The organism is Saccharopolyspora sp. NFXS83 (assembly GCF_026241095.1).
Taxonomy (GTDB): Bacteria; Actinomycetota; Actinomycetes; order Mycobacteriales; family Pseudonocardiaceae; genus Saccharopolyspora_C.
Window position 1 is genome coordinate 1 of record NZ_JAPFGB010000031.1, and the last position, 56295, is coordinate 56295.

Annotated in this window: 54 protein-coding genes (1 of these 54 only partly in view); 9 read left to right on the forward strand and 45 right to left on the reverse strand. The window is 71.0% G+C overall.

What is annotated here, in order from left to right; translation table 11 throughout:
• Window positions 1–75 precede the first annotated feature (75 nt).
• The 5 genes from OOZ19_RS25475 to ftsY all read right to left on the reverse strand — a co-directional run bounded on the left by OOZ19_RS25475 (window position 76) and on the right by ftsY (window position 5644).
• Complete coding sequence (locus tag OOZ19_RS25475) at window positions 76–414, reverse strand: P-II family nitrogen regulator (RefSeq protein WP_266092688.1); 339 nt, start codon at window positions 412–414, stop codon at window positions 76–78.
• Complete coding sequence (locus OOZ19_RS25480) at window positions 411–1748, reverse strand: ammonium transporter (protein WP_266092689.1); 1338 nt, start codon at window positions 1746–1748, stop codon at window positions 411–413. Before OOZ19_RS25480 ends, OOZ19_RS25475 begins: the two co-directional genes overlap by 4 nt.
• Before the next feature lie 132 nt (window positions 1749–1880).
• Window positions 1881–3068: a CynX/NimT family MFS transporter gene (locus OOZ19_RS25485; RefSeq protein WP_266092750.1), complete on the reverse strand. Its 1188-nt coding sequence runs from the start codon at window positions 3066–3068 to the stop codon at window positions 1881–1883.
• Window positions 3069–3226: 158 nt separating this feature from the next.
• Entirely contained in the window at window positions 3227–3979 is a 753-nt protein-coding gene (locus tag OOZ19_RS25490) for a D-Ala-D-Ala carboxypeptidase family metallohydrolase (protein WP_266092690.1), read from the reverse strand.
• A 171-nt stretch (window positions 3980–4150) separates the two neighbouring features.
• Window positions 4151–5644, reverse strand: coding sequence for a signal recognition particle-docking protein FtsY (ftsY, locus tag OOZ19_RS25495; RefSeq protein WP_416309506.1), 1494 nt, complete (start codon window positions 5642–5644; stop codon window positions 4151–4153).
• Between the two features lie 117 nt (window positions 5645–5761).
• Here ftsY and OOZ19_RS25500 point away from each other — a divergent pair, with 117 nt between their 5' ends.
• Both OOZ19_RS25500 and OOZ19_RS25505 read left to right on the forward strand, forming a co-directional pair.
• Window positions 5762–6973, forward strand: a complete 1212-nt coding sequence (locus OOZ19_RS25500) for an anhydro-N-acetylmuramic acid kinase (RefSeq protein WP_266092692.1) — start codon at window positions 5762–5764, stop codon at window positions 6971–6973.
• Window positions 6970–8481 carry a sodium:solute symporter gene (locus OOZ19_RS25505; RefSeq protein WP_266092693.1) on the forward strand — a complete coding sequence of 504 codons (1512 nt, stop codon included), beginning with the start codon at window positions 6970–6972 and terminating at the stop codon, window positions 8479–8481. The genes OOZ19_RS25500 and OOZ19_RS25505 overlap by 4 nt, the downstream gene beginning before the upstream one ends.
• Window positions 8482–8595: 114 nt before the next feature.
• On the opposite strand, the gene OOZ19_RS25510 is transcribed toward OOZ19_RS25505, so the two are convergent.
• Together OOZ19_RS25510 and OOZ19_RS25515 are read right to left on the reverse strand one after the other, a co-directional pair.
• Window positions 8596–9540, reverse strand: a complete 945-nt coding sequence (locus tag OOZ19_RS25510; RefSeq protein ID WP_266092694.1) for a hypothetical protein — start codon at window positions 9538–9540, stop codon at window positions 8596–8598.
• Between the two features lie 375 nt (window positions 9541–9915).
• Window positions 9916–10170 carry a hypothetical protein gene (locus OOZ19_RS25515; protein WP_266092695.1) on the reverse strand — a complete coding sequence of 85 codons (255 nt, stop codon included), beginning with the start codon at window positions 10168–10170 and terminating at the stop codon, window positions 9916–9918.
• A 203-nt stretch (window positions 10171–10373) separates the two neighbouring features.
• Between OOZ19_RS25515 and OOZ19_RS25520 the strand changes: the two genes are divergently transcribed.
• Window positions 10374–10568, forward strand: coding sequence for a hypothetical protein (locus tag OOZ19_RS25520; RefSeq protein WP_266092696.1), 195 nt, complete (start codon window positions 10374–10376; stop codon window positions 10566–10568).
• Between the two features lie 126 nt (window positions 10569–10694).
• Here OOZ19_RS25520 and smc read toward each other — a convergent pair whose 3' ends face one another.
• The 3 genes from smc to OOZ19_RS25535 all read right to left on the reverse strand — a co-directional run bounded on the left by smc (window position 10695) and on the right by OOZ19_RS25535 (window position 15930).
• Window positions 10695–14447 (reverse strand): chromosome segregation protein SMC, encoded by a 3753-nt coding sequence (gene smc / locus OOZ19_RS25525; protein ID WP_266092697.1) that lies wholly within the window; start codon window positions 14445–14447, stop codon window positions 10695–10697.
• 114 nt (window positions 14448–14561) lie between these two features.
• Window positions 14562–14897 (reverse strand): acylphosphatase, encoded by a 336-nt coding sequence (locus OOZ19_RS25530; protein WP_266092698.1) that lies wholly within the window; start codon window positions 14895–14897, stop codon window positions 14562–14564.
• A 514-nt stretch (window positions 14898–15411) separates the two neighbouring features.
• The gene (locus OOZ19_RS25535) at window positions 15412–15930 is read right to left on the reverse strand and encodes a hypothetical protein (RefSeq protein WP_266092699.1); all 519 of its coding nucleotides are present in this window, start codon (window positions 15928–15930) and stop codon (window positions 15412–15414) included.
• A gap of 166 nt (window positions 15931–16096) precedes the next feature.
• Here OOZ19_RS25535 and OOZ19_RS25540 point away from each other — a divergent pair, with 166 nt between their 5' ends.
• On the forward strand, window positions 16097–17008 hold the full coding sequence (locus OOZ19_RS25540) for an NBR1-Ig-like domain-containing protein (protein ID WP_266092700.1): 912 nt from the start codon (window positions 16097–16099) through the stop codon (window positions 17006–17008).
• A gap of 338 nt (window positions 17009–17346) precedes the next feature.
• On the opposite strand, the gene OOZ19_RS25545 is transcribed toward OOZ19_RS25540, so the two are convergent.
• From OOZ19_RS25545 to OOZ19_RS25610, 14 genes are all read right to left on the reverse strand, one after another.
• On the reverse strand, window positions 17347–17967 hold the full coding sequence (locus tag OOZ19_RS25545; RefSeq protein WP_266092701.1) for a nucleoside/nucleotide kinase family protein: 621 nt from the start codon (window positions 17965–17967) through the stop codon (window positions 17347–17349).
• Window positions 17964–19499, reverse strand: coding sequence for a sugar porter family MFS transporter (locus tag OOZ19_RS25550; protein WP_266092702.1), 1536 nt, complete (start codon window positions 19497–19499; stop codon window positions 17964–17966). Before OOZ19_RS25550 ends, OOZ19_RS25545 begins: the two co-directional genes overlap by 4 nt.
• Window positions 19500–19780: 281 nt before the next feature.
• Complete coding sequence (locus tag OOZ19_RS25555; RefSeq protein WP_266092703.1) at window positions 19781–20584, reverse strand: ESX secretion-associated protein EspG; 804 nt, start codon at window positions 20582–20584, stop codon at window positions 19781–19783.
• 2 nt (window positions 20585–20586) lie between these two features.
• On the reverse strand, window positions 20587–21849 hold the full coding sequence (locus OOZ19_RS25560; protein WP_266092704.1) for a WXG100 family type VII secretion target: 1263 nt from the start codon (window positions 21847–21849) through the stop codon (window positions 20587–20589).
• A gap of 19 nt (window positions 21850–21868) precedes the next feature.
• On the reverse strand, window positions 21869–22456 hold the full coding sequence (locus tag OOZ19_RS25565; protein WP_323055181.1) for a DUF3558 domain-containing protein: 588 nt from the start codon (window positions 22454–22456) through the stop codon (window positions 21869–21871).
• A gap of 24 nt (window positions 22457–22480) precedes the next feature.
• The gene (locus OOZ19_RS25570; protein ID WP_266092706.1) at window positions 22481–22846 is read right to left on the reverse strand and encodes a hypothetical protein; all 366 of its coding nucleotides are present in this window, start codon (window positions 22844–22846) and stop codon (window positions 22481–22483) included.
• Between the two features lie 341 nt (window positions 22847–23187).
• Window positions 23188–24255 (reverse strand): hypothetical protein, encoded by a 1068-nt coding sequence (locus OOZ19_RS25575; RefSeq protein ID WP_266092707.1) that lies wholly within the window; start codon window positions 24253–24255, stop codon window positions 23188–23190.
• A gap of 17 nt (window positions 24256–24272) precedes the next feature.
• Window positions 24273–25661: a putative T7SS-secreted protein gene (locus OOZ19_RS25580; protein WP_323055179.1), complete on the reverse strand. Its 1389-nt coding sequence runs from the start codon at window positions 25659–25661 to the stop codon at window positions 24273–24275.
• On the reverse strand, window positions 25661–26218 hold the full coding sequence (locus OOZ19_RS25585; protein ID WP_266092709.1) for a hypothetical protein: 558 nt from the start codon (window positions 26216–26218) through the stop codon (window positions 25661–25663). The genes OOZ19_RS25580 and OOZ19_RS25585 overlap by 1 nt, the downstream gene beginning before the upstream one ends.
• Complete coding sequence (locus OOZ19_RS25590; protein ID WP_266092710.1) at window positions 26211–26648, reverse strand: SseB family protein; 438 nt, start codon at window positions 26646–26648, stop codon at window positions 26211–26213. Before OOZ19_RS25590 ends, OOZ19_RS25585 begins: the two co-directional genes overlap by 8 nt.
• A 157-nt stretch (window positions 26649–26805) precedes the next feature.
• Window positions 26806–27057, reverse strand: a complete 252-nt coding sequence (locus OOZ19_RS25595; protein ID WP_266092711.1) for a DUF397 domain-containing protein — start codon at window positions 27055–27057, stop codon at window positions 26806–26808.
• Window positions 27054–27290: a DUF397 domain-containing protein gene (locus OOZ19_RS25600; RefSeq protein ID WP_323055180.1), complete on the reverse strand. Its 237-nt coding sequence runs from the start codon at window positions 27288–27290 to the stop codon at window positions 27054–27056. The genes OOZ19_RS25595 and OOZ19_RS25600 overlap by 4 nt, the downstream gene beginning before the upstream one ends.
• 65 nt (window positions 27291–27355) lie before the next feature.
• A complete protein-coding gene (locus tag OOZ19_RS25605; protein WP_266092713.1) occupies window positions 27356–27553 on the reverse strand; it encodes a DUF397 domain-containing protein in 198 nt (65 codons plus the stop codon).
• Window positions 27550–28425: a helix-turn-helix domain-containing protein gene (locus OOZ19_RS25610; RefSeq protein ID WP_266092714.1), complete on the reverse strand. Its 876-nt coding sequence runs from the start codon at window positions 28423–28425 to the stop codon at window positions 27550–27552. The genes OOZ19_RS25605 and OOZ19_RS25610 overlap by 4 nt, the downstream gene beginning before the upstream one ends.
• Window positions 28426–28569: 144 nt before the next feature.
• Between OOZ19_RS25610 and OOZ19_RS25615 the strand changes: the two genes are divergently transcribed.
• A complete protein-coding gene (locus tag OOZ19_RS25615) occupies window positions 28570–28851 on the forward strand; it encodes a hypothetical protein (protein WP_266092715.1) in 282 nt (93 codons plus the stop codon).
• On the opposite strand, the gene OOZ19_RS25620 is transcribed toward OOZ19_RS25615, so the two are convergent.
• Genes OOZ19_RS25620 through OOZ19_RS25650 form a run of 7 tightly spaced genes read right to left on the reverse strand, consistent with a single transcriptional unit; the run spans window position 28833 to window position 36669 of the window.
• On the reverse strand, window positions 28833–29513 hold the full coding sequence (locus tag OOZ19_RS25620; RefSeq protein WP_266092716.1) for a response regulator: 681 nt from the start codon (window positions 29511–29513) through the stop codon (window positions 28833–28835). The two genes, OOZ19_RS25615 and OOZ19_RS25620, sit on opposite strands and share 19 nt — an antisense overlap.
• Window positions 29510–32011 carry a DUF4118 domain-containing protein gene (locus tag OOZ19_RS25625; RefSeq protein ID WP_266092717.1) on the reverse strand — a complete coding sequence of 834 codons (2502 nt, stop codon included), beginning with the start codon at window positions 32009–32011 and terminating at the stop codon, window positions 29510–29512. Before OOZ19_RS25625 ends, OOZ19_RS25620 begins: the two co-directional genes overlap by 4 nt.
• 56 nt (window positions 32012–32067) lie before the next feature.
• The gene (locus OOZ19_RS25630; protein WP_266092718.1) at window positions 32068–32682 is read right to left on the reverse strand and encodes a potassium-transporting ATPase subunit C; all 615 of its coding nucleotides are present in this window, start codon (window positions 32680–32682) and stop codon (window positions 32068–32070) included.
• Window positions 32683–32718: 36 nt separating this feature from the next.
• Window positions 32719–34782, reverse strand: coding sequence for a potassium-transporting ATPase subunit KdpB (gene kdpB, locus OOZ19_RS25635; protein WP_266092719.1), 2064 nt, complete (start codon window positions 34780–34782; stop codon window positions 32719–32721).
• Complete coding sequence (gene kdpA / locus OOZ19_RS25640) at window positions 34779–36440, reverse strand: potassium-transporting ATPase subunit KdpA (protein ID WP_266092720.1); 1662 nt, start codon at window positions 36438–36440, stop codon at window positions 34779–34781. The genes kdpB and kdpA overlap by 4 nt, the downstream gene beginning before the upstream one ends.
• A complete protein-coding gene (gene kdpF / locus OOZ19_RS25645; RefSeq protein WP_266092721.1) occupies window positions 36440–36535 on the reverse strand; it encodes a K(+)-transporting ATPase subunit F in 96 nt (31 codons plus the stop codon). The genes kdpA and kdpF overlap by 1 nt, the downstream gene beginning before the upstream one ends.
• Entirely contained in the window at window positions 36532–36669 is a 138-nt protein-coding gene (locus tag OOZ19_RS25650) for a hypothetical protein (protein WP_266092722.1), read from the reverse strand. The genes kdpF and OOZ19_RS25650 overlap by 4 nt, the downstream gene beginning before the upstream one ends.
• 343 nt (window positions 36670–37012) lie before the next feature.
• Here OOZ19_RS25650 and asnB point away from each other — a divergent pair, with 343 nt between their 5' ends.
• Entirely contained in the window at window positions 37013–38848 is a 1836-nt protein-coding gene (gene asnB, locus OOZ19_RS25655) for an asparagine synthase (glutamine-hydrolyzing) (protein ID WP_266092723.1), read from the forward strand.
• Between the two features lie 277 nt (window positions 38849–39125).
• Here asnB and OOZ19_RS25660 read toward each other — a convergent pair whose 3' ends face one another.
• The 4 genes from OOZ19_RS25660 to OOZ19_RS25675 all read right to left on the reverse strand — a co-directional run bounded on the left by OOZ19_RS25660 (window position 39126) and on the right by OOZ19_RS25675 (window position 44857).
• Entirely contained in the window at window positions 39126–40568 is a 1443-nt protein-coding gene (locus OOZ19_RS25660; RefSeq protein WP_266092724.1) for a sensor histidine kinase, read from the reverse strand.
• Window positions 40562–41287 (reverse strand): response regulator transcription factor, encoded by a 726-nt coding sequence (locus OOZ19_RS25665; RefSeq protein ID WP_266092725.1) that lies wholly within the window; start codon window positions 41285–41287, stop codon window positions 40562–40564. Before OOZ19_RS25665 ends, OOZ19_RS25660 begins: the two co-directional genes overlap by 7 nt.
• A 124-nt stretch (window positions 41288–41411) precedes the next feature.
• Entirely contained in the window at window positions 41412–43601 is a 2190-nt protein-coding gene (locus OOZ19_RS25670) for an ArnT family glycosyltransferase (RefSeq protein ID WP_266092726.1), read from the reverse strand.
• Window positions 43598–44857, reverse strand: a complete 1260-nt coding sequence (locus OOZ19_RS25675) for a bifunctional glycosyltransferase family 2/GtrA family protein (protein ID WP_416309507.1) — start codon at window positions 44855–44857, stop codon at window positions 43598–43600. The genes OOZ19_RS25670 and OOZ19_RS25675 overlap by 4 nt, the downstream gene beginning before the upstream one ends.
• Before the next feature lie 347 nt (window positions 44858–45204).
• Between OOZ19_RS25675 and OOZ19_RS25680 the strand changes: the two genes are divergently transcribed.
• Entirely contained in the window at window positions 45205–47343 is a 2139-nt protein-coding gene (locus OOZ19_RS25680; protein ID WP_266092728.1) for an ArnT family glycosyltransferase, read from the forward strand.
• Complete coding sequence (locus tag OOZ19_RS25685; RefSeq protein ID WP_266092729.1) at window positions 47343–48608, forward strand: glycoside hydrolase family 27 protein; 1266 nt, start codon at window positions 47343–47345, stop codon at window positions 48606–48608. The genes OOZ19_RS25680 and OOZ19_RS25685 overlap by 1 nt, the downstream gene beginning before the upstream one ends.
• Here OOZ19_RS25685 and mutM read toward each other — a convergent pair.
• From mutM to OOZ19_RS25715, 6 genes are all read right to left on the reverse strand, one after another.
• Window positions 48602–49516 (reverse strand): bifunctional DNA-formamidopyrimidine glycosylase/DNA-(apurinic or apyrimidinic site) lyase, encoded by a 915-nt coding sequence (mutM, locus tag OOZ19_RS25690; protein WP_266092730.1) that lies wholly within the window; start codon window positions 49514–49516, stop codon window positions 48602–48604. The genes OOZ19_RS25685 and mutM overlap by 7 nt on opposite strands.
• Before the next feature lie 155 nt (window positions 49517–49671).
• Window positions 49672–50499 carry a ribonuclease III gene (gene rnc / locus OOZ19_RS25695; protein ID WP_507028819.1) on the reverse strand — a complete coding sequence of 276 codons (828 nt, stop codon included), beginning with the start codon at window positions 50497–50499 and terminating at the stop codon, window positions 49672–49674.
• A gap of 17 nt (window positions 50500–50516) precedes the next feature.
• Window positions 50517–50699, reverse strand: coding sequence for a 50S ribosomal protein L32 (gene rpmF / locus OOZ19_RS25700; RefSeq protein ID WP_184481814.1), 183 nt, complete (start codon window positions 50697–50699; stop codon window positions 50517–50519).
• Between the two features lie 2 nt (window positions 50700–50701).
• Window positions 50702–51280 carry a YceD family protein gene (locus tag OOZ19_RS25705; protein WP_266092732.1) on the reverse strand — a complete coding sequence of 193 codons (579 nt, stop codon included), beginning with the start codon at window positions 51278–51280 and terminating at the stop codon, window positions 50702–50704.
• Between the two features lie 603 nt (window positions 51281–51883).
• Complete coding sequence (locus OOZ19_RS25710; RefSeq protein ID WP_266092751.1) at window positions 51884–52621, reverse strand: DivIVA domain-containing protein; 738 nt, start codon at window positions 52619–52621, stop codon at window positions 51884–51886.
• Window positions 52622–52967: 346 nt separating this feature from the next.
• A complete protein-coding gene (locus OOZ19_RS25715; protein WP_266092733.1) occupies window positions 52968–53402 on the reverse strand; it encodes a guanyl-specific ribonuclease in 435 nt (144 codons plus the stop codon).
• Window positions 53403–53504: 102 nt separating this feature from the next.
• Between OOZ19_RS25715 and OOZ19_RS25720 the strand changes: the two genes are divergently transcribed.
• Window positions 53505–53960 (forward strand): GNAT family N-acetyltransferase, encoded by a 456-nt coding sequence (locus tag OOZ19_RS25720; protein WP_266092734.1) that lies wholly within the window; start codon window positions 53505–53507, stop codon window positions 53958–53960.
• An 8-nt stretch (window positions 53961–53968) separates the two neighbouring features.
• Here the strand turns inward: OOZ19_RS25720 and coaD are convergent, their stop codons facing one another.
• The 4 genes from coaD to OOZ19_RS25740 form a co-directional block, all read right to left on the reverse strand.
• Window positions 53969–54463, reverse strand: a complete 495-nt coding sequence (gene coaD / locus OOZ19_RS25725; protein ID WP_266092735.1) for a pantetheine-phosphate adenylyltransferase — start codon at window positions 54461–54463, stop codon at window positions 53969–53971.
• A 159-nt stretch (window positions 54464–54622) separates the two neighbouring features.
• On the reverse strand, window positions 54623–55207 hold the full coding sequence (rsmD, locus tag OOZ19_RS25730; protein ID WP_266092736.1) for a 16S rRNA (guanine(966)-N(2))-methyltransferase RsmD: 585 nt from the start codon (window positions 55205–55207) through the stop codon (window positions 54623–54625).
• A gap of 303 nt (window positions 55208–55510) precedes the next feature.
• The gene (locus OOZ19_RS25735; protein ID WP_266092737.1) at window positions 55511–55966 is read right to left on the reverse strand and encodes a L,D-transpeptidase; all 456 of its coding nucleotides are present in this window, start codon (window positions 55964–55966) and stop codon (window positions 55511–55513) included.
• Window positions 55967–56268: 302 nt separating this feature from the next.
• On the reverse strand, window positions 56269–56295 hold the final stretch of the coding sequence (locus OOZ19_RS25740) for an SAM-dependent methyltransferase (RefSeq protein WP_266092738.1). It continues 771 nt past the right edge of the window; only the last 27 of its 798 coding nucleotides appear in the window; the start codon falls outside the window, past its right edge; the stop codon is at window positions 56269–56271.

Below are 56295 nucleotides of genomic sequence, written 5' to 3' on the forward strand. Positions count from 1 at the left end.
CACCCGCACGGCCGGGCCAAGATCCGCTTCGCGTAACCTGGTCACGTCGTGGACATTTCGGACGAGTCCGCCGCGTCAGATCGCTTCGACGCCCGTTTCTCCGGTCCTGACCCGGACCACGGAGTCGACGGTGCTCACCCAGACCTTGCCGTCACCGACCTTGCCGGTGCGGGTCGCGGTGACGATGCCGTCGACGACCTGCTCGACGATCGTGTCGTCCACGAGCACCTCGACGCGCGCCTTCTCCACGAAGTCCACCGCGTACTCGGCCCCGCGGTAGACCTCGGTGTGGCCCTTCTGCCTGCCGTAACCCTGCGCGTCGCTGACGGTCATGCCCAGCACGCCGAGCCTGCCCAGCTTGTCCTTCAACTCGTCCAGCTTGCTGGGCTGGACGATCGCGGTCACCAGCTTCATGCGTTGCTGCCCTCCAGCTTGCGATCGGCGTCGTCGGCGCGAACGGCCGGACGGCGGGCGGAGCGGCCGTCGCCGAAGTGGTAGGCGGATTCGGCGTGCTCGGTCTCGTCGATGCCTTCGGCCTCGTTCTCGGGCGTCGCCCGGAATCCGACCACCGCCTTGACGATCCAGGCCAGCACCAGGCTGAGCACGAACGAGTAGGCGAACACCGCCACCGCGCCCACGGCCTGACGCCACAGCTGGTCGAAGCCACCGCCGTAGAACAGCCCGTTGACCCCGGCAGGCGCCGCCTCGGAGGCGAAGAACCCGACCAGCAGGGTGCCAACGAGGCCACCGACGAGGTGCACGCCGACGACGTCGAGCGAGTCGTCGTAGCCGAGCTTGTACTTCAGGCTCAGCGCCAGCGCGCAGACCGCACCGGTGATGGCGCCGACCGCGATGGCGCCCAGCGGCGTCACCGACGAGCAGGCCGGGGTGATCGCGACCAGTCCGGCGATGATGCCCGAGGCGGCGCCGAGCGTGGTGGCGTGCCCGTCGCGCAGCCGCTCCACGAACAGCCAGCCGAGCATCGCCGCGCTGGTGGCAACGAGCGTGTTGACCAGCACCAAGGCCGCGGAGCTGTCGGCGGCGAGCGCGGAGCCGGCGTTGAAGCCGAACCATCCGAACCACAGCAGGCCGGCGCCGAGGACGACGAACGGCAGGTTGTGCGGCTTGCCGGTCTCCTTCGGCCAGCGGGCGCGCTTGCCGAGCACCAGCGCCAGCGCGAGCGCGGCGGCACCGGCGTTGATGTGCACCGCGGTGCCCCCGGCGAAGTCGACGGCGGCGAGCCGGTTGGCGATCCAGCCGCCGACGGCGGTCACGTTGCCCGCGTCGTCGGTCTCGTCGAACGCGAACACCCAGTGCGCGACCGGGAAGTACACGACGGTGGCCCACAGCGCGGCGAACAGCAGCCACGGGCCGAAGCGGGCCCGGTCGGCGATGGCGCCCGAGATGAGCGCGACCGTCAGGATCGCGAACATCGCCTGGAACCCGACGAACGCCAAGGTCGGGATGGTGCCGGAGAGCTGGTCCTCACCGAGCAGCTGACCGAGTCCGAAGAACTCGGTGGGGTCGCCCAGCAGCCCGAGGCCGCCGAGGTCCCCGCCGAAGGCGGCCGAGTACCCGAACAGCACCCACAGGACCCCGACGACCCCGATGCTGCCGAGGCTCATCATGATCATGTTGAGCACGCCGCGCGCACGCACCATGCCGCCGTAGAAGAAAGCCAGTCCTGGCGTCATGAGCAGCACCAGCGCGGCGCTGATCAGCACCCATGCGGTATCGCCTGAATTCACGTTGCCTCCCCGTGCGAACCGTGTCGAGCGCATCCTGGGAAATGTCTGTTTCAGGCGATCCGTTCGTTCGTTTCCCGGTCGTGAACTGTTCGGGTCTCCGTGTTACGGCGGCGTGCGCCGGTCACCGAGGTGTTACGCGCCGACCACGGACGGCACCGTGCGCGCCCGGCCCGCACCGGCTCCCGCCGCGGCTTCCGCGGCGCAGCACACCACCAGCAGGGCCAGCGGAAGCCCCCAGCCACCGGTGGCGCCGTGCAGCAACCCGATGGCCAGCGGCCCGAGCGCGGCGATGAGATATCCGGCGCCCTGCGCCATCCCCGACAGCGCCGCGGTGGTCTCGCTGTCCGGCGCGCGCAACCCGAACAAGGTCAGCGCGAGCCCGAACGACGCGCCCTGCGCCAAGCCCAGCAGCACCGTCGCGCCCCAGATCCCGGCCGCGCCCGGCGCGTGCAGCACGCCGACGAACCCGACCGCGGTCAGCACGGCGACGCTCATCGCGATCCACCGCTGATCCCGGAACCTCCGGCACAGCAGCGGCACCGTCAGCGATCCGACGGCCTGCACCGCGGCCTGCACCCCGAGCAGCAGTCCCGCGCTCTCCGCCGACAGGCCGCGGCTCTGCGCCATGGTGGGCAGCCAGCCGAACACGACGTAGGCCATCAGCGACTGCAACCCCATGAAGACGGTGACCTGCCAGGCCAGCGGGTCGCGCCACAGCCTCCCCGGGCTGATCGCGCGCTGGGTGGTCTTCGCCCCGCGCAGCGCGAACACGGTCAGCAGCAGCGCCAGCAGCACCGGCACCGCCAGCAGCCCCAGCGGCCACCGCCACTCCGAGCCCAGCGCCCGGCCGAGCGGGACGACGGTGCTCGCCGCGGTGGCACCGCCGAGCGTCAGGCACATCGTGTAGAGCGCGGTCACGCCCGGCACGCGGCTCGGGAAGTCCCGCTTGATCAGTCCGGGCAGCGCCACGTTGGCCACCGCGATCCCCGCGCCGACGACGATGGTGCCGCCCAGCAGCGCCTGCACCGATCCGCCCGCGCGCAGCAGGTTGCCGATCAGCAGCACCACGAGGCAGCCCACCAGCACCCGCTCGTCGCCGAAGCGCTGCCGCAACCGCGGTGCCACGAAAGCGAAAACTCCCAGGCACACCACCGGCAACGTGGTGAGCACGCCGCCGAAAGCGGTGGAGAGCCCGAGATCAGCCAAGATCCGGTCCAGCACCGGCGCCACCGCCGTCACCGGCGGTCGCAGCGCCAACGCCACCAGCACGACCAGCACCAACGTCCCGACGGCGAACCGCTCCGCCCGCTTTCCCGTCATAGCCACGCGGGGAAGTGGAACACAGCCGCCGGAGGCCGGACAGACCACCGGCCCGACCACGTCTCGGAAGTACCGGTCCGCACGGACGGCCCAGCACCGGCCGGGTCCGCTTGCGGCGGATCCGCCGGACCAGTGGTGGCCCGGCGGATCCGGAGACGTCAGACGCTCCAATACCAGGAGGTGGCGCCGTAGTCGTACTCGGCGCGGCTGTCGACGTGGGTGAAGGTGTCGTAGCGGATGATGCCGGAGAAGCCGGAGGTCTGGGCGTGTCCGATGGTGTCGCCGACGCCTTGGCCGCTGATCACGACGTCCGCGGCGATGCCGTAGGTGTGCTGGCTGTTGGGGACGCCGCCGACGCTCTCGTTGTGCGCGAGGCTGCGGAACCCGGAGTTGACGGTGATCGCGGCGTCACCGGCCTTGGTGCGAACGGCTTCGAGCTTGTACATCAATCGGCGCACGTTCTCCTGGACCGTGCTCGCATCGACGTTGCCGCTGCCGAAACCGGTGCCGTCCTTCGATTCGAACTCGGCGAAGTCGAAGTGGGCGGTGGAGCCGTCGGAGTCCTCCAACACGTTCAGCGCGTCCTGCGTCGCCGAGTCCACGACACCGCTCGCCGACAGCCCGTAGGCGCTCTGGAAGCGGGACACCGCCGCCTTCGTGCCCGGCCCGAACTGCCCGTCCACGGCCACGTTCGTCTTCGACGCACCGTCGGCCGCCCAGCCCGCCACCCGGATCTGGAGCTCCTGCACGTCCTCGCCGCTGTCGCCCTCCTGCAGCTGCCTGGTCCACGAGTAGGCCGCCGCCTCGGGCGCGGACAGCGCGAACGATCCGGCCACCACCAGCAACGCCACCGCCAGCGCGGAGCACAGCCGCAACGGCGCGGACAGCGCCGATCCGATCCGCTCTCCCATGATCTGCCCCTTCAGCACGTGCCGCGGAACCGGTCCGCGGGCTCGTCAGAACGGGCAGATCATGTCCGGAACCAACCGGACGGAACAGGTATGTCGCAAATTGCTCACCGAGCGCTCGCCGAACGGTGCCGGCGCCGCACGAGGCACCTCGGAGGCCTGCGCGGCGGAACCTCAGCCCAGCAGGGCGTCGACGAACGCGGCGGGCTCGAACGGAGCCAGGTGGTCCGGGCCCTCCCCAAGGCCGACGAGCTTCACCGGCACGCCCAGCTCGCGCTGCACCTGGAAGACGATGCCGCCCTTCGCGGTGCCGTCGAGCTTCGTCAGCACGATGCCGGTCACGTCCACCACATCGGAGAACACCCGCGCCTGCACCATGCCGTTCTGGCCGGTGGTGGCGTCGAGCACCAGCAGCACCTCGTCGACCTGGGCGCGCTTCTCCACGACGCGCTTGACCTTGCCGAGCTCGTCCATCAGCCCGGACTTGGTGTGCAGCCGGCCCGCGGTGTCCACCAGCACGGCGTCCACCCCCGCGTCGGTGGCGCGGGAGACCGACTCGAACGCGACGCTCGCCGGGTCCTGGCCCTCGTTGCCGCGCACCACCTCCGCGCCGACCCGCTCACCCCAGGTGGCGAGCTGTTCGACGGCGGCGGCGCGGAACGTGTCGGCCGCGCCGAGCAGCACCTTGTGACCGTCGGCGACCAGCACCCGCGCCAGCTTGCCGGTGGTGGTGGTCTTGCCGGTGCCGTTGACGCCGACGACCAGCAGCACCGCGGGCTTGCCGCCGTCGGCGGGGTCGCCGTGCGGCAGCGCGCGCACGGAACGCGGCGCTTCGGTGCTCAACGCGTCGATGAGCACCTCGCGCAGCAGCGCCCGCGCGTCCTCCGGGGTGCGCACGCCGCGCGAGGCGATCTCGGTGCGCAGCCGCGCGACGATCTCCGTGGTGGTGGCCGCACCCAGGTCGGCCATCAGCAGGGTGTCCTCGACCTCTTCCCAGGAGTCCTCGTCCAGGTCACCCGCGCCCAGCAGGCCCAGCAGGCCCTGGCCGAACGTGGAGCGGGAGCGGGAGAGCCTGCCGCGCAGCCGCTCCAGCCTGCCCGCGGTCGGCTCGATCTCCTCGATCTCGGTGACCGGCTCGGCCACCGCGGGCGCCGGTTCCGGAGGTGTCGTGGTGCGGTCCTGCTCGGGCACCTCGGCGGGCGGGGCGGTGGTGTCCTCGACCTCGTCGACGGCCGTCGCGGCGTCGGTCCCGGTCTTCTGGTCCTCGGCGGGTGCGGCGGTGGTGGCCGAATCCTCGGTGCTCGCGGGCTGTTCGCGGGGAGTGCCCGTCTCCGCCTCGACCTCGGCGTCGGTGGGCAGCGGCACGTCGACGATGCCGCGCTTGGCGCTGTCCCTCGGTTCCGCGGCGTCGTCACCGACTCCGGGCTGCCCCTCGGTCTCCGGTCGCTGCTCGACCGGGTGTTCCGGCGGCGCCGTCGCGGTCACGCCGCTGGAGAAGCTGAAGCCACCGCCCGCCTGGTAGCCGCCGCCCTGCACCGCCGGGCGCTCGGCCTCCTGCTCGCGCAGGCTGATGCGGCGCCTCCGGGCCAGCACGATGCCGGTGACCACGGCCAGCACCAGCACCACAGCGACGACAACGGCGATCAGGATCAGGTTCGAGGTGGACACGCGCCCCATCCTCGCACCCGCTTGGAGCAGCGGCGGAGCAACCCCAAGGTGGGCGATTCACCAACAATGGCAGAAACGCGCTTGCATCCACCAGCCCGGTGCAATACACCACTGTGCATGTCCTCTTGGCGGGTTCTCGGCCTGATCTCGGGCACGTCGATGGACGGCATCGACATCGCCGTCGCCGAGCTGAGCGCGACCGGCGGCAGAGCTGCGGAGCTGCGTCCGTGCGGCTCCACCGAGGTCGCCTACCCCGCCGAACTTCGGCGACGGCTGCTGGCCGCGCTGCCCCCGGCGCAGCTCGACGCGCGGGAGTTCTGCGTGCTCGACACCGAGGTCGGCCGCGCCTTCGCCGACGCGGCCCGCCACGGCATCGCCGAGTTCGGCGACGTCGATCTGATCGCCTCGCTCGGGCAGACGCTGTACCACTGGGTCGAGGACGGGCGGGCGCGCGGCACCACGCAGCTCGGCCAGCCCGCGTGGATCGCCGAAGCCACCGGCCTCCCGGTGATCGCGGACCTGCGCGCCCGCGACGTCGCAGCAGGCGGGCAGGGCGCACCGCTGGCCGGGGTGCTCGACGCGCTGTGGCTCGCCGACCGGCCGGGGCCGTCGATCGCGCTGAACATCGGCGGCATCGCCAACATCACCGTCGTCGGCGGTCCCGAACCCCTCGCCTACGACACCGGGCCGGGCAACGCGCTGCTGGACGCCGCGGCCACCCGGGTGACCGGTGGCGCGACCGCCAGCGACGTCGGCGGCTTGATCGCCGCCGACGGCCGGGTGCACCGGGAGCTGCTGGCGCGGCTGCTGGCCGACGACTACTACCGGGCGGCCCCGCCGAAGTCGACCGGCAAGGAGCACTTCAACGCCGACTACCTGGCGTCGGCCGTGCGCGACGTGGACATCGGCGGGCCGGACCTGCTGGCGACGCTGACGGAGCTCACCGCCGCCACCATCGCCGACGCCTGCCACCGCCACGGACCCCGCCAGGTCATCGCCTCCGGCGGCGGGGTCCACAACCCGACGCTGATGGCGGCGCTGCGCGAACGCTTGCGGGGCGGCCGGACCGCGACGGACGTCGAACTCCACGTCAGCGACGACCTCGGCCTGCCCGCGGCGGGCAAGGAAGGCTACCTGACGGCACTGCTGGGCTGGCTGACCTGGAACGGGCTCCCCGGCAACGTCCCTGGAACCACCGGCGCCGACGGCCCTCGGCTGCTCGGCGCGATCACCCCCGGAACCCGGCCGCTGCGGCTACCGGAACCGGCGAGCGAACCCGTGCACCGCCTGCGCATCACCCACCCCACGACTCCCCTGGAGGCCGAATGAGGTCCATCGATCTCATCGTGATCGGGCTGTACCTGGTCGCGATGCCGCTGCTGGGCCTGCTGCTCAGCGGTCGGCAGCGCAGCTCGCAGGAGTACTTCGTCGGCAGCCGCACCCTGCCGTGGTGGGCGGTGTGCTTCTCGGTGGTCGCCACCGAGACCTCCACGCTGACCGTGATCAGCGTGCCGACGGTGGCCTACCTCGGCACGTTCACCTACCTGCAGCTGGCCATCGGCTACCTCATCGGTCGCGTCATCGTCGCGTTCGTGCTGCTGCCCAAGTACTACGCCGGGAACCTGGTGAGCGCCTACGAATTCCTCGGGCAGCGCTTCGGGACCAGGTTGCAGGGCACCGCCTCGGTCACGTTCCTGATCACCCGGCTGCTCGCGGACGGACTGCGGCTGTTCGCCACCGCGATCCCGGTGAAGGTGATGCTGGAGGTGTTCGGGATCAGCGTCTCCTACTGGCAGATCGTGCTGGCGCTGTCGGTGCTGACCGTGGTCTACACCTACCTCGGCGGGATCAAGGCGGTCGTGTGGGTCGACGCGATCCAGATGTTCGTCTACGTGGCCGGGGCGATCCTGGCGGCGATCGTGCTCAACGGGCGGCTCTCCGGCGACTGGTTCTCCACCGCGCTGCAGGAGGGCAAGTTCCAGGTCCTCGACTTCGGTTCCTCGATCGTCACCGAGCAGTACGCGTTCTTCACCGCGGTCATCGGCGGCGCGGTGTTCGCGATGGCCTCGCACGGCGCCGACCAGCTGATGGTGCAGCGGCTGCTGTCCTGCCGGAACCTGCGCGACAGCCAGCTCGCGCTGATCGCCAGCGGTGTCGTGGTGGCGTTGCAGTTCGGGCTGTTCCTGTTCATCGGCACCCAGCTGTGGTCGTTCTACAAGGGAGCGGACCCCTCGGCGCTGGGCATGGGCAGCGATGACGAGCTGTTCCCCCGGTTCATCGTGAACGAGCTGCCGGTGGGCGTGTCCGGGCTGCTGATCGCGGGCATCCTGGCGGCGGCGATGAGCACCTTGTCCTCCTCGCTGAACTCGCTGTCCACCTCCACCGTCAGCGACCTGTACCGGCGCATCGGCAAGCACGACGTGGACGACGCGAGCGTGCTGCGGCTCGGCAAGGTCTGGACGTTGATCTGGGCGCTGGTGTTCGTGGTGTTCGCGTCGCTGTTCAGCAGCACTGACAACCCGGTGGTGGAGATCGGGCTGAGCATCGCCAGCTACACCTACGGCGCGCTGCTCGGGGCGTTCCTGCTGGGGCTGCTGGTGCGGCGCGCCCGACAGAGCGACGCGATCATCGCGTTCGTCGCGACGCTCGTGGTGGTGCTCGTGCTGGCGTTCGGGGTGACGTTCCCGGACGGCGAGGGCGGCGAGGCGTCGCTGGCGTTCCCGTGGTTCACGCCGGTCGGCGTGCTCGTCACGCTGATCGTCGGCGGCCTGCTGTCGTTGCGCCACCCCGCGCCCCCGGCGGCGGAGAAGACCGCGGAGACCGCCGAGTCCGCTTGAGCCGGTGCGGCTCGCGGACCGCGCCCTGCCTGGGCGAACGGTCCGCGAGCCGCTCCCTTGATCACGCCTGGCTGTTATTAGCCGCTGCCGCGCTCCGATGTGATCATCGAACCGTCAGGAGAGCATCATCGGCAGCGAGAAGATCAGCAGGCAGAGCACGAACCACGCCACCAAGAGACCCACGACCAGGCCGACGTTCGGCGTCGACTGCGGGACCGGGCCGATCGCGCCGGCACCGAAGGCCACCATCGGGGACCGGTAGTAGGCCTCGACCTGCTGGCCCGCGTTCACCGGGATCACCGCGGTGGCCGAGCCGAACTTCCACAGGTAGTTGACGTGCACCTCGATCTGGTGCTGTCCCGGCGGCAGGTCGATCACCGTGCGGCCCCAGACCGCGGGCGGACCCGGCTGGCCGTTGATCGTCACGCCCGGCTTGAACAACGCCAGCATGAACGCCATCGGCGTGTACGAGGAGTCCAGCACCACCCGTCCCATCCCGGCGGGCGGCGGGCCGAGCGGCTGCTGCTGCGGCATGCCGGGAGCCTGCTGCGGCGGACCGGGCTGCGGGTACCCCTGCGGCATCGGCTGGCCGGGCTGCGCGGGATGTCCGGGCTGCGGGTACGGCTGCTGCGGCATCGGACCGGATCCGGGGTACGGCTGCTGCGGCATGGGACCGGAACCGGGGTACGGCTGCTGCGGCATGGGACCGGAACCCGGGTAGGGCTGCTGCATCGGGCCCGATCCCGCGTACGGCTGCGGCATCGGACCGGAACCCGGATACGGCTGCGGCATCGGACCGGAACCCGGATACGGCTGCGGCATCGGGCCGGAACCCGGATACGGCTGCTGGGCAACGGGTTCCGGGGCCGGGTAGCTCGGCTGCGGCAGTCCCGATCCCTGGTAGGGCTGCGGCGGTGGCGCCGAGTACGGCTGCGGGAACGGGCCGGAGGCGGGGTTCTGCTGCGCACCGGCCTGCGCCCCGGACCAATCGGGAGGCGACACCGGTTGCCCGGCCTGGGGGTGCGGCTGACCCGGTTGCGGGCCGTATGGCTGAGACATGGTGGCCTCCTGAGGGGCACGAAGAACGCGACGCACACCGTAATGCCCGCGTCCGTTCCGCCCAGTCCCGCCCCGAGAGCGACCGTTCCCATCACCCGATGCGGCTGTGGACGACTCCGCCCGCTGCGGAGAACTCGCGGAATTCCGCGAGGAATCGCCAGCCCGCCCGAACACCGCACCACCACCGCGAATGACCAGCGGTTCCTCTTCCCCGTCCGCGCCGCTTCGCGGTCACGGCCGATTCACCTTCGCGAGAAAGCGCGGGGCATCCCTTCGAATGCGGGATCCCGGGGCTCATTCCCGGCTTCGCGAAAGCGCGTCGAACCGGCAGCCCGGGGTGCGGATCGTGCTGCCGGGAACCGGAGCGCGGACGGATCAGGCGCCGTCCTGGTCGGAGTCTGCGGAGAGCACGGTCGAAGCGAGGTGGCCGTCGCCGTCGGGGACGACCTTGAGCAGCATGGTGTCCTCGAAGATCGTGTCGCCGTCGTCGAAGGTGTCCCGCCCGGTGTGCGCGGCGTAGGGCTGCCGGGCGAACACCGCCGAGTTGGTCCTGATCACCCCCACCGGGCTGTCCGCCGGGAGGCTGGTCGCCGCCGCCCGGCGGCGGTCCGGGCGGGGTGCCGCCGCCACCGGAGGACTGGTCCTCGGCGCCGGAGTACGGCCCGGCCGCGTCGCAGTGCCAGATCTCCACGACGGCGTTGGGAAGCGCCGCGCACGTCTCGCTGTCCTGCACCTTCAGCGCGAGTCGCAGCCGCGCTCCCTGCCGGTCCTCGCGGATGTCGCTGCGGACCTTGTCCGCGTCGAAGTAGTACGGGCCTTGCGTGGTGTCGGGGGTGAGCGCGCAGGTGCTGGTCCCGGCGAACAGGTCCGCGGCGTCGGCGGCGGTCTGCGGCGTGACCGAGGCGCTCTCCCCGGTGGAAGTGGTGACGGTGGTGCTGCCGCCCGCCTGCGATCCGCACGCGGCGAGCAACGTGCCCGACCCGACGGAACCGACGCCGGCGAACACCGAGCGCCGGCTCACTCGCTGACCTTCGTGGTGGTCTGACATGCCGCCCTCTCCCGCAGTCTCGTTCTGGGAACGGGACCGAAGTGAGAGCCGCAACGTGCGAGGAACCTGAACGCCCGCTGCGAGATCCGCGTGCGCGGGCCGCCGATCACGCGGTGGCGGGACCGTCCGGCACGTCGTCGGACGAGGTCTCCTCGACCGGAGCGTCGGCCACCGGGACCGCGGGAGCCGGCTCCTCCTGGGCCGAGGTCGCCGCCGCGTCCGCGGGAACCTCGCCGTCGACGACCGCTTCCGGTGCGGGGCCTTCCCCGGAGGGCTTGCCCTTCGACCCGCGCAGCCGCTGCGAGATGACCGTGGTGATGCCGTCGCCGCGCATGCTCACGCCGTAGAGCGCGTCGGCGATCTCCATCGTCGGCTTCTGGTGCGTGATGATCAACAGCTGCGAGGTGCTGCGCAGCTGGTCGAGCAGGATGATCAGCCGCCGCAGGTTGGTGTCGTCGAGCGCGGCCTCCACCTCGTCGAGCACGTAGAACGGCGACGGCCGCGCCCGGAAGATCGACACGAGCATGGCGACGGCGGTCAGCGACTTCTCCCCGCCGGACAGCAGCGACAGGCGCTTGACCTTCTTGCCGGGCGGTCGCGCCTCCACCTCGATGCCGGTGGTGAGCATGTCGTCCGGGTCGGTGAGCACCAGGCGGCCGTCACCGCCGGGGAACAGGACCGAGAAGACCTTCTCGAATTCGGCGGCCACGTCGTGGAAAGCGGACTGGAAGACCTCCAGGATCTTCTCGTCGACCTCCTTCACGACGTCCAGCAGGTCGCGCCGGGTGGACTTGATGTCCTCCAGCTGCGTGGACAGGAACCGGTAGCGCTCCTCCAGCGCCGCGTACTCCTCCAGCGCCAGCGGGTTGACCTTGCCCAGCAGCGACAGGTCCTTCTCGGCGCGCTTGGCGCGGCGTTCCTGGGTGCCGCGGTCGTAGGGCACCGAGGGCGGCGTGGTGACGTCCTCGCCGCGTTCCTTCGCAGCCTCGTACTCGGCGACTTCGGCGGGGCTCGGCGGGACGGGCACGGTCGGGCCGTACTCCTCGGCGAGGTCGTCGAGGCCGATCCCGAAATCTTCGATGATCTTCGATTCGAGCTGTTCGATGCGCAGCCGCTGCTCGGCGCGCACCACTTCGTCCCGGTGCACCGCGTCGGTGAGCTTCTCCAGCTCGCCGCTGAGTTCCCGCACCCGCGCGCGCACGGCGCCGAGCGCCTGCTCGTGCTCGCTCTGCAGCGCCTGGGCGGTGTCGCGTTCCTCGGTGGCCGCGCGCAGCGAGGTCGCGATCCGCTCCAGGGCGGTCTCGGCGCCGTCGATCACGGCTTTCGCGACGCGCGCGCCGCGTTCCCTGGCCTGGCGGGCCGCTTCCGCGCGGGCGCGGGCCTCGCGTTCCTGGCGGGCGGCGCGGCGCAGCTGGTCGGCGCGGCCCTGCACGGCTCGGGCGCGTTCCTCGGCGGTGCGCTGGCCGAGGCGGGCGTCCATCTCCTCCTGGCGCAGCGTGCCGAGTTCGCCGCCGAGCCGGTCGCGCAGCTCGGTGTCCGGTTCGGCCTGCTCCTCTTGCTCGGTCTTGACGGCGGCGAGCCGCTCCTCCAGTTCCGCCAGCGAGGACAGCGCCTGCTCGCGGGACTGCTCGACCTTCGCGCGCTGCTGGCGCACCCGCTCCACTTCGGCGGTCGCCGACTGGGCGGCTTTGCGCAGGCTGGAGACTCGTTCGGAGCTGCGGGCCGCGGCGACCTTGGCCTCGTTGATCTGCTCCTGCACGACGCGGACCTCGTCGCGGCGGGCCTGTTCCTCGGCGCGGGCTCCTTCGAGCGCGGCGGAGTGCTGTTCCAGGCGGCGTCCGGCGGCTGCGTGCTCCTGCTCGGCTTCGGCGACCGCGGCCTGCACCTCGATGACGCTCTGGCCGTCGTCGGAGCCCCCGGTCGCCCAGTTCCCGCCGAGCACGTCGCCGTCGCGCGTCACGGCCCGCACCTCGGGGTGCGCGCGCACGACCGCGCGGGCGGCGGGGAGGTCGTCGACGACCGCCATCCGGTCCAGCGCGGTGGTCACCGCGGCCCGCAGCCCGTCCGGCGCGCGCACCAGGTCGGCAGCCCAGCGCGCCCCGTCCGGCAGCGACGGCCAGCTCGACCGGTCCGCTTGCGCGGTGCCGCCGACCAGCACCCCGGCTTTGCCCGCCGCGTCGGTCTTGAGCAGTTCCAGCGCGCTGACCGCGTCGTCGACACCGGTGACCGCCACCGCGTCGGCGACGGCACCGAGCGCCGCGGCCAGCGCGGCCTCCGCCCCGGCGTCCACGGTCAGCAGCGCGGCGACCGATCCGAGCAGCCCCGGCACCTTGTCGCCCGCGGCCAGCAGCGCACCGGCGCCGTCCTTGCGGTTGAGGCCCATGGACAGCGCTTCGACGCGAGCCTGCCAGGACGCGATCTCGCGTTCCGCGGTCCGCTCGGCCTTGACCAGCTCCTCGACTCGGGAGCGGGCGGCGTCCCTGGCCGCGGCGGCGTTGGCCTGGCGGTCGTGCAGGCCGGCGTCGTCGGATTCCTGCCCGCCGCTTTCCGCTTCGGCGTCGGCGAACGCGGATTCGGCGACCTCGGCGCGCTCCTGCGATTCGGCCAGCGACGCCGACAGCCGCTCCAGCTCGTCGGACGTGGCGCCCGCCTTGCTGCGCATCGACTCGACCTGGCCGGACAGCCGTGCGACGCCCTCGCGCCGGTCGGCGATGGCGCGGACCGCGGCCATGTGCTCGCGTTCGGCCTCTTTGAGCTGCGACTCCAGCTCAGAACGCCGCCGCACCACGTCGCCGAGGGTCTCGCGGGCGCGTTCGACCTCTTCGCGCAGCTCGATCTCCTGCTCGGCGGCCTCTTCCGCTTCGGCGTCGAGCTGCTCGGGGTCGCGCCCGCTGCGCTGCTCGATGTTCTGCGCGGTGAGGTGCTTGTGCCGCTCGGCGGCGAGTCGCAGCGTGCCGTGCAGCCGTTCTTCCAACGCGGACAGGCGGTACCAGGTGTCCTGCGCGCGGTTGAGGCGCGGCGCGTCGGCGGCGACCTTCTCCTCCAGCCCCTTCTCCTCGGACTGGGCGAACTGCAGGCCGCGCTCGACCTCGGCGCGCTTGGTCTTGGCCTCTTCCTGGTCGGCCTGGTCGCGGGCCAGTTCGGCGCGGGAGGACAGCAGGTCGTCGGCGATCAGCCGCAGCCGCGCGTCCCGCAGGTCGGCCTGCACCGTCTGCGCCTTGCGCGCGATCTCGGCCTGCTTGCCGAGCGGCTTGAGCTGGCGGCGCAGTTCGCCGGTGAGGTCGGTCAACCGGGTCAGGTTGGCCTGCATCGCGTCGAGCTTGCGCAGCGCCTTTTCCTTGCGCTTGCGGTGCTTGAGCACGCCCGCGGCCTCTTCGACGAGCCTGCGGTGCTCGTCGGGTTTGGCCTGCAGGATCGACGCGAGCTGGCCCTGGCCGACGATGACGTGCATCTCGCGGCCGATGCCGGAGTCCGACAGCAGTTCCTGCACGTCCATCAGGCGGCAGCCGTTGCCGTTGATCTCGTACTCGCTGGCGCCGTCGCGGTACATCCGGCGGGTGATCGAGACTTCGGTGTACTCGATGGGCAGCGCGCCGTCGGCGTTGTCGATGGTGAGCGTGACCTCGGCGCGGCCCAGCGGGGCGCGGCCGGAGGTGCCGGCGAAGATGACGTCCTCCATCTTGCCGCCGCGCAGGTCCTTGGCCCCCTGCTCACCCATCACCCAGCGCAGCGCGTCGAGCACGTTGGACTTGCCGGAGCCGTTGGGCCCGACCACGCAGGTGATGCCGGGTTCGAAGCGCAGCGTGGTGGCCGAGGCGAAGGATTTGAACCCTTTGAGCGTCAGGCTCTTCAAGTGCACGGCTGCGATCGACCTTTCCGCGAGTGCTGCCTGCGTGCGGCGTTCGGCAGAGCGTACCCGCCGCGATGTTCACCACCTCGCAGAACCGCGCCGGGATCGTTCCCGCGGGCCCGCTCAGCGCTCGACGAAACCCGTGCGGTCGCCTTTGGGGGCCGACCACTGCTCGGCGACGTGATCGACCTGGCCGGGGGTGTCGGTGGAGCGAAGCGCGGCGAGGAGCCGTTCGCAGGCGGCGCGGGGACCTTCGGCGACGACTTCGACGCGGCGGGCGGGCAGGTTCGTGGCGCTGCCGACCAGGCCGAGTTCCAAAGCGCGCGCCCGGGTCCACCAGCGGAAACCGACGCCCTGCACTTGCCCGTGCACCCAGGCGGTCAGGCGGGTCTGCTCGGTGTTCGCGGAGTCGGCCGGGTTCGCGGAGTCGGCGGGGCCGGTGTCGTCGGTGTCGCTCACACCTCGCATGATGCCCGCCGACGGGCCCGCGTTCGCGACGCACCCCGCACGCTCCGCGACCGCACATCACTCGAAGGTGTCTGAACCGGAGGCTTTCCCGGGGAATCACCAGCGCACGCAGTGGATCACCGCCGCGGAGCGCGGCACCCGGGCCGAACGGGCCTTGCCAGAGCGGCTACCGTGTCGCGAGATCCACGCGCTACGTCCGGAACGTCGACTTCGGTCCGAACCGGGCGCCGCCGGTATCAGCGGAACGGGTTCGCCGGCCCGTTCCGTCGGGACTGAACGAGTGGGACACGATGGACCCTTTAGCACCTGAACCTGCTGCGGAGTCCGGGGATTCGCCCGGAACGCGGCCACGCCGACTGGCCCTATGGGCGACCACCGGAGTGGTCGTGGCGACGGGATTCGCCGCTTCGGCGGCGGTCATCGTCGGTGACCAGCAGCGCCACGACTCGGCCGAGGAGTACCCCGCGGTCTCGCCGAGCGCGACCACGCTGATGACGACGACGGGCTATCCGGGGGTGCCGCGGCCGGTCGGGCCGCCGCAGCTGCTGCCGCCTCCCCCGCCGCCGGGCACGACATCACCGGTGGACATCGCCTCGACCGAACCGGACGAGACCAGCGACTCCGTCGTGCTCCCGCCGCCGGGCGACGATTCGTCGGCACCGGCACCGCCGCGTCCGACCGGGCCGCCGGACACCGGAACTCCCGCTCCGCCGCCACCTCCGCCGCCACCGCCGACGACGGAGCCGCCGACGAGCCCGCCGACCACGAGCCCGCCGGAGCCCACCACCCCGCCGGACACGACGTCACCGCCTCCGACGGAGACGACGTCGGGCGGTTCCGGCTCGCCGTCCGCCTCGCGCACGGACGAGTCGGCGCCGCCGCAGCGCTCCAGCGCGGAGTCCACCACCGCGTCGGCGACGTCGGCCCCCTCGTCGGAGGCGTCCGAGCCGCCGAGTTCGTCCGGAACGCGCTGATCGTCACGGTCCGCATCCGTTCGGACCGCGACGATGCACCGATCGCCCACTGCAGGTGATCAAACGGCGCATTCCCGCATCCGGCGGCGGAAGTCACCCGCGGCGCCGTGCTAATACAAGTCCCATGTCCCCGAGCACGCCGTACCCGAGGAGCCCGTTGCGCCGCCTGCCGAGTTCGGCGGTGCGCACGCACGATCTGACCTTGAGGCACGAACGATGAGCGAATCAGAGGTGAGCCCCGCGGGCGGTGGCAAGCGGGGCCGCAAGCAGTCGCGGCCCGACCCGGCCGACGGCCCGGTCGCCGCGTTCGCCTATCGGCTGTGCGAGCTCAAGGAATCCGCGGGCGATCCGTCCTACGACCGGATGCGCGGCGACTTCGGCGCCGCCGCCTCGAAGTCGGCGCTGTCCTCGGCCGCGCGCGGCCAGGACCTGCCGTCGTGGGAGACGTCCTGGGAGTTCGTGCGGAGCCTGGCGGTGGGGGTGCTCGCCCAGGACCTCGAGACGGTCCGCCGGGAGTGGTTGCGGCGGTGGGAGCACGCCCGAGCGGCGGCCGAGCAGCCGCCCGCCCCCGCCCCGGAGGAGACCCCGGAGCAGCCCGAGGTGACGGTTCCCCCGGTGCGGCCGAGCGAGGAGCCCGATCCGGAGTCCGGCCCGGCCGGCGCGCGCCGCCGGGGCTGGATCCTGGCGGGCACCGGTCTCGCCGTCGTGCTGGTGGCGGTCGCGCTGAGCGCGTACCTGCTGTCCGGCCCGGAACGACCGATCCCCGGCGACGCGTCGCTGATGGTCCGCGAGACGGTGGTGGACGGCACCCCGATCCCCACCGGGACGAGCTTCGTGAAGTCCTGGGACATCATGAACGTGGGCCGCGTCCCGTGGACCGGCCGCTACCTGGAGCAGACCGGCGAGCGGATCGGCGACGCCGAATGCACCGCACCGCAACGCGTGTGGATTCGCGACACCCCGCCGGGCGAACGGGTTCGAGTCACCGTTCCGGTGCTGGCGGGGGACAAGACCGGACAATGCAAGATCGCGTGGAAGATGGTGGACGAGAACGGTGATCTGTTCTTCCCGGATCAGGCGTTGCGGCCCGTTTTCTTCGACATCGCGGTGACTCCGGCGTCGAACTGATCGCGCAGTTCGGAGGGGGTGCCTTCGTTCACCTGTCGCGAACGAAGGCACCCGCCGTCCCTCTTCCCCAGGGGTTGATCTCCACGCCGACCCCCAGATCGGCATCGACTTCCCCTTCCCCGTGGTTCGAGTGATCGCCGCAGACATGCCAGGCGGACCTGACCCCCAGTGCGGCGATCGCTCCGGCACCTGCTGAGCGGCCCCCCAGTAGACCGCCCGCCGCTGCCGTGACGACTACGTTTCCAGGACTCGGCGGGCCCGCCAAGCGATCATTGGCTGGACCCGCCGATTTCAATGTCCACGCAGGTCAGCGAATTGACCAGGAGTCAAAGCAGGCCTCAAGCCGGGTCGCCGCGCACCAGCAGGTCGGCATGCGCGCGGGTGGGCGCGACGACCTCCGCGTTGCGCTCGTCGCTGCGCAGCACCCACCGCCTCGCCTCGTCCCGCGAACGGCCGTACCGCTCGTGCCGCGCGATGAGCCGGGACAGGCGTTCGTCGTCGTCCGGCGCGAGGAACCACGATTCGTCGAGCAGTTCCCGGACCTGGTTCCACGGCGGCACGTCGAGCAGCAGATAATTGCCTTCGGTGATCACCAGCGGCGTTTCCGGGTCGATCGCGATGGAGCCGGAATAGGATTCTTCGACTTCGCGGTGGAATTCGGGCGCGTACACCGTCTCCGAATCTTGTTCCCGGAGGCGCCGCAGCAGCGCCACGTATCCGGCCGCGTCGAAGGTGTCCGGCGCCCCTTTCCGGTCCCGGCGGCCGAGCCGCCGCAATTCGGCTTCGGCGAGGTGGAATCCGTCCATCGGCACCAGCACGGCCGCCGAGCCCAGTTCGGCGAGCAGCGCGTCGGCGACGGTGCCCTTGCCCGCGCCGGGCGCTCCGGTGATGCCGAGGATGCGCCGCGACCCGCCCTCGGCGAGGGCGCGGGCGCGGCGGACGAGTTCGTCGATGCTCACGCGCTCTTCCCCCCGCGCAGGGACGCTTCGATGTCCTCCAGGCTGCGGCCCTTCGTCTCCGGCAGCTTCCGGTACAGGTAGCTGAGGCCGATGGCCCCGAGCACGCCGTAGATCCAGAACAGCCCGGTCGCGGTGAACGCGTTGATCAGGGTGAGCACCGAGATGGAGATGAGGAAGTCCAGGCCCCAGTGCGTGACGGTGCCGACGCTGGAGGCCTTGCCGCGCACCGCTGTCGGGAACACCTCGCTGTTGATCAGCCAGATGGCGAGGCCGAGGCTCGCCGCGAACGCCGCTTCGTAGAGCATCAGTCCCACCGTGAGCAGCGTTCCGAGCCCTTGCACGCTGGGCAGCAGGTACAGCGCACCGAGCCCGAACAGCACGATGATCACGACGCTCGTCCCGCCGATGAGCAGCGGTCGCCTGCCCACCCGGTCGATGAGCAGCAGGGCGATCGCGGTGAACACCATGTTCGTGGCGCCGATGCCCACCGAGGACAGGATCGCCGCGGAGTCGCCGAGCCCGGCCTGCTTGAGGATGGTGGGCGCGTAGTAGATGACGGCGTTGACGCCGACGAGCTGGTTGGTGGCGGCGACGGCGACGCCGAGCAGCACGGCCGGGCGCAGCCGGGGCCGGAACAGGTCGCGGTAGGAGAACTTGCTCTCCTCGCGCATCGACTCGGTGATCTCGGCGAGCTCCGCTTCGGCCTCGTCCGGGGTGCGGGTGCGCAGCAGCGCGGTGCGGGCCTGCTCGGTGCGACCGCGCGCGAGCAGCCAGCGGGGGCTCTCGTTGAGGCCGAACAGCCCGGCGAGCATCAGCAGCGACGGCACGGCGGCGAGCCCGAGCATCCACCGCCAGCCCCCGCTTTCGGCGAAGGCGTAGCCGACCAGGTAGGACACGAAGATCCCGATGGTGATCATGAGCTGGTTCATGGACACCAGCCGGCCGCGCAGCGCGGGGGGCGCGATCTCGGCGATGTAGGTGGGCACGACCAGCGAGCTCGCCCCGATGGCGACGCCGAGCACGACGCGGGCCGCGATCAGCACGGTCACGTTCATCGCCAGCGCCGAGAGCAGCGCGCCGACGGTGAACACCAGCGACACCAGCAGCAGGGTCCGCTTGCGCCCGAGCCCGTCGACGACCCGTCCGCCGCCGACGGCTCCGGCGATGGCGCCGAGCAGCAGCGAGGCCACGACGAATTGCTGCATCCCGTCGTCCAGCCCGAACGCGGGCGCGATGTAGAGCAGGGCGGCGGAGATGACTCCGGTGTCGTAGCCGAACAGCAGCCCGCCGAGCGCGGCGATGGTGGAGGCGCCGACGACGGCGCCGCGCCCTCGACGTGGGGTGGGTGGTGCGGAGCTCATGGGCTGTGCGTCCTCCTCGACGTTTCCCGTGCGGAACGGCGTTCCGGCGTTCGGCCGACGAGACGCTAGAGGACCGCCGCCGCCGTGACCAGCATTGCCACGGAATCGATGCGGAGCAACCGATTGCCCGCCCGAAACGCCCGGATGATCACCTCGAGATGACGAAGCCATGCCACGGGAAACGAAGCCACGCCCACCCCGCGACCAAAGACCACGCAGTCACGCGGCGAAGTCCGCGAAGGGCAAGCGAAGCAAAGCCTGCCTGGCGGCCGAAGGCCGTGCCTGTATTCGCGCAGCGAATAGCCCACCTACGCAGGCCGCTCACCGGCGGGTTCTCAGTTGGTCTCTCGCGAGGACAGCTTTTTCCCTCGTGGCGGAGCCACTCGGGAAAAAGATCCCGCAGCGAGAGACCAACTGAGGTTCCGCTACCCGGACACCCAAGCAGAACGAGATCAGTCTTCGACAGTCTCGGTGATGAGTTCGCGAAGGTATTCGGCGAGCCGCCGGTTGTCGCAGGGCGCGACGGTGCTCCACTGCCGCCCGTCGCCGCTGGCGCGCACGGAGTGCAGGTAGCGCCCGTCCGGCGTGTCGTGGAAGCCGACGACGCGGTCGGAGCGCAGCGGTTTCGCCGAGCGGGTCGGGGTGTGCTCGACGCCGAACTGCCCGCGCATGCCCATGCCTTCGGCCATCCGGGACAGCATCTCCGCGTCGTCCGGTTCCACGCCGAGCCCGCGGAGTTCGTCGGCGAACGCGCGCATGTCCTGCCCGGCGCGCGCGCCGGCGTCCATCAGCACGTCGTGCGGCACGCTCACCGGACGTCCCCCGCCGGCCGGGCCGTCGCCGGCGACGGAGACGACGGCCTCGGCCAGCGAACTACCCCGCACCGGCGCGAGTTCGACGACATCACCGTCCACGATGGTCACGAGCCCGGCGTTGCCGTTGGCGGACCCGAGCGCCCGGATGGAGCGGTCCGGCGCCCATATCCGCAGGTCGACGGCGAGCTGCGGCCGGTCCAGCAGCACCAGCAGGTCGGCGAAGTCCTCGTCGAGCCGGTCCTCGGCGGGCTCGGCGAGCGCACGCGCCCGCAGCTGCGGCCACACCTGCGCGACGATGTCGGCCCGCTCGGTGTGCGTGGCGCCCGGGCTGGGCACGGTGAGCACGATGTGCCTGCGCTCGGTGAGCCCTTCCGATTCGCACGCCACGTCGAACTCCACCGCCGACAGCACGATGGGTTCGGCGTCTGCTCCAGGACGCACCGTCAGCCCTTCTTCGGTTCGTCGTCGTCACCGGGCTCGCGGTCCGCGCCGAACACCGGCGGGGCCACGAGGCGGTTGTCGTCGAACGGCGTTTCCTCTTCGTAGTACTTGTTCTCGTGCTCGCTGTCCTCGCCGGAACCGCCCTGACCTCGGGTGGCGGCGGGGCCCATCGCGGAGCCGGGAGCGGGTTTGCTGGTGGCGGAACCGCTCGCGGTGCGCCCGGCCGTGGTGTCGCCCGGACCGCCGCCGACCCCGGAGGAGCCGCCGCGCAACGTCCCGGCCTTGCCCTTGTCGGCACCCGCGGAGCCGCCGCGCACGCTGCTTTCGGGCGTTCCGGCCTTGCCGCCGAGCATCTTGCTCGCGGCGACCGCGCCGAGCCCCGCGACCGCGGCGCCGCCCGCGCCGATGCCGATGACGCCGCCGAGCCCGATCCCGCCTTGCTTCGGGTCGTCGTGCGGGTTTGAGTCCGCGTCGCCGCCGGTCCCGCGCCCGGGCTCGTCCTTGCTGCCGCTGCGCCCGCCGCCGACCGAGCCGTCGCCACTCCCACCGGGAGCACCGGCGCGACCACCACTGGAACGGCCACCGCCCGCGCCGATCCCGCCGACACCACCGGCGAATCCGCCCGCGCCACCGGCACCGCCACCGGGCGAGGCGAACGCCCCGATCCCGGACCCCGCGCCCCCGCCGGGCGCCGCAGCGGCAGCGGTGACGGCGGCGGGCTGCATCTCCGGCATGGGCTGGAAGCTCTCGGCCTGCGCGACCGTGGTGTCCCGGTACGAGTTGAGGGCCTGCTGCGCGACCTGCTTGCGGCCGTCGATCTTCTTGGCCTCTTCGTCGTAGTCGCTGGTGTAGCCGAAGACGCCCGCGCCCTTCTCGAAGATGTTCTCGGACTCGGCGTTCTGCATCTCGCTCTGGTTCGGCAGCGTGTTCTTCGCCGACTCGAACCCGCGCCCTTGCGCTTCCACGCTGGTCGCCGAGGTCGCCAGCGGATCCTGCGACTGCTGCATCACCGCCGACTGCTTGGCGGTGGCCTCCTGCGCGATGGCCCCGGCGTTGCCGGTCCACTCGATCTGCAGCTTGCCGAGCTCGGTGCGGAGGGTGTCGTCGAGCTCCGTGACGATCTGCGCGCACTGCTGCAGCGCGGTCGCGGCCTGGTCCATCGACTCCGTGCCGCGCCCCTCCTTGATCTTGCCGATCCAGTTCAGCAGCTCCGGGATGTCGAAGCCCTGGAACCGGAGGTTCCGGATCGGATTCAAATCCTCCACGCCAGCCCCCTCAGCTCGTTCAACCCTGCGCCTGCAGGTTGGTCACCGCGAACTCCGCCGCCTGCTTCGCCTTGGCGCACATGTCCTGATTCGCGACGGATCCCGCGATGGTCGGCGTGTAGAACACCTCGAGGGTTTGCCCGTCGGCGACGTCGACGTCCACCCGGCACCCCATCCCCTCGAGCCCAGCGCCGTTCTGGCCTTGCTGCGCCGGAAAACCTTGCACGGTGTAAGTCGCTGCCGTTTCGGGGAAAGGATCCCCGGAACGTTCGACGGCTTGCGCGAGCTCCATCGGCAACGACTGGATTTGAACGCCGACATCAGGATTAGCGCCGGGGAGGCTCAACCACCCGCACCCGACGTCCTGACCCGTCAGCGGACTGGATCGCCCCACTCCGACGGCTGCCTGCTGGTCGGCGGACAGCAAGGTGCAGAGCTCCGCGCTCGGCTTACCGGCGAGCGCCAATTCCCGTGGACGCTCGGGAGCAGGCTGCGGCGCAGGTGACGTCGAGTCCGGGGGAGGCTGATCCGATCCCTCGCCACCGTTCAACGCGCACCCTGTACCGAGCAACCCGACCATCGAGAGCACGGCAGCCCAGCGACTCATAGTTGGAAGCACTTGCACGTCCCCCTAGAACCGAGCGTCGCTCGACTTGAACGAGGCCGCGATCTCCTCGTCGGTGAAGCCATACGCCTTTGCGGATTCTTCCAGCTGGTTCGCCAGCTCCTCGACGCCTTCGACGTACGAGTGCAGCCGTTCGAAATGCGATTCGGGGCCGACCAGCAAGTTGCGGTTCCAGACAGCTGCCGCAGTGGTGCTGATCTCGTCACGGGCCGACGCTTGCACCATCAACTTCGTGCGAAGGTTCTGCAGCTTGAATTTCGCGTCCTCCGCCGCCTCGCCGATCACTCGGCGTGCCGCCAGGACGTTCTCCGGCGTGACGGTGATGGTCTGGCCCGGCCCGCCCGGAGCGGGGGGCGGTGCTGGTGCGGTCATCGCGGGGAACCCCCAAGTCGCGGCTGCTGATCACCAGTGCGACGCAGACAGTAGCAGCGCCGGTTCCACCCCCGGCCGGACTTCCGCGAACTTCACACGGAACGCACAGCCGCCACCCGATCGGTCTTCCTCGGCTACGCACAGCCCCGCATCCAACCGCCGAACGGGGTATCCGCTACGAACGACGATCCGCATCAACCTCCGCGCGGGGTGTCTTTCGCCCCGTAGCCTTTGGGGCCGTCCCACCTCGAACGCCAGATCTCCTGGCTTATCAGGTGGAACTCGTCTTCATCGACAGATCAAGAGTTCCGCCTGTTAGGCCTACTGGTTCCGTCTCGGCATCAACTTCCGGATCCCGTACCGCCGACTCCCGACGACTTTTCCTGGTTCTTCTCTTCTCGGAGCTTGCGCTTGAATTCCGTCCACGTCAGCCGCCCAGGTGGCGTGGTGCCCGCCCACTCGTGGTGCCACGCCGTCTGCTCGCCCACCGGCGACCAGTGCGCATCTTGCAGCCGTCCCGGCGGGGTCCCCAGTACGTCGAGTTGTTCCGGAAGGGGCGGGCCGGTGAGGCTGGGGTAGATCCGGACATGCGCGATACCGCACGGATGCTGCGGAGTTCCGCCCCACGCGCCGAAGAGGGCAGCGTTGACCAGAACAGCCCACCCCTCCTGCAACATCGCCCGGCGAACCTGCTGCAACGGGGTGAACAGATCGGGGCCTTGCTCGTCGAACTGGCCGAAGGGGCCCCGCAGCCGCAAGTGCACGCCGCCTCCTGCGCGACGTCCCCACTCTGCGACGGCTTCCTGAACTTGCCGCCGCTGCGGGTCCTCAGGTGACTTCCCGAGCACAAGAACCGGCTCAGTGTTGGTGAGCTCCGGAACCTGGGCGGCGGCTTCGGCGGCTTCCCGCTTCAACTCCGCTCTGATCTTCCGCATCGAGCGGTCGTACTCGGTCCAGTTCATCTTGCCGGGCTTCACCAAGCCGGCCCATTCCTCCCGCCACAGCATCTGCTCGGTGACGAGCGTTCCGCGGTCGCCCACATCCGTGAAAACGTCCAGCGCATCGACCGGTTCCGGGGCCGGAGGCCCCGCCAAGTCAGGGAAGAGCCGCACTTGGTCCACATCGCAGGGGTGCTGTTCGGTCGGCCCCCACGCATCGCATCGAGCCGCGTTCACCAGCAGCTGCCACCTCGAATTCTCCAGCTCGGCGCGCAGGAAGAGCAGGGCTGTGAACACATCACTCTCGACGGCAACATGCTCACCGAACGGGCCGCACAATGCGAGGTTGATCCGACCATCATCGGTGCGGGACCATGTGACCACAGCGGGCTGGAAATCCGTCCGTCCGGGATCGCCCTCAAGCGGACCGAACACGTGCACTTCGCGCACCGATTTTTCCTCGTTGGCCAACGAGCCACTTCCCACTGTCATCTCGACACCACTGCTTCCAGTTCGGCCTTCCTTGCTCTCAGCTCGGCAATGCTTGCCCGGTGCGCTGGAAGGTCCGGGGAATCCATCCGCTCCAGGCTTTCCTTGGTCTGAAGCGCATCATCAAGGTTGGCCTGAACCCTGCCCAGCTCTTCGGCCGGATTGCCGTGCGGACCAGAGGGGGAAGCCGCACGCGGCGCTTCGGGGACATCGTTGTAGATGGCGTCGGACTCGGCCCAAGAATGCGGATCTGACGGGTCGAGCTCGAAATCCTGGGTCCAATCACGACGGCCCCGGGGTTGGCGGTCTTCGTCCGAAGGTCCGTGGTCGGCCGGTTCCGGCTCGGGTTCCGGCTGGCTGCGGTTCCACCTCGGGCCGGGCTCGTCGTAGCCGAAGGGCGGGTCGAAGGGGCTGCTCTTCTGCGCCGGCGGCGTCCAGTCGAAGGGGCTTCCCGACGGGGGTTCGTCCGGGGCGAGTTTGCCGACTCTGCCCGCTTTGCCGCCGAGGCCGGCCGCTTTCGCGCCCGCGCCCGCGCCGCCGCCCGCGACTGTGGTGCCGATGTTGGTGGCGGCTTTGCCGAGGGCGGCGGCCGGGTCCTTCTTCCACTCGTCGAGGGAGCCGATGGTCTGGCCCCAGCCCTCCTTCGTGGTGACCATGTGCACGATTCCGGCGCCTGCCGAGAACCCGGCCGAGATCGTGGCCGCCGGGTCGGTCATCAGGTGCAAGGGTTTCGCGGCCATCCCGAGCACGCCCATGCCCATCTCGCCCACCGCGCCGAGCGCTCCGCCGGTGAAGCTCTTGTACGCCTCGAAGTAGGTGCCGCCGGTCGCGCGGGCCATGTCCGCGAGGCGTTCCAGCACGGACGGGTCGGGGGCGCTCTCGGCGGCCTGCTTCAGGGCGGCGCGGGTAGCGGCGCTCGCCGAGCGGAATTCGCTGCGCGCCTGGTCGAGGATCGCCTGCGCTTCGGCCGTCTTGGCCGCGCCGGGATCCTGAAAGGGCGCGACCCGGTCGCCGGGCCCGGCCGCTTTCACCTGCGCCGCATGGGCTTTCTCGGCGCGGGCGCCGTCCTGCTCGCCCTGGCGGTGCAGTTCGATCGCGCGGGCCGCCTTGTCCTGCGCGGAGCGCAGCGCGTTGCCGTGGTCGGTGAGCGCCGTGGCCGCCTTGCCGAACGCGGCGGCGGCGACGTCCCAGCGCTGCTGCTCGTCGCGCACCGTTTTGCGGTAGGCGTCGGCGGCCGGGCCGGTCCAGGCGTGTTCGGAGTCGATGCGCCGCACCGCGCCGAGCCCGTCGGCGATCCGGCGGAGGGTTTCGGCCTTGTCGCTGGTACCCGCCACATCACCGGGCACGAGGTCGGTGGGGTCGTCGGTGTCGCCCAGTTGCGCCGCCATCAACGATCATCCCTCAGGTGCAGGGCCGGGTTCATGACTTCGGCGCCGGCCTGCCCCGCCGTCCACACGTCTTCACCTGCTTGGCCGAGCGACTCGCCGACTTCGCCGAACTCCTCGCCCCAGCCGCCGTGATCGGGCCTGGAAGCCTGCCCCAGTTCGCTCCAGCTCATGTCGCGGGCACCGGCGACCTTCTGCTGGTCCGGCGAGGCGACGGTCATGAAGATCTCCTTGAACAGCCCCGAGACCTCGTCGTCCTGACCGCGGTACTCCCGCACGACCTCGGTGAGCTGATCGGCCATCTCCTGCCCGGTGCGCAGCAGGCTGCCCAAGCCGTGCTCCCACTGGAGGCAGAACAGCGCGAGCGAGCCCTGCACCTCGGAATCCTCACCGAGGTCACCTGCGCTGAGCGCCAAGACCTGCAAACCGGCGGCCGAACCCGCGTCGGCGACGTACCCGCCGCCGGGGATCAGGTCGGACAGCGCCTGCACCGTCTGCTCGTGTCCCGCGATCACCGCGTCCAGCGCGGCCGGGTCGATCCCGAAGTTCCCCTCAGGCATCGCGCACCTCCTGCGCCGCCAGCACCAGCTGGTGCTCCTCGCCGGAGTCGACGACGACGCCCACGCTCGGCGGCAGGTAGTGCTCGAACAGCCGTTTCGCGGGCAGCGCCACGACGTCCACCGAGCCGTCCGCGTCCGCGAGGTCGGCCGCACCGGCGTAGTCGGCGACCCGCTGCCGCGTCGAGAAGACCGGCAACCACTCGCGACCGCCGAGCAGCACCGTGGCGGCCTCGGCGTGCAGGTGCAGCGTCGCGTTGCGCAGGGACGCGAGCAGCAACGTCGGGTCCGGGCGTTCCTCCGCCGCCTGCCAGCTGCGTGCCGCCAGCACCAGCACCGGTTCGGGTTCCGGCGGAGGTGCCGATTCCTGCTCCAGGGGAGGCTCCAGAGCAGGTGAGAGGAGATCCCCGGACAGCGTCAGCACCTCACGCATCCAGCACCGCCAACATCCTGACCAGCACGTTCATCCGCGTTTTCCCTTCCGCACCGCCCATTCCCGGCGCCGGCGACCGCCTCCCCCATGAGATGATCTCCAGCGCCCGGAGGACGCTAACAGCGCGGATTCACACGCGTGGCCACTTCGGAGAACGTCACACGGAACCCGTACCGCGCACCGCCGAGAGAAAGTCCGCCCACCGCCGAGCGGAAACGACGAGCACCCCGGTCTCCGGCGACTTGGAGTCGCGAACCCCGACGAAGCCCCCACCAGGAGCCACCTCGACGCAGTTGGCACTGCTGTTGCTATAGCTGGACTTTTGCCAGTTCAACGCCACCTCTACACAGTTGGCAGTGGTTGCGCTGCGGCTGGACTTTCGCCAGACGACGGCGGGCTGTTCGGTCATCCCTCTTCCCTGCTGACGAAGGCGACGAAGTCCAGCCATCGCCGAGCAGGAACGACCAGCACGCCGTCATCCGGCGACTTGGAGTCGCGAACACCGACGGAGTCACGCTCGTGAGCCACCTCAACACAGTTCGCGGCGCTGATACTCCTGCTGGACTTGCGCCAGCGCAGAGGGATCTCGACGCAGTTGGCGGTGCTGTTGCTGTAGCTGGACTTCTTCCAGTTGAACGCCACTTCAACGCAGTTGGCGCTACTCGCGCTATGGCCGGACTTGCGCCAGCGGACCGCTGGGCGGTCGCTCACGAGTCTTCGCCGCCGACGAACCCGACGAAGTCCAACCACCGCCGAGCCGAGAAGATCAGCACACCGTCGTCGGACGACTTGGAGTCGCGAACACCGACGGAGTCGTGATCAATGGCAACTTCGACGCAGTTGGCGGTGTCCGCGCTGCGAGACGACTTGCGCCACTGCGACTCGCTGAACTGAAAGTCGTTCATGTCACTAGCGTGCCACTTTCCTCGCCTGCAAGAACAGCCATGTGGCGCAACCTGTCAAGCGTTTGCTCCGGGGTGAGCGCCGCCTCCGTCAAGCTTCGCCAAGTGGCTTGATACGTCTCAATGTGCTCGTCCTCTTCGAGGAACAGGCTGGACACGAGCTGCTCCAACCAGATGAGGCTTGGCTCCTCGTCGTAAGCGAGCAGGATGAAGGCACCGGCCATTCCCGCATGCAGACCCACGTTGGAGGGAAGGATCTGCAGGGTGATGTTGCCCCGGCCCGCTTCGTCCTCCAAATGACGAAGCTGCCGCACATGACACGCCACGTCACCAGGTCGTCTTGTGAGCGCGGATTCCTCCAGAATCACATGGAGCTGGATCGGTTGTGGCCGCGAAAGCAAGTCACGCCGAGCCATCCGGTTCGCGACGAGGTCATCGATCTCCCGCTCTGGCATGGCGTCGCTGGTAGCCGAAATGACTGCCCGCGCGTACTCCGGAGTCTGCAACAGGCCAGGGATCACCAACGGCGAGTAATGCCGCAACCCCGTCGCTTCGTCCTCGAAGTCGCTCCAGGTCTGCCAGTCCGCGGGGAAATGCGCGTTGCGCGTGCGCAGCCAGCTGCGCTGCTCCGCGTGGCGGGCGATGTCGAGCAGTTCGACGCGGCGCTGCTGCGTCACCTGGTAGGAGTCCAGCAGCTTCTCCAGGTCGTCCAGGTAGATCCCGATCTCGCAGGCCTCGATCCGGTTGATCTTGCTACCGGACATGCCGAGTTTCTTGCCGACTTCGGCGGCGCTGGCGCCCTTCTCGGCGCGAATCCTGCGCAAGGTCCGCGCGAGCCGACGCGATCGTGCGGACGGTCCAGGACGGCGGGGCATCAACGATCTCCTGTCGTTGCGGGGAATGTGCTTCCAGCCTGACAGGAATAATCAGCGCTCGCGATCACTCGATCGCGTAATTGCGAGCCCTCTTGCGTTCACGCAATTCTTGAAAGCATGATCCACCCACCTCAGGAGGCAGTGATGGACGACAAGATCGCACGGCTGGTGGCCGGAGAGCCGCAGCGGGAGTGGTTGTGCCGGTGCAGCGACGACGACGAGGAGATGGCCGTCTGCACCGTCGGGGTCGCCTCCGGCGATGTCGAGGTGTTCGGGCCGGAGTACCGGGGCTACTTCCGGTTGCGGTCCAGCGAGATCGCCGTCTTCCGGCGGGCGCTGGACGAGGCGATCACCCTCGCCGAGGAAGACCTCGCGCGGAAAGCGGCCCGCCCGGCCGAATCCGCGCCTCAGAGTTCGAAGCGGTAGCCCATGCCCGGCTCGGTGATCAGGTGGCGGGGGCGGCTCGGGTCGGCTTCGAGCTTGCGGCGCAGCTGCGCCACGTACACCCGCAGGTAGTGGAACTCGTCCGCGTAAGCCGGCCCCCACACCTCCTGCAGCAGCTGCCGCTGCGCGACGAGCCTGCCCCGGTGGCGCACCAGGACTTCCAGCATTCCCCACTCGGTCGGCGTCAGGTGCACCTCCGCGCCCTCGCGGTGCACCTTCTTCGCCGCCAGGTCCACCTGGAACGACTCGGTCCGCACCACCGGTTCGTCCTCGGCACCCGAGACGTGCGAGCGGCGCACCGCCGCGCGCAGCCGCGCCAGGAGTTCGTCCATGCCGAAGGGTTTCGTGACGTAGTCGTCGGCGCCGGCGTCGAGGGCGTGCACCTTGTCGGTCGACTCGGTGCGCGCGGACAGCACGATGATCGGCAGCGTGGTCCAGCCGCGCAGGCCCGCGATGACCTCGACGCCGTCCAAGTCCGGCAGGCCGAGGTCGAGCACCACCACGTCCGGTTTCGCGTCCGCCGCGACGCGCAGCGCCGTCATCCCGTCGGGGGCGACCGCCACCTCGTAGCCGTGCGCGGTGAGGTTGATGCGCAAGGCCCGCAGCAGCTGCGGCTCGTCGTCGACCACCAGGACCTTCTTCATCGCCCCTCCGTCGCCACCGGCAGCGCCAACACCATCGTGAGACCGCCGCCGGGCGTGTCCTCCGCGCGGATCGTGCCGTGCATGGCCTGCATGAAACCCTGCGCCACGCTCAACCCCAAGCCGACACCGGGTGGGCCGGTGTCCGCGTGGCCGCCGAGGCGCTCGAACGGGGCGAACACGGCTTCCGCGGCGTCCTCGGGCAGGCCGGGGCCGTGGTCGACGATGCGCAGCTCCACCCACCGGGCGTGCTCGCTGGCCCGCACGCTCACCCGGTCGCCGCCGTACTTCACCGCGTTCTGCACGACGTTCGCGATGACGCGCTCCAGCAGGCCGACGTCGGCGAGCACGGCGGGCAGCGACTCCTCGGTGTCGACCTCGACGCGTTCCCGGCCGTCCAAGCCCGCGAGCGCTCCCGCGACGGCCTGGTCGTAGCCCACCGGGCGCAGCTGCGGGACGATCGCGCCCGTCGCCAAGCGGGACGAGTCCAACAGGTTGTCGACCAGATCCGTCAGCCGATCAGTGGATTCCTCCACGCCCGCCAGCAGCTCCGCCGTGTCCTGTTCGGACAGCCGCAGGCCGGGGATGCGGAGGCTGCTCACCGACGCTTTGATCGACGCCAGCGGAGTGCGCAGGTCGTGCCCCACCGCCGAGAGCAGCGCCGTGCGCAGGCGGTTCGCGTCGGCTTGGCGCTGCGCCTCCGCCGTCTCCGCCGCCATGCGCTGTTGGCGCAGCGCGACCAGCGCCTGCCCGGCCGCCGCCTCCAGCACCGTGCGGTCGTCCGCGGGCAGCGGCCTGCCGTCCGGGCGGCGCAGCGCCAAGTGCACGTCCCCGGTCACTTCGATGTCCACATCGGACTGATCTGGCCGGGTGCACGGACGGCTGCCGATGGACGCGGCGATGTTCCAGCCGTCGTCACCGCGTTCCAGCAGCGCCGCCGACGAGAGCCCGAAGTTCTCCACCAGCTTCTCCAGCAGCCGCGGCAGCGGATCCGGATGGGTCAGCACCGTCCGCGCGTACGAGGCGAGCAGCGCGGCCTCCGTGCGGGCGCGGGCGGCGCGCTCGGCCAACCGGGCGGCGCGGTCCACCACGACCGCCACCATCAGGCCCGCGCCGATCATCGCGAACACCGTCACCAGCGTGCCCGGATGGCTCACCGCCAGCGAATGCCGCGGCTCGGTGAGGAAGAAGTTCAACAGCCCGCCCGCCAGCAGCGCCGTCACCACCGACGGGGCGACGCCACCGACCAGCGCCACCACCACCGTCGCCAGGAAGTAGCCGACCACGTCGGTGGAGAGCTCGAAGTTCCCCAGCAGCGCGCTGAGCACCGTCACCAGCGCCGGCAGCACGAACGCCAGCACCCAGCCCCAGACGCGACGCGTGCGGGACAGCGGATTCCGCAGGGGACGGCGGGACGGGCGCGCACCGGCCTGGCCGTGCGTGACCATGTGCACGTCGATCTTGCCGGAGCGCTGCACGACAGTGGAGCCGATGCCCTCCGCCGTCACCCTCGCCCACCGCGAGCGCCGCGACGTGCCCACCACCAGCTGCGTCGCGTCCACACCGCGGGCGAACTCCAGCAACGCCTCCGGGACGTCGTCGCCCACGACCGTGTGGAAGCTCGCGCCCACGTCGTCGGCGACCCGCCGCGCCCGAGCCAGGTTCGCCGGTGAGGCCCCGGCCAGCCCGTCGCCGCGCAGCACGTGCACCACCTGCAGCTCGGCGCCCGCGCGGGCGGCGATGCGGCGGGCGCGGCGGATCAGCGTCTCGCTCTCCGCTCCCCCGGTGATCGCCGCGACGACCCGCTCCCTGGCCTCCCACGTGTCGGTGATCTGGCGTTCCGCGCGGTAGCGGCGCAGGGCCACGTCGACCTGGTCGGCCAGCCACAGCAGCGCCAGCTCCCGCAGCGCGGTGAGGTTGCCGGTGCGGAAGTAGTTGCCCAGCGCGGCGTCGACCTTGTCGGCGGCGTAGACGTTCCCGTGCGCCAAGCGGCGCCGCAGGGCCTGCGGCGTGATGTCGGCGAGTTCGATCTGCTCGGCGCGGCGCACCACCTCGTCGGGCACCGTTTCCTGCTGGCGCACGCCGGTGATCGACTCGACGACGTCGTTGAGGCTCTCCAGGTGTTGCACGTTCACCGTGGACAGCACGGTGATGCCCGCTTCCAGCAGCTCCTCGACGTCCTCCCAGCGCTTCTCGTTGCGGGAACCGGGGACGTTGGTGTGCGCGAGCTCGTCGACCACCGCCACCTGGGGTTTCCGCGCCAAGACCGCGTCGAGGTCCAGCTCGGTCACGGGCACGCCGCGGTGGGTCGTGGTGCGGCGCGGCACCTCTTCCATGCCGTCGAGCAGCCGCCGCGTCTCCTCCCGGCCGTGCGTCTCCACCAGGCCGATCACCACGTCGGTGCCGCGCGCGCCGCGCCGCCGCGCCTCGCCGAGCATCGCGTAGGTCTTGCCCACGCCCGGCGCGGCGCCGAGGTAGATCCGCAGCTCGCCCCGCTTCATCGGGTTCCTTCCTGACGTGAACGGCCACCACCGATCCTGCCGCTCCGGCCGACCGCTCACCCGGTGTGGGCCGGTGCGCCGGCGATGGCGGCGTTGAGGGCGGGCACGGCGACGGTGCGTTCGGCGACCACGCCGCCCGAGGTGGCCTCCGCGATGAGGCGGTGCACCTCCGGCAGCGGCAGGCCCGTCACGCGGGCGACCCGCGGCGCCTGCAACTCCGCGTAGGCGGGGCTGATGCCCGGATCGACTCCGCTGGCCGACGCGGTGACCGCGTCCGCGGGGACCGCTGCGGGAACCACCGCCTCCCGGACGGCGATGGCGGCTCGGCGCTCCTGCACGGCGGCGAGCAGTTCGGCGTTGTCCGCGCTCAGGTTGGAACCTCCGGACGTCGCCGGATCACCCGGGCCGAGGTTCCCGTCCGCCGACGCCGACGGCCGGGTGTGGAAGAACGGGTCCTGAGCCGGGTTCGCGGGCACCGGATCCACCCCGATCAGCTCGGAGCCGACGACCCGGCCGTCCACCACCAGCGGCGAACCTTCCGCGTGGTCGTGCAACCCCGGCACCCGGCTCACTCCCCACACGGCCAGCGGATACCCGATGCCCAGCAGCACCGTCGCCACCAGCAGCACCCGCAACCCGGTCCCGGCCTGCCGCAGCACCGTCATGAACATGATTTCCCCTCGCCTTCCGGAATGTCGTCCACCGAGTCAGCCCAGCCCTGGGAGGTGGCGGACGACGAGGTCGATGAGCCAAATGCCGAGGAACGGGGTGATGACGCCGCCCACGCCGAACAGCAGCAGGTTGCGGCGCAGCAACGACGCCGCGCTCGCCGGGCGGTAGCGGACACCGCGCAGCGCCAGCGGGATCAGCGCCACGATGATCAGCGCGTTGAAGATCACCGCCGAGACGATCGCCGAGGACGGCGTCGCCAGCTGCATCACGTTCAACCGGCCCAGCTGCGGGTGGATCGCCACGAACAGCGCGGGCAGGATGGCGAAGTACTTCGCCAAGTCGTTGGCGATGCTGAACGTCGTCAACGCCCCGCGCGTGATGAGCAGCTGCTTGCCGATCTCCACGACCTCGATGAGCTTCGTCGGGTCGGAGTCGAGGTCCACCATGTTCCCGGCCTCCTTCGCGGCGGCCGTACCGGTGTTCATCGCGACCCCGACGTCGGCCTGCGCGAGGGCGGGCGCGTCGTTGGTGCCGTCGCCGGTCATCGCGACCAGCCGCCCGCCTTCCTGCTCCCGGCGGATCAGCTCCATCTTGTCCTCGGGCTTCGCCTCGGCGAGGTGGTCGTCCACCCCCGCGTCCCGCGCGATGGCGGCGGCGGTGAGCGGGTTGTCGCCGGTGACCATGACGGTGCGGATGCCCATCGCCCGCAGCTGCGCGAACCGCTGCGCCATGCCGGGTTTGACGACGTCGGAGAGCCGGACCACGCCGAGCACCCGCACGACCTCGCCGCGCTTCTCCGCGACGGCCAGCGGCGTTCCGCCGTCCCGCCCGATGCCGTCGGCCACTTCGTCCACTTCGGACTCGACCGTGCCGCCGCCGGCGCGCACCCACTCGCCCACCGCGCTCACCGCGCCCTTGCGGATCTGCCTGCCGGGCAGGTCGACGCCGCTCATCCGGGTCTGCGCGGTGAACTCGACCGCCTCGCCCGATTCCGCGGGCAGGTCGCCGAAGCGCTCGCGGCAGAACTCGACGACGCTGACGCCTTCGGGTGTGGGGTCGGCGAGGCTGGACAGGCTCGCCACCTCCGCCAGCTCCCGCTCGGAGACCTCCCCGACCGGCACCAGCTCGGTGGCCCGCCGGTTGCCGAAGGTGATGGTGCCCGTCTTGTCCAGCAGCAGCGTGTCCACGTCCCCGGCGGCCTCCACCGCGCGCCCGGACTTGGCGAGCACGTTGCGCTGCACCAGCCGGTCCATGCCCGCGATGCCGATCGCCGAGAGCAGCGCGCCGATCGTGGTCGGGATCAGGCAGACCAGCAGCGCCGTCAGCGTCACCACCGACAGCAGCGAACCCGAGTAGCCCGCCATCGGCTGCAACGCGGTGACCGCGAGCAGGAAGACGATCGTGAGCGTGGACAGCAGGATCGTCAGCGCGATCTCGTTCGGCGTCTTCTGCCGCCGCGCGCCCTCGACGAGCGCGATCATCCGGTCCACGAAGGTCTCGCCGGGCGCGGTGCCGATCCGCACCACGATCCGGTCCGAGAGCACCGTGGTGCCCGCCGTGACGGAACTGCGGTCGCCGCCGGATTCCCGGATCACCGGCGCGGATTCGCCGGTGATGGCGGATTCGTCGACGGTGGCGATGCCGTCGACGACGTCGCCGTCGCCGGGGATCACCTCGCCCGCCTCGACGACCACCCGGTCGCCGACGCGCAACGCGGTGCCCGCGACGGATTCCTCGCCGTGCTCCCCGATCCGGCGCGCGACCGCCTCGGATTTGGCGCGGCGCAAGGAATCGGCCTGCGCCCGGCCGCGACCTTCGGCGACCGCTTCGGCCAGGTTCGCGAACAGCACGGTGAACCACAGCCACGCCGCGACGACGACGCTGAACACGCCGGGTTCGGCGACGGTCAGCACGGTCACCAGCACCGATCCGACCCAGACCACGAACATGACGGGGTTGGCGAGCTGGTGGCGCGGGTGCAGCTTGCGCAGCGCCCGAGGCAGCGCGGCGAGCAGTTGGCGCGGGCTGAACGCCCCGGCGGCCACGGTCCGTTCTCGGTGCGGTGCCTGCTCTTGCGGTGGGGTCAGGACGGTGGTCATGCCAATGCCTCCGCGATCGGGCCGAGCGCCAGCGCGGGCAGGAACGTCAGCGCGGCCACGAGGACGACGGTGCCGGTGAGCAGGCCCGCGAACAGCGGACCCGTGGTCGGCAGGGTTCCGGCGGTGGCCGGGACGCGCCGCTGCCGGGCGAGGGCGCCCGCGAGCATCAGCACGGCCATGATCGGCACGAACCGGCCGAACAGCATGGCCAGCGCCAACGTCACCTGGAAGAAGTCGCCGGTGGCGGTGAGCCCGGCGAACGCGCTGCCGTTGTTGTTGGCCGCGGAGGCGTACGCGTAGAGGACCTCGGACAGGCCGTGCGCGCCGGAGTTCCCCATCGCCGCCGACGTCGCGGGCAGCGCGATCGCGGTTCCGGCACCGAGCAGCACCAGCGTCGGCATCACCAGGATCGACAGCGCGGCGGCGGTGATCTCGCGGCGGCCGAGCTTCTTGCCCAGGTACTCCGGCGTCCGCCCGACCATCAACCCGGCCAGGAACACCGCGATCACGGCCAGCACCAGGATCCCGTACAGCCCGGCGCCCGCCCCGCCCGGCGCGACCTCGCCGAGCAGCATGTTCAGCAGCGCGGCACCACCGCCGAGCCCGCTGAGGCTGTCGTGCGCCGAGTTCACCGCGCCCGTCGAGGTACCGGTGGTGACCACGGCGAACAGACCGGAGAGGTACGTCCCGAACCGGGCCTCCTTGCCTTCCATCGACGCACCGGCGGCCAGCGCGGCAGGACCGTTCGGGTGTGCCTCGGCCCACCACGCGATCGCGAGCATCGCCGCGAGCAGCCCACCCATCACCGACAGCAGCGCCCGGCCCTGCCGACGGTCGCCGACCATCGTGCCGAAGGTGCGGGTCAGGCAGACCGGGATCAGCAGGATCAGGAAGACCTGCAGCAGGTTGCTGAGTCCGCCGGGGTTCGAGAACGGGTGCGCCGAGTTCGCGTTGAGCACCCCGCCTCCGTTGGTGCCGAGCACCTTGATGGCCTCCTGGCTCGCGACCGGCGCCGTGGCGATCGCGTGCGGCTGCCCGTCGAGGCCCACCGCCTGCAGGCCCGGCGCGAAGCTCATCACCGCGCCCAGCGCGACCAGCAGCACCGCCGCCACGGCCGCGACGGGCAGGAGGATCCGCACCACTCCCCTGGTCAGGTCCACCCAGAAGTTCCCGATCCGGTCGGTGCCGGAACCGCTGAACCCGCGCACCAGCGCGACGGCGACGGCCATGCCGACCGCCGCGGACAGGAAGTTCTGCACGGTGAGCCCGGCGACCTGCACGGCGTGGCCGAGGACCTGCTCGGGCACGTAGGACTGCCAGTTGGTGTTGGTCACGAAGCTGACGGCGGTGTTGAACGCCATCGCGGGTTCGACTGCGCTGCGCCCGAAGTTCAACGGCAGCAACGCTTGCAGCCGCTGCAGCAGGTAGAGCAGCGCGACCGAGACGAACGAGAAGCCGAGCACCGCGGCGGCGTAGGTGCTCCAGCGCTGGCCGGAGTCGCCGTCCACCCGCAGCAGGCGGTAGAGCCACCGCTCCACCCGCCAATGCCGGTCGTCGGTGTAGGCGCGCGCCATGTGGTCGCCGAAGGGGCGGTGGACCACCGCGAGCGCGAGGACGAGGAGGCCGACCTGGACCAGGCCGACCGCGAAGGTGGACATCAGAACTTCTCCGGCCTGATCAGGGCGACGAACAGGAAGATGACGAGCAGCAGCGCGAGCACGCCGCCCGCGAGGTTGGCCACGAGCGCGATCACAACCGCTCCAGACCGCGCAAGGACAGCGCCAGCACGAGGAATCCGCCGATCAGCAGCACGGCGCAGGCCAGGTCGGCCATCGCTGCGCCCCTTTCTCCGGTGCACCGGGCGCCCCGGTGGCGCCCTCCGCCCACCACTCAAGTCCTGCCGCGACGGCTCGAACAGGTCCCTGACACCGGTTTGACGCGACCGCCCGCGGTCTTGACGCGTCCCTTACGGAACTCCGGCGGGGCGGTTCGGGTTCACCCGTACGAGGGAGGCAGTGGCGTCTTTCACCCCCTCGGCGGCGACGACCGCGTTACGACCGCGTTACCTGCCCAGATGGCCGCGCCGAACACGCACAGCTACGGATTTTCGACCGTTTTGGCTGGTCTGGGCGTTGTGTCGCCGAAAATCCACGCCCCGAAACTGGTTTCGTCGATGCAACAAAGTAGTTACCTTGCCTAAGTAAGAACCTTCGCGAAGGGAGCTACGCCCATGTGCGGCATCTCCGGCTGGATCGACTTCCGCCGAGACCTCACCCGTGAACAGCCCGTCATCGACGCCATGTGCGACACCATGGCCTGCCGCGGGCCGGACGGAGCCGGGACCTGGGTCCAGCCGCACGCAGCGCTCGGCCACCGCAGGCTCGCGATCATCGACCTGCCCGGCGGCGCGCAGCCCATGGAGGTCGACACCCCCGACGGCAAGGTCGGCATGGTCTACAGCGGTGAGGCCTACAACTTCACCGAGCTGCGCGACGAACTGCGCCGCCGCGGCCACTCCTTCGACACCGACAGCGACACCGAGGTCGTGCTGCACGGCTACCTCGAGTGGGGCGCCGGCGTCGCCGAGAAGCTCAACGGCATGTACGCGTTCGCCGTGTGGGACACCCGCACCGAACAGCTGCTGCTGATCCGGGACCGGATGGGCATCAAGCCGCTGTACTACCAGGAGACCGGCAACGGGATCCTGTTCGGCTCCGAGCCGAAGGCCATCCTCGCCAACCCCGAGGTCGAGAAGGTCGTCGACGCCGACGGGCTGCGCGAACTGTTCTCCGTGACCAAGTCGCCCGGCAAGGCCATCTGGCAGCACATGCGCGAAGTCGTGCCCGGCACCGTGGTCACCTTCGACCGCAACGGCCTGCGCGAGCACACCTACTGGAGCCTCGACGTCGCCGAGCACACCGACGACCAGGAGGCCAGCGTCGCGCACGTGCGCGAGCTGCTCGACGACATCGTGCGCCGCCAGCTCGTCGCCGACGTGCCCCGCTGCCTGCTGCTGTCCGGTGGTCTCGACTCCAGCGCGCTGACCGCGCTGTCGGCCCAGCAGCTCGCCGAGCAGGGCGAGAAGGTCCGCAGCTTCGCGGTGGACTTCGTCGGGCAGACCGAGAACTTCAAGCCCGACGAGATGCGCGCGACCCCCGACGGCCCGTACGTGCAGGACGTGCACAAGCACGTCGGCTCGCAGCACCAGGACATCGTGCTCGACCCGCAGGCGCTCGCCGACCCGGCGGTGCGGCGCGCGGCGGTGCAGTCCCGCGACTTCCCGATGGGCCTCGGGGACATGGACAACTCGCTGTACCTGCTGTTCAAGGCGATCCGCGGCCACTCGACGGTGGCGCTGTCCGGCGAATCCGCCGACGAGGTCTTCGGCGGCTACAAGTGGTTCCACGACCCGAAGGTGCAGCAGGCCCGCACCTTCCCGTGGCTGGCCGCGTTCGACACCCAGCAGGCCGAGGGCACCCAGATCCTCGACCCGTCGATCTCCGCCACGCTGGACATCCCCGGCTACATCGCCTCGGAGTACGAGCAGGCCGTCGGCTCCATGCCGAAGCTGGACTCGGACAGCCCGTTCGAAGCGAAGATGCGCGAGATCAGCTACCTGCACCTCACCCGGTTCGTGCGGATGCTGCTGGACCGCAAGGACCGGATGAGCATGGCCGTCGGCCTGGAGGTCCGGGTTCCGTTCTGCGACCACCGGCTCGTCGAGTACGTGTTCAACGCGCCGTGGTCGCTGAAGACCTTCGACGGCCGGGAGAAGAGCCTGCTGCGCGGCGCTTCCGCCGACGTGCTGCCGAAGTCGGTGGTGGAGCGGGTCAAGAGCCCGTACCCGTCCACCCAGGACCCGGCCTACGCCGCCGAGCTGCAGAAGCAGGTCAAGGAGCTCATCTCGAACGGCGACCGCGCCCTCGAACTGCTCAACGCGGACTGGGTGCGCAAGGCCGCGAACCTCGACCCGTCCGAAGTGGACACCCCCACCCGGAACGTGTTCGAGCGCGCCCTGGACGTCTCCGTCTGGTTCGACCTCCACAACCCGACGGTGAAGGTCTGATCCTTTCGCTGCCACGGCTCGTTCTGCTTTGTGGTCCGGTGGCGGGTGACCGAGTTTTCGACGTGGGCTATGCGCTTCGCGCATCCAGGCACGGCCTTCGGCCGCGAGGCAAGCATCGCTTCGCTCGCCCAAAGCACGGCTTCGCCGCTAGGCACGGCTTCGGCCGCAGGGATCCGGCTTCGTCGTTGAGCTCATTCCGTGCGGCACTCGGTGAGTGAACGGACCGGTCGTCCGATCTCGTTGGACGAACGGTCCGTTCACTCGCATCCGGTGCCGGTCAGCTCAGCGGGATGAGGAGGCGGAAGGTGGATCCGGCCGGGTTCGTGGTGAGTTCCACGCGGCCGTAGTGGGCTTCGGCGATGGCGGCGGTGATCGCCAAGCCCAGGCCGGTGCCGCCCTCGGAGCGTTCCCGGCCGTCGTCGACCCGGTAGAAGCGGTCGAAGATCCGGCGCGCGTGCGCGGGCGGGATGCCCGGACCGCCGTCGCTGATGGAGACCACGCCCATCGGCGGGCCCGGTTCGACCGCGGCACCCGCCGCGAACACGTCGTCGCGCGCCGCCCCGTGCCCCACCTCGATCCGCACCGGCGCGCCCGGGGTCGTGTGCACCAGCGCGTTCGTCATCAGGTTCGTGAGCACCTGCCGCAGCCGCGGCCCGTCGCCGAGCACCCGCACCGACCGCTGCGGCGCCACCAGCTCGATCTCGCGGCCGGTGTCGCGCACCCGCGCGTCCCCGGCGACGTCCCGCGCCAGCGGGACCAGGTCCAGGTCCACCAGGTCGATCGTGCGCTCCCGATCCAGCCGGGCGAGCAGCAGCAGGTCTTCCACCAGGTCGCCCATCCGGACCGCTTCGCTCTCGATGCGCGACATCATCAGCCGCACGTCCTGCTCTCCCGGCGACTCGCTGCGCCGGTACAGCTCAGCGAAACCCCGGATCGAGGTCAGCGGGGTCCGCAGCTCGTGCGAAGCGTCCGCGACGAACCGGCGCAACCGGTGCTCGGACTGCTCGCTCTGCTGCAACGCCGCCACCAGCCTGCCCAGCATGGTGTTCAGCGCCGCGCCGAGCCTGCCGGTCTCGGTGCTCGGGTCCTGGTCGGCGATGCGGCGGTCCAGCTCGCCCGTGGCGATGGCGTGCGCGGTGTGCTCGATGCGGGTCAACGGCCGCAGCCCCAGCCGCACCGTCACCATCGACACCACCGCCAGCACCGCCACGACGATCGCGCCGACCACCAGCTCGATGATCATCAACCACTGCAGCGTCAGGTCCACGTCACCGGTCGACAGCGCCAACGAGACGCTCTCCCCGTCGGACCTGGTCTCGGTGAGCACGCGCCAATCGGCGCCGCCGGAGCCGTCGGGCACCGTGATGACCCGGCCCTCCGGGCCCGGGTGGCGCAGCATCGGCTTGCCCGGATCGGTTTCCGTCGGCCCGATCACCTTCCACAGCTCGCCGTCCGCGGTGAAGAACAACGCCCGGAAGTCCGTGGGCAGGTTCGGGCCGCGTCCCGGCTTCTCGTCGGGCACCGGCGGTGGATGCCGGTCGTCCACCCACGGCCGGGACATCTCGTGCAACCGCCCGTCTAGCTTGTCCATCAGCGAATCGCGCAGCAGCAGCTGGCTCGCGAAGCCCATCGCCACCAGCCCCGCCACGGTGGCGCCGATCAGCACCAGCAGCAGCCTGCCGCGCAACGTGCGGGCGAACCGCCGCATCCCGTTCAGCATCGCGCCCGCTCCTCCGGCGGGATGCGCAGCACGTAGCCGACGCCGCGAATGGTGTGGATCAACGCGGGCCGCACGAAGTCGACCTTGCGGCGCAGGTAGCTGATGTAGGACTCGACGATGCGGCTGTCGCCGCCGAACTCGTAGTTCCACACCCGGTCGAGGATCTGGCCCTTGCTGACCACCTTCTCGGCGTTGATCAGCAAGTAGCGCAGCAGCTTGAACTCCGTCGGCGACAGGTTCACCAGCTGCCCGTCCCGGCGCACCTCGTAGGTCTCTTCGTCGAGCTCCAGATCCTGGTAGCGCAGCCGCGAATCCGGCTCGGCGACCTGCGCGGGCTGGGCGCGGCGCAGGATCGCGCGCAGCCGCAGCACCACCTCGTCCAGGCTGAACGGTTTCGTCACGTAGTCGTCACCGCCCGCGGTGAGCCCGGCGATGCGGTCCTCCACCGCGTCGCGCGCGGTCAGGAACAGCACCGGCACGGCGTCACCGCCCTCGCGCAGCCGCCGGGCCACGGTGAACCCGTCCTGGTCCGGCAGCATCACGTCCAGCACGACGATGTGCGGGCGGAAGTCGCCCGCCGCGCGCAACGCCTCGGCCCCGCTCGCGGCTCCCCGCACCTCGAAACCGCTCAGCCGCAGCGCGGCGGTGAGCAGTTCCAGGATGTTGGGCTCGTCATCGACGACCAGTACCCGCGCCGACGGCGCCTTCGCATCAACCACCGGACCAGGATCTCCCACTCATCTGGGGACTCGCTGAACAGATGCTGGGAACCCGGTGGGGACCTGGGAACGCCGAGCGCCCCGGTCACCGCTCGGCGCCGAGCGGTGACCGGGGCAGCGGGCATCAGGCTCGGCAGTCGTAGAGGCCCTCCGATGCCTGGTCCGCGCCTTGCTCGGAGGTCTCGCCCCCGTAGGCGGCCGGGTCCACCAGGGTGCAGTTCCGCCGCACCCATTCCTGCCGCTCGCTCGCGGCGCCGCCCTGGTCGCCGGGCATCCCGCCCTGCGACCGGCCATCCCGCACCTGATCACCTCGGGCCTGGTCGCCTCCGGCCTGACCGCCGGGAGCCTGATCGCTCTGCCCCGGGCCGCCCCCGCCGGGACCGCCCCGGCCGCCGAGCTGCACGAAGCCGAGTTCCCCCTGCTGCTTCCACTCGGTCAGCAGCGCCACCGACGGGGCGTCGTCGCTGCCCATGAAGCCGCCCATGCCGACCACCCGGAGGTCGCTGTTGATGATGTAGGTGCCCGCGCCCATCGCACCGCCCTCGACCGCCAGCGGGATCTCCCGGTCACCGGCGTTGTCCGCGACGTAGGCCAGCAACGACTTCTGCTCGTCGCTGAGCGAATCCCCGCCCATGCCGCCGGGCATCCCGCCCTGCGGCAGGCCGCGGCCGTCCTGACCGGTTTGGCCCTGCTGACCTGGCTGGTCCTGACCGGGCCGCCCCTGCTGACCGGGCTCGCCATCACCGCCCTGGCCGGGCATTCCGCCCGGACCACCGCGGCCACCGGGACCGCCCATGCCGGTGGACGGACCCGCCGTCGGGTTCGCACCGCCCATGCCGCCGCCGCTGTCCCCGGCGAACGCCGTGGCCGCCGACCACGCGCTCGGCACCGCCAGCACCGCGGCCAGCGACAACGTCAGCGCGACCTCGCCCAGCCCTGCCTTCCAGCGACCCAGCACCAGCGCGAGCACCGCGAGCACGCCCAAGCCGATCGCGAGGTACCCGGCCCACCCGTTCCAGTCCGGGTCGCGGAACACCAGCACGGCCGCCCACGCCACGGTGATCACCACTCCGATCGGCAGCAGCACCCAGGCGCCGCCCTCCGGCCGCCGGTAGGCCGCCCAGAACCGGACCAGCCCGGCACCGGCCACCGCGCCGACCGCCGGGGCCAGCATCGTCGTGTAGTACGGGTGCATCGTGCCTTGGGCGAAGCTGAACATGAAGCCGATGAACAGCAGCCAGCCGCCCCACAGCACCCAGCCCGCCGCGCGGAACCGATCGCCCGGCTCGCCCGCGCGCCGCCGCAGCACCGCGCCCCCGGCGACCGCTACCAGGACCAGCAGGCACAGCGGCAGCAACCAGCTGATCTGGCCCGCGAGCTGCTCGTTGGCGAAGCGCAGCACGCCGGACTCGCCGGAGAACCCACCGCCACCACCAGGGCCACCGCCGCCGGGACCGCCACCGCCACCGTTGCCCTCACCGCCGAGGATTCGTCCGAACCCGTTGTAACCGAAGATCAGGTCCCAGGCAGAACCGTCCTCACTACCGCCGATGTAGGGCTTCGGCGACGGCCACAGCATCGTCACCGCGACCCACCAGAACGACGCGACCAGCACCGTCACCGCCGCCACGGCCAGATCGACCGCCCTGCGGCCCCAGGACGCCTCGCGCCCCACCAGGTACACCGCGATGAACACCGGCAGCAGCATCCACGCCTGCAGCATCTTCGTGAGGAAGCCGCAGCCGATCAGCGCCGCCGCTCCCACCAGCCACCACGTCGCCCGCGAAGCGCGCTGCGCGGAGAGCGCGCGGGTCAGCGCGTACGCGGCGGCCACCACCAGCAGCACCAGCAGCGTGTCCGGGTTGTTGTCCCGATTGATCGCCACCGTGATCGGCGTCAGCGCCAGCACCAGCGCCGCCAGCAGCGCCGCGTGCTCCCCCGCCCACCGGCGAACCGCGCGGTGCAGCAGGAACACCGCCGCTGCACCCATCACCACCTGCGGGAACAGCACGGCGAACTTGCCGTGGCCGAACACCTGCGCGGAGACGACCTGGACCCACAGCGCCATCGGCGGCTTGTCCACCGTGACGACGCCCGCCGGGTCGAACGAGCCGAACAGGAAGTTCTCGAAGCTCTGCGACATCGACTTGACCGCCGCCGAGTAGTACGTGTTGCCCCAGGAGTCCCCGATACCCCACGCGTAGAGCACGGCGGAGAGCAGGCAGATCGCCGCGAGCGCGAGCGGTTGCCACCGGCTCCGGCTGGGTGCGTCGACGGCGTCCGATCTGGGCGCGCCGAGGGCGACCGTGGTCATGCGGATTCCTTTTCAGAGGTGGAGGGAACGGGAGCGGGCCGGAAGACCCAGGACCGCAGCAGCACGAACCGCAGTGCGGTACCGACGACCGACGACGTCACCAGCACGAGGACTTCGAGCCAGCGCGAGGCGTCCGGGACGGCAGCGTCCAGCGCGAGCAGCGCGCCCGAGGTCACGACGTAGTACAGGGCGAACACCACGAGCCCCTGCACGTGCGCCCGGCCGGAGGCCGCGGACCGGCCGACGAAGGTGAACCGCCGGTTCGCCTCGGTGTTCCACAGCGTCGTCACCGTGAGCGCCACCAGGTTCGCCAGCAGCGGTGGCCACCACGTCCGCAGCAGCGCGTACAGCACTGAAGTGACCACAGTGGACAAGATGCCGATCAGCCCGAACGAGAACAGCTGCCACAGCAACCCGTTCTCCCGCTCGGCCAGCACCGCCTGCGGGTGCGCGGCGCGCGGTTCCGGGCGCCGCGGCAATCCCGGCACCGTCGCCGCGCCGGTCACCTTCGCCCGCGCCACCCGCAGCAGCCCGGCGAGGTCGTCGGTGGCGGTCTTGGTGACGTTGACGCGGGTGTCGACGTCCTCGACCCAGTCCACCGGGACCTCGTGCACCCGCAGGCCGTTGTGCTCGGCCAGCAGCAGCAGCTCGGTGTCGAAGAACCAGGCGTCGTCCTGCACGTGCCGCAGCAGCGGTTTCACCACGTCGGTGCGGGCCGCCTTGAAACCGCACTGCGCGTCGGAGAACCGCGCGCCGTGCGTCCAGCGGACGACCTTGTTGTAGGCGCGGGAGATCATCTCCCGCTTGGCGCCCCGGATCGTGCGCGAACCCGGCGCCAGCCGAGAACCGATCGCCAGGTCCGAATGCCCGTTGACCAGCGGCGCGACCAGCGGCAGCAGCGCGTCCAGGCCCGTCGAGAGGTCCACGTCCATGTAGACCACGACATCGGCGTCGCTGTAGCCCCACGCGGTGCGCAGCGCCAGGCCGCGTCCCTTGCGGTCCAGGTGCAGCACCCGCACGTTCGGAATCGCCTCGGACATCTCGTTCGCGACCCGCAGCGTGCCGTCGGTGCTGGCGTTGTCCACGACCGTGATCGACCAGTGGAACGGGAAATCGTGCTCCAAGTGCTCCCGGAGCACCTGCAGGCAGCCGGGCAGCGACCGCTCCTCGTTGTAGACCGGGATCACCAGATCGACCGTCGCCGTCTCGCGCGCCGTCGCCTCCCGGTGCGCGACCTCGACACTTCCTCGCGGCATCACGTTCATCCCTTCCCCACGTTCTCCCGCTCCTGACATCACGGCCGGCAGCGGCGGCGACCTGGTTTCCATGAAGCACCGCCGGGTTTTCAAGCGGCTAGGCGCGAGGTGGGAGTTCGCTGGGAATCACGGCCGCCGGACCGTCCCCGCGACACCGGAAACCCCGGAGGCCGCGCGGGGTGCTCGTTCGATCCCGTCCGGCCGGCGGCGAAACCGCTGAAGTCGCGGCTGCGCAGACCATTCCGGAGGACTCCCGGATCGGCCGGAGACCTCGCAGCGGACGTCCAGCCGATTCCCAGGTTCGCCGTCCACCGTCGGGGGCCGACGGCGAGCAGAGGAGAAACGCGGTGCGCAAGCTCGAACGGTCCCGAGCCGCCCGGCTGGTGCTGGGCGGCAGCGCCGATCCGCCGTGGGCGCGGCCGGCGCTGATCGGGGTGCTCGCGGTGGCGGCGGTGCTCGACACCTGGGCGTTGTCGATCAACGAGTGGGCGAACACGTACTACTCGGCGACCGTGCTCGGCATGACGCGCAGCTGGGAGGCGTTCTTCTACGGCTCGCTGGACGCGGCCTCGTTCATCACCGTCGACAAGCCGCCGCTGGCGCTGTGGGTGCAGGCGCTCTCGGCGCGGGCGTTCGGCTTCAACTCCTGGAGCCTGCTGGTCCCGCAGGCCGTGTTCGCGGTGCTCACCGTGCTCGTGCTGCACCACTTGGTGCGCCGGAGCTTCGGGCACGCGGCGGGCCTGCTCGCCGCGCTGGTGCTGGCGGTGACGCCGATCGCGGTGGCGATGGCGCGGCACAACAACCCGGACGCGCTGCTGGTGCTGCTCACGGTGCTCGCGCTGTGGGCCGCGTCCAACGCGATCCGCTCCGGCAAAGCGCTACCGCTGGTGTGGTGCGCGGTGGCGATCGGGCTCGCGTTCAACGTGAAGATGCTGCAGGCGTACTTCGTGCTGCCGGTCATCGCCGTCGCGTACCTCGTCGCCGCCCGGCCGCGGTGGCCGCGCAAGCTGCTGCACCTCGGTACCGCGACCGCCGTGCTGGCCGTGGTGAGCGCGTCGTGGATGGTCGCCGTGGACGCCGTCCCGGCCGACTCGCGGCCGTACATCGGCGGCAGCACCGACAACACGGTGCTCGATCTGCTGCTGGGCTACAACGGCCTCGGCCGGGTCTTCGGCCAGGACCACATCGCCTCCCCCGGCATGATGGGCGGCGGTCCGGGCGGCGGCCCTCAGGGCGGCATGCCGGGACAACTGCCGCCCGGCGGACCCGGCGGAGGCGGTCCCGGTGGCGATGACGGCGGGCTCACGCGGTTGATCGGCGACCAGGTCGCCGGGCAGATCTCGTGGCTGTTCCCGCTGGCGCTGTGCGGCATGATCGCGGCGCTCGTCCACCTGCGGCGCCGTCCCCGCCACAACGCCCAGCGCGCGGATTTCCTGCTGTGGGCGGGAACCCTGCTGGTCACGGCCGCGGTCTTCAGCTTCGCCTCCGGCATCTGGCACCCGTACTACACGGTGGCGCTGGCGCCGCCGCTCGCCGCCGTCGTCGGCATCGGCGTGGTGTGCATGGTCCGGCTGTTCCGCGTCTCGACCGGCTGGGGCGCGCTGCTGCCGACGTCCATCGCGGCTACGGGGGCTTGGGCGTACCACTTGCTCGACGACGACTTCGCGGCGTGGCTGCCGCCGCTGATCGCGGTGCTCACCGCGGTCTCGGTGCTGGTGCTGGCGCTCCTGCTCGCGTTCCCCCGGCAACGCCGGATGCGCCGGGCCAGGCCGGGGCTCGCGGCAGTGCTCGCCGGGCTCGTGGCGATGCTGTCCGGGCCGACGGCGTACTCGCTGACTCCGCTGAGCACACCCATCCAGGCGACCTTCCCGTCGGCTGGCCCGTCCGGACAAGACGGGCCCGGTACGGGACCGGGCGGAGGAGGACCCGGCGGGCGCGGTGGCCCCGGAGGCCAGGGAGGGCAGCGGGCACCGGCGCCGCAGAACCAGAACTCCGCGCCGGACGGCCGGGCGAACGCTCCGGACGGCCAGGAGCCCGGCGGCCGAGCCGACGGCAGCATTCGAGGCGGACCGGGCGGGGGGAGCACCGAGGTCAACGACCAGGTGGTGCGCTACCTGACCGCGCACCACCGCGACGAGACCTGGCTGGTCGCCGTCGTCGGCGCCATGGTCGCCGCGCCGATCATCCTCGACACCGGGCAGCCCGTGATGGCCGTCGGCGGCTACAACGGCAACGACCCGGCGCCGACCGCGGACGCGTTGCAGAGCTACGTGCGGGAAGGGACGTTGCGCTACGTGTGGACCGACGGCACTTCGGGAGTGCGGAGCATGGGAAGCGAAGTCGACACCCGCGTGGTCGACGAGTCGATGGCCTGGGTCGCCCAGCACTGCACGGCCGTCGACCCCACCGCCTACGGCGGCACCGAGGCGGCCACCGGCACCACCGAGGCGCAGACCCGGCTCTACGACTGCAAGGCTCCGCACTGATGCCGTCACCCCGCCGGGCGGCACCGCGCCTCGGCATCGCGCTGCTCGCGGTTCTGTGCACGACGAGCACCGCGACCGCGCCGAGGGAAACCGTTGCGGCGCAACCACTTCCGGTGCCGCCCGCCGCTACCCCGCCGATGGGCTGGAACAGCTGGAACACCTTCGGCTGCGACATCGACGAGGCCAAGATCCGCGGCGTCGCCGACGCGATGGTGCGCTCGGGCATGCGCGACGCCGGCTACCGCTACGTCGTCGTCGACGACTGCTGGTACGAACCGGAACGCGACGCCGCCGGGAACCTGCGGGCCGACCGCGCCCGCTTCCCCGGCGGCATGGCCGCGCTCGGCGACCACCTGCACGCGCGCGGCCTGCTGTTCGGCCTCTACATGTCGCCGAACGTCGAGACCTGCGCCCAGCGCACCGGCGCTTACCCGGGACTGACCGGCAGCGGGGACCGCGAGGTGCGGGACGCCCGCACCTTCGCGTCCTGGGGCGTGGACTACCTGAAGTACGACTGGTGCCGCGGAGCCGGTTCTCCGCGCACCCAGCGGGCGGCGTTCACCGCGATGCGCGACGCGCTGGCCGCGACCGGCAGGCGCATCGTCTACAGCATCAACCCGAACAGCAACTTCCCCGGCGCACCGGGCGAATCCGAGAGCTGGTGCGGCGTCGCGCACCTGTCCCGCACGACCGAGGACATCCAGCCGGTCTGGAGCACGGGCCACCGCAACGAACATCCGATGGGCGTGCGCGACATCATAGAAGTCCACAGTGGAGTGAGCGGTCGCCCGGAGCCCGGCTGCTGGAACGACCCCGACATGCTCGAAGTCGGCGTGCACGACGTCAACGGCTACGCGGGCCTCACCCCGCAGGAGCAGCGAACGCACCTGAGCATGTGGGCGATGTTCGCCGCACCCCTCATCGCGGGCAACGACCCGAGGACCACGACCGAGCCCGTCCTGGACCTGCTCACCGACCCCGGGATCCTCGCCATCGACCAAGACCCGCTCGGCACCGCCGCCACCCGCAAGACCGGCGGCGACCACCAGGTCTGGGTCAAACCGCTGCACGACGGCACCGCCGTGGCGCTCTACAACCGCGGCGACGCGCCCGCCCGGATCAGCACCGACCTGGCCGAGATCGGGCTCAGCGCGGGCGACCACCGCGTCCGCGACCTGCGCGACGGCCGCATCACCGAGACCACCGACCGCATCACCGCCGACGTCCCCGCCCACGGCACCGCGCTGCTGCGGCTCGATCAGTAGTGCGCGTTGCGCGGCTTCGGCTGGCACACCGGGCAGCTGTAGGACGAGCGGTTCATGAACGCGTCCCGGCGCACCGCGGCTCCGCAGCGCGGGCACGGGCGGTCGGCCTGGCCGTACACCGCGAGCGACCTGTCGAAGTACCCGGATTCGCCGTTGACGTTCACGTACAACGCGTCGAACGAGGTGCCACCGGCCTCCAGCGCGGTGGACATCACCTCGGTGACCGCCGCCAGCAGCGTGCGCACCTCCGGCCGCGTCAACGTCTCCGTCGGACGAGCCCAGTGCAGCTTCGCCCGCCACAACGCCTCATCGGCGTAGATGTTGCCGACGCCCGAAACCAGGCTCTGGTCCAGCAGTGCCCGCTTGACCCCGGTGCGCCGCGATCGCAGCTTCGCCACCACCGCTTCGAGGTCGAAGACCTCCTCCAGCGGATCCGGGGCGATGTGCGCCACCGGTGTCGGCAGCAGCACGCCACCCACCTCCACCTGATCGGCCAGGCTCAGCCCGCCGAACGTGCGCTGGTCGACGAAACGCAGCTCCGGGCCGCCGTCGGCGAATCCGAACCGCACCCGCAGGTGCTTCTCATCCGGAGTCCCCACCGGCTGCACCAGCAGCTGACCGCTCATGCCGAGGTGGGTCAGCACCGCCTCGCCCAGCGCTTGCGCGGTACCGACGAACTCGGTGGCCTGCGGCGCCGCGTCCTCGGCGAGCTCCAGCCACAGGTACTTGCCGCGCCGCCGCGCCGCGGACACCGCGCGCCCGGCCAGCCGGGCCTGGAAGTCCTCCGGCCCCGGCACGTGCCTGCGCACCGCACGCGGATGCAGAACCTCCACAGTGGACAGGATGCGACCGGTGACGTGCTCGGCGACACCGCGCCGAACGACCTCCACCTCAGGCAACTCCGGCACGAGCCCACCTTCCACCACGCCCGGACCACCAGCGGCCGAGGCGACCAGTTGATCTTGAAGGCCGCGAAAAGGCCGGTCAAGCAGAGGATTCCGCGGCGGGTGCCGCCGGAGAGTCCACCGCTCAACCGGCCTCGAAACGGCTCACAGCCAGGCGATCACGCTGAATCGCCGGCGCGAGCAGAGCCGTCGACGGGCTCCGCGGCGGATTGCTCCGTCGCGGCGTCTCCGCCACCGCCCTGCCCGGCTTCGCCCTGAGCGGCCTGTTCCTCCCGCTCGGACAACGAACGCCACGCCGCCTCAGCGGCCTTCTGCTCGGCTTCCTTCTTGGTCCGGCCATCACCCTCGCCGAGGGTGTCACCGGCCACGGACACGAACGCGCTGAACTCCTTGCGGTGATCAGGCCCGCGCTCCTGCACCCGGTACTCCGGCACGCCCTGACCGGTGGCCGCCGTGAGCTCCTGCAGGCTGGTCTTCCAATCCAGCCCGGCACCGCGCTGCGGCGCCTCGGTCAGCAACGACCCGAACAGGCGGTAGATCATGTCCCTGGCCACGTCGATGCCGTGTTCCAGGTACACCGCGCCGAGCACGGCCTCCAAGCTGTCCGCGAGGATGCTCGCCTTGTCCCGGCCGCCGGTGAGCTCCTCACCGCGGCCCAGCAACAAGTACTGGCCGAGCCCGCCCTCGCTGAGGGAACGGGCCACCCCTGCCAGCGCGTGCATGTTCACCAGACTCGCGCGCAACTTCGCCAGCTGACCTTCCGGCAGGTCCGGGTGTTCCCGGTACAGCCGGTCGGTGATCACCAGGCCGAGCACGGAGTCCCCGAGGAACTCCAAGCGCTCGTTCGGCGGCAGGCCACCGTTCTCGTACGCGTAGGAGCGGTGCGTCAGGGCAAGCGTGAGCAGCTCGGCGTCGAGTTCGACGCCGAGCGCTGACATCAACGGGGCCCGGTCCGTCAAGCGGTTCCGGGACTGCTTTCCCCCCACTCCGCGATCCGCGGGCGTCAGGCGGGCTGGACGACCTGGCGGCCGTCGTACTGGCCGCAGGCGGGGCAGACGACGTGCGGCAGCTTCTGCTCCCGGCAGGCCCGGTTCGAGCACTGCACCAGGGTCGGCGCGGTGGCCTTCCACTGGGACCGGCGGTGCCGGGTGTTGGAGCGGGACATCTTGCGCTTGGGGACGGCCACGACTAGTTCTCCTCTTCGTTTCCGCCGAACCGCTCACGCAGCGCGGCCCAGCGAGGGTCCATCGTCTCATGGGTGTGCTCGGGATCGAGCTCGGCCCACTTCACCCCGCACCCGGTGCACAGGCCCTGGCAGTCCTCACTGCACACCGGGGACGTGGGCATCGTCAGCAGCATGGCGTCCCGCACCGCGGGCTCCAGGTCGATCAGGTCGTCGACGACGCGGCTGACCTCGTCCTCGTCGGTGGTGGCGTCGGTCGTGCTGTCCGGGTAGGCGAACAGCTCGCGCAGCTCGATCTCGATCTCCTCGGAGAACTTGTCGAGGCAACGCGCGCACTCACCCGTGAACTCCGCCGTAGCGGTGCCCGAGATCAGCACTCCTTCCACCACGTTCTCCGCCAGCACGTCGAGCCGGACCGGATCGCCCTCGGGCACTCCGATCATGTCCAGGCCGAAACCGGCAGGCGCCGGCGCACTGCGGGTAAAGCTGCGGCTGCTGCCCGCGCGGTTGCCGAGCTCGCGGGTGTCGATCACCCACGGGCCGACCTGCGGGGCGGCGCTTGCTGCATCACGGTTCTGGGACATCACGGATCTCGTCGAAGCGAAGGGGCGGGTCAGGTGTGCCAGCCGAAGGCTGAACGACCGTCCCGGGCCGGTGCTGCTTGGTCCAGGTGCGGTACCGATGGCGTGAACGGCCGGGACCGTCCAGCACGCGCGAAGCACCCGGCCGGGCCGACCACCAGGTCCGGCCCACCGCCCGGCCCGCACGGAGCAAGAACTCCGGAAAGCGGGATCAACGAGCATCCGTGGGACCGGCCAGGCGACCGGAACGCATCCGGACGGACCTCACGCGGCCATCGGAGCCAGGGTACGCCACGCCTCCGACCACCGGAAATCACCCCGGCCCGAAGCGCGTACCTGGAGTTGACCCCGCATCGCGCCCGCTCTAGGACCTGTCTTTGATCTTGCCCGGCCCAGGTGGGCCAGCGCCCCCTGAGCCTTGTCAGCGGCGGAGCCGCTGCGCAGTGACCGGGCTTGAGCAAGTCGACCGACCGGCGGGTTCTCAGCGGCTTCCTCGCGAGGACGGCCATTTCGCCGTGCACGCGTGCAGGAGAAATGGATCCCGCAGCGAGGAAACCGCTGAGGTTCCGCTACACGCAGGCCGCGCCGAGAGGACGCCTCGGGAGATCAGTTCTCCTCGTAGACGTTCGCCCCGGCGCGCGAGTCCTCGTAGTCGAACGGCACGCCGACCGGGCTGCGCAGCTGCTGGCGCCCCTTGCCGACGGTGCGCAGCGTGCGGCTGAGCAGGTCCTCGAAGTCCGCCAGCCGCGAGTCCACGTAGGCGTCGCACTCGGTGCGCAGCCGTTCCGCGTCCTCGTTGGCGGCCTCGACGATGCGCCGCGACTCGCTGTGCGCCGCCTGCGCGACCTCGGTGTCGGCGACCAGGCGGGCCTGCTCGGACCGGCCCTCGTGCACCGACTGCTCGTAGGCCGCCCGGCCCGCCTGCACCATGCGGTCCGCCTCGGACTGGGCGCGGCCCACGTAGTCCTCGTACTCGCGGCGACCGGCGGTCACCGACTCCTCCGCGCGAGCGCGAGCGTCGGCGATGAGCTGGTCGGCCTGTTCCTGGGCGTCGGCGATCAGCTGCTCGGCCTCGGCGCGCGCCGAGGAGACGGTGCGGTCCGCCTCCGACCGGGCGTCCCCTATGGCCTTGCCGGACTGCGCCTCCGCCTTGGACACCACGTCATCGCGGTGGTCGAGCACGTCCTGGGCGTCGTCGAGCTCCTGCGGGATCGCGTCCCGCACGTCGTCGAGCAGCTCCAGCACATCGCCACGGGGAACGACGCAACCCGAGGTCATCGGTACCCCGCGCGCCTCCTCCACGATCGTGACGAGCTCGTCCAGCGCCTCGAAAACCCGGTACACCTCGATCTCCCTGCCGTCGTAGCCGTCCGGAGCGGCAAGCATGACACCAGACTCCGGCCCCGGGGATCACGGGTCGGCCGATCACCAGTGTGCCGCCGCAGGCCACGCGAGGTGTGGACCCTCGCCGCGCGTGTCCCGATTCCCGCCGAGCGCCACGAACGCGCCGAGCCCCGCTCCCGCGACGACGAACGGGTCGCCCGCCCCGCGTGGGGCGGGCGACCGGACGATCTTGGCGCCGACGCGATCTCCTTCTCGAGCGAGCGGAGCCCGCGGAGTTCGATCCCGCGGCGCGACGGCCGCCGAACTCCCGCCCATCCGCTGCGCGGAGCAGGCCGGGGAGAACCGATCAGGCTCCGATGTTCGTGATGGAGAAGCTCTCGTAGTGGTCGTCGGTGTAGAAGAACTCCTTGCCCCCACCGACGACGAAGCGGCGGGCGCCGCGGTCGTCGCTACCGGGGGTCTCTACCGTGTACTCCTTGTAGTAGCCGTCCTCGCAGTCCGGCAGGATGCCCTCGCGGTTGGAGAAGGTCTGGTCGTCCTGCGGGTACGGGTACGGGCCGCCGGCCTTGATCAGCTCCACGGTGTCGGTGGCCTCGGGGGGCAGCGCCGAGAGGTTCACCGGGGGGAACTCGGCGGTGTCACCGCACACGGCGGCGGCGATCTGCTCGGTCTGGGCGGTGGCCGGACCGGCGGCCACCGCAGCGGCGGAGACCCCGAACAGGCCCGCGACGGCGAGCAGCCCGGCCAGCAGGACGTTCATGGCTTTCGACGAGATCTTCATGCCGCGGACGCTAACTCCCGGTCATGATCACCTGGCGCGTTGTCGTGAACACGAAGCCGAACGCGAGCACAGTTCACCCGGGCGTGGCCCTATTGTCGATCCGTGACATCTCCCGTTCTCCGGCGAGCCGCCGAAACCGACCTGGACGCCATCGTCGACCTGCTCGCCGACGATCCGCTCGGGCGCACCAGGGAACGCCCCGGTGACCCCGCGTACGCCGCCGCTTTCGCCGCGATCGACGCCGACCCGAACCAGCTGCTCGCCGTCGCGGACCTCGACGGGGCGGTCGTGGGAACGCTGCAGCTGACCTTCATCCCGGGGCTGTCCCACGCGGGCGCCACCCGCGCGCAGCTGGAGGCGGTGCGGGTGCGGCCGGACCGGCGCGGCGACGGGCTCGGCCGGGAACTGGTGCAGTGGGCGATCGAGCAGGCCCGGCAGCGGGGCGCGGCGATCGTGCAGCTCACCAGCAACGCCTCCCGCGAGCGGGCGCACCGGTTCTACGAGCGGCTCGGGTTCGAGCACAGCCACGTCGGCATGAAGCTCGACCTGCGCGGCTGAGCGGGGGCTCAGGAACCTTCGGCGTTGCGCTCCTCGACGCGCTGCACCAACCGCTGCTCGATCTTCGGCGGTACCAGGCTGGCCACGTCACCACCGTAGGTGGCGACCTCCTTGACCAGGGAGCTCGCCAGGAAGCTGTAGAGCGGGTTGGTCGACATGAACAGCGTTTCGACCCCGGACAGCCGCTGGTTCATCTGCGCCATCTGCAGCTCGTAGTCGAAGTCGCTGACCGCGCGCAGGCCCTTGACGATCGCGGCGATCCCGTTGGTCTGGCAGTAGTCCACCAGCAGGCCGTGCCAGGAGTCGATCCGCACGTTCGGCCACGGCGCGGTGACCTCTCGCAGCATCTCCAGCCGTTCCTCGACGGAGAACAAGCTGCGCTTGCTCTTGTTCACCAGGACCGCGACGACCACCTCGTCGAACAGGCCCGCGGACCGCTCGATGATGTCGAGATGACCGTTGGTGGCAGGGTCGTAGGAGCCTGGGCACACGGCACGCCTCATGAGGCGGGACGTTAGCACCGGCGGACACCGCCCTCAGGCCGGACGTGTCGGGGGTCACCGCCACCGGGGCCGGTCGGATCCGCCCCTCGTCCCACTCCTCCTTCGCGGCTTCGACAGCGGCGTCCTGCGCGGATCGCCCGCCGGGTCGCGTGGCCGGGGCTACCGGGTTTCGGCGTCGGATTCCGCGTCGTCGTCGAGGCAGGCCCAGTGCACGGCGGTGTCGCCGTAGCGGCGGGTGCGCTCCCGGGTGAGCGGCGCGGGCCACGCCGGGTCGCCGCTGCGGGTCGACTGCTCCAGGACGACGAGGCCGCCGGAAGCGGTCCAGCCGCCGGTGGCCAGCGCGTCCAGGACCTGGGCCAGCCGAGCGGGGTCGAGGTCGTAGGGCGGGTCGGCGAGCACCAGGTCGTAGGGTTCGGCGGGCGGGGTCGCCAGCGCGGTCTCGGCCTTGGCCTGTTCGACGGCGACGTCGCGGAATCCGAGCGTGGTGGCGTTGCGGCGGATGATCTGCGCGGCCCGCCGATCGGCCTCGACGAAGGTGGCGTGCCCGGCCCCGCGCGAGAGCGCTTCGAGACCGAGCGCGCCGGAGCCGCCGTAGAGGTCGAGCACCCGAGCACCGTCGAGGTCCACGGCCGCTTCGAGGGCGCTGAACACGGCTTCCCGGACCCGGTCCGAGGTGGGGCGGGTCCCGCGCGGCGGGACCTCGATCCGTCGGCCTCCCGCACTGCCTGCCACGATCCGCGTCACCGGGACAGTTTCGCACCGGCCGCGGACTCGGCGGTCGCGGGTGCGAGGCCTGGTTCTGATCTCGGGCGGTTCCGCGTGCGCCGGGCTCGTCGAGTCGTCGCCCTGCCAGCGGCGAAGCCGCTGAGCGGTGACCACCTGGGACACCGGACCACCGGCGGTTTCTCAGCGGCCTTCTCGCGAGGACGGCCGTTCCGCCGAGCGAAGGAGCTGCTCGGGAAAGGGGTCCCGCAGTGAGAAGGCCGCTGAGGTTCCGCTACCCGGACACCCGCGCGAAAAGATCAGACCAGGTTCGGACGACGCCGCTCACTGGACGACTTGGACCTCGTCGCCGGGGTTGAGCGTGTCGAAGAACTTCTTCGACGCGGTGGTCGACAGGTGGATGCAGCCGTTGGACTCCTGCTCGAGGCTGCCCTCGTGGAAGGCGACCCCGGTCTTGGTGAAGAACACCGAGTTCGGCATGGGCGCGTTGTTGAACTCGGTGCTGCGGTGGTCCGCGTCCTTCCAGAGGACCTTGTGCGTCCCGACCGGTGTTTCCGAGCCCACCTTGCCGGACGTCAGCGGCACCGGGCCGTAGAAGCCCGTGCCGTTCTCCTGCAACCAGGCCTGCTTGGACGACAGGTCCACGCAGGCCTTCGCGGTCGCCTGGCACGGCGTCACGTCGCCGGCGTCCGCGTAGGCAGCGGCGCCGGTGAGCGCACCCCCGGCGACCAGGGCGGCCACGGTGGCCACTCTGCCGAGACGCTTGTTCACGTTGCGCATGGGCTTCACGTCCTTCCTGCCTTCGCAGTTCACTCCACAGTGCCACAGGCACAAGGGTTCGAACACACTGCGTTCCCGGAATTGCGCTCAACCCCAACACTTTCATCCCATCGGACCCACAAACGCTGGTCATCCTGGGGTTTCCGATCACCCGAGATCGAATTCACCTTGCCCCGCAACGCATTTCCGCCCGCGGGCACGTGATCGCGCACGTTCCGGCGCCGACCCGAGGCGGTGTTCGAGCAGGGCGGCGGGAGAGGCCCGCCACGACGACCGCGCGGTGACCTCGCCGAGGGCCGGGTTCAGCCGCGCGGAGTCGCCACGGCGGC

Excerpts from the sequence above, each read along its gene's own strand:
- OOZ19_RS25475 (WP_266092688.1), bottom strand. The coding sequence starts at position 414 with ATGAAGCTGGTGACCGCGATCGTCCAGCCCAGCAAGCTGGACGAGTTG.
- OOZ19_RS25485 (WP_266092750.1), bottom strand. The coding sequence starts at position 3,068 with ATGACGGGAAAGCGGGCGGAGCGGTTCGCCGTCGGGACGTTGGTGCTG.
- OOZ19_RS25490 (WP_266092690.1), bottom strand. The coding sequence starts at position 3,979 with ATGGGAGAGCGGATCGGATCGGCGCTGTCCGCGCCGTTGCGGCTGTGC.
- OOZ19_RS25500 (WP_266092692.1), top strand. The coding sequence starts at position 5,762 with ATGTCCTCTTGGCGGGTTCTCGGCCTGATCTCGGGCACGTCGATGGAC.
- OOZ19_RS25505 (WP_266092693.1), top strand. The coding sequence starts at position 6,970 with ATGAGGTCCATCGATCTCATCGTGATCGGGCTGTACCTGGTCGCGATG.
- OOZ19_RS25510 (WP_266092694.1), bottom strand. The coding sequence starts at position 9,540 with ATGTCTCAGCCATACGGCCCGCAACCGGGTCAGCCGCACCCCCAGGCC.
- OOZ19_RS25540 (WP_266092700.1), top strand. The coding sequence starts at position 16,097 with ATGAGCGAATCAGAGGTGAGCCCCGCGGGCGGTGGCAAGCGGGGCCGC.
- OOZ19_RS25550 (WP_266092702.1), bottom strand. The coding sequence starts at position 19,499 with ATGGCTTCGTCATCTCGAGGTGATCATCCGGGCGTTTCGGGCGGGCAA.
- OOZ19_RS25565 (WP_323055181.1), bottom strand. The coding sequence starts at position 22,456 with ATGAGTCGCTGGGCTGCCGTGCTCTCGATGGTCGGGTTGCTCGGTACA.
- OOZ19_RS25570 (WP_266092706.1), bottom strand. The coding sequence starts at position 22,846 with ATGACCGCACCAGCACCGCCCCCCGCTCCGGGCGGGCCGGGCCAGACC.
- OOZ19_RS25580 (WP_323055179.1), bottom strand. The coding sequence starts at position 25,661 with ATGGCGGCGCAACTGGGCGACACCGACGACCCCACCGACCTCGTGCCC.
- OOZ19_RS25585 (WP_266092709.1), bottom strand. The coding sequence starts at position 26,218 with ATGCCTGAGGGGAACTTCGGGATCGACCCGGCCGCGCTGGACGCGGTG.
- OOZ19_RS25590 (WP_266092710.1), bottom strand. The coding sequence starts at position 26,648 with ATGCGTGAGGTGCTGACGCTGTCCGGGGATCTCCTCTCACCTGCTCTG.
- OOZ19_RS25595 (WP_266092711.1), bottom strand. The coding sequence starts at position 27,057 with ATGACCGAACAGCCCGCCGTCGTCTGGCGAAAGTCCAGCCGCAGCGCA.
- OOZ19_RS25605 (WP_266092713.1), bottom strand. The coding sequence starts at position 27,553 with ATGAACGACTTTCAGTTCAGCGAGTCGCAGTGGCGCAAGTCGTCTCGC.
- OOZ19_RS25610 (WP_266092714.1), bottom strand. The coding sequence starts at position 28,425 with ATGCCCCGCCGTCCTGGACCGTCCGCACGATCGCGTCGGCTCGCGCGG.
- OOZ19_RS25615 (WP_266092715.1), top strand. The coding sequence starts at position 28,570 with ATGGACGACAAGATCGCACGGCTGGTGGCCGGAGAGCCGCAGCGGGAG.
- OOZ19_RS25620 (WP_266092716.1), bottom strand. The coding sequence starts at position 29,513 with ATGAAGAAGGTCCTGGTGGTCGACGACGAGCCGCAGCTGCTGCGGGCC.
- OOZ19_RS25625 (WP_266092717.1), bottom strand. The coding sequence starts at position 32,011 with ATGAAGCGGGGCGAGCTGCGGATCTACCTCGGCGCCGCGCCGGGCGTG.
- OOZ19_RS25630 (WP_266092718.1), bottom strand. The coding sequence starts at position 32,682 with ATGTTCATGACGGTGCTGCGGCAGGCCGGGACCGGGTTGCGGGTGCTG.
- kdpB (WP_266092719.1), bottom strand. The coding sequence starts at position 34,782 with ATGACCACCGTCCTGACCCCACCGCAAGAGCAGGCACCGCACCGAGAA.
- kdpA (WP_266092720.1), bottom strand. The coding sequence starts at position 36,440 with ATGTCCACCTTCGCGGTCGGCCTGGTCCAGGTCGGCCTCCTCGTCCTC.
- asnB (WP_266092723.1), top strand. The coding sequence starts at position 37,013 with ATGTGCGGCATCTCCGGCTGGATCGACTTCCGCCGAGACCTCACCCGT.
- OOZ19_RS25660 (WP_266092724.1), bottom strand. The coding sequence starts at position 40,568 with ATGCTGAACGGGATGCGGCGGTTCGCCCGCACGTTGCGCGGCAGGCTG.
- OOZ19_RS25670 (WP_266092726.1), bottom strand. The coding sequence starts at position 43,601 with ATGACCACGGTCGCCCTCGGCGCGCCCAGATCGGACGCCGTCGACGCA.
- OOZ19_RS25675 (WP_416309507.1), bottom strand. The coding sequence starts at position 44,857 with ATGCCGCGAGGAAGTGTCGAGGTCGCGCACCGGGAGGCGACGGCGCGC.
- OOZ19_RS25685 (WP_266092729.1), top strand. The coding sequence starts at position 47,343 with ATGCCGTCACCCCGCCGGGCGGCACCGCGCCTCGGCATCGCGCTGCTC.
- OOZ19_RS25705 (WP_266092732.1), bottom strand. The coding sequence starts at position 51,280 with ATGTCCCAGAACCGTGATGCAGCAAGCGCCGCCCCGCAGGTCGGCCCG.
- OOZ19_RS25715 (WP_266092733.1), bottom strand. The coding sequence starts at position 53,402 with ATGAAGATCTCGTCGAAAGCCATGAACGTCCTGCTGGCCGGGCTGCTC.
- coaD (WP_266092735.1), bottom strand. The coding sequence starts at position 54,463 with ATGAGGCGTGCCGTGTGCCCAGGCTCCTACGACCCTGCCACCAACGGT.
- OOZ19_RS25735 (WP_266092737.1), bottom strand. The coding sequence starts at position 55,966 with ATGCGCAACGTGAACAAGCGTCTCGGCAGAGTGGCCACCGTGGCCGCC.